General features: G+C 38.9%; 57 protein-coding genes, 1 riboswitch and 1 other annotated feature (1 of these 59 only partly in view). Of the genes, 13 read left to right on the forward strand and 44 right to left on the reverse strand.

Going from position 1 to position 57,671, the window contains the following annotated elements; translation table 11 throughout:
- Positions 1 to 20: 20 nt before the first annotated feature.
- The 5 genes from BGM26_RS12430 to BGM26_RS12450 all read right to left on the reverse strand — a co-directional run bounded on the left by BGM26_RS12430 (position 21) and on the right by BGM26_RS12450 (position 4,440).
- Positions 21 to 1,640 (reverse strand): putative polysaccharide biosynthesis protein, encoded by a 1,620-nt coding sequence (locus BGM26_RS12430; RefSeq protein WP_217040125.1) that lies wholly within the window; start codon positions 1,638 to 1,640, stop codon positions 21 to 23.
- 256 nt (positions 1,641 to 1,896) lie between these two features.
- Positions 1,897 to 3,060, reverse strand: coding sequence for a cobalamin-independent methionine synthase II family protein (locus tag BGM26_RS12435; RefSeq protein WP_217040126.1), 1,164 nt, complete (start codon positions 3,058 to 3,060; stop codon positions 1,897 to 1,899).
- A gap of 12 nt (positions 3,061 to 3,072) precedes the next feature.
- A complete protein-coding gene (locus BGM26_RS12440) occupies positions 3,073 to 3,786 on the reverse strand; it encodes a sulfurtransferase TusA family protein (protein WP_217040127.1) in 714 nt (237 codons plus the stop codon).
- A 24-nt stretch (positions 3,787 to 3,810) separates the two neighbouring features.
- Positions 3,811 to 4,173 carry a DsrE family protein gene (locus BGM26_RS12445; protein WP_217040128.1) on the reverse strand — a complete coding sequence of 121 codons (363 nt, stop codon included), beginning with the start codon at positions 4,171 to 4,173 and terminating at the stop codon, positions 3,811 to 3,813.
- A gap of 24 nt (positions 4,174 to 4,197) precedes the next feature.
- Positions 4,198 to 4,440 carry a sulfurtransferase TusA family protein gene (locus BGM26_RS12450; protein WP_254119255.1) on the reverse strand — a complete coding sequence of 81 codons (243 nt, stop codon included), beginning with the start codon at positions 4,438 to 4,440 and terminating at the stop codon, positions 4,198 to 4,200.
- A 223-nt stretch (positions 4,441 to 4,663) separates the two neighbouring features.
- Between BGM26_RS12450 and BGM26_RS12455 the strand changes: the two genes are divergently transcribed.
- On the forward strand, positions 4,664 to 5,932 hold the full coding sequence (locus tag BGM26_RS12455; RefSeq protein WP_217040129.1) for a BaiN/RdsA family NAD(P)/FAD-dependent oxidoreductase: 1,269 nt from the start codon (positions 4,664 to 4,666) through the stop codon (positions 5,930 to 5,932).
- Between the two features lie 48 nt (positions 5,933 to 5,980).
- On the opposite strand, the gene BGM26_RS12460 is transcribed toward BGM26_RS12455, so the two are convergent.
- The 3 genes from BGM26_RS12460 to leuS all read right to left on the reverse strand — a co-directional run bounded on the left by BGM26_RS12460 (position 5,981) and on the right by leuS (position 9,421).
- Positions 5,981 to 6,169 carry a sporulation protein Cse60 gene (locus BGM26_RS12460; protein ID WP_217040130.1) on the reverse strand — a complete coding sequence of 63 codons (189 nt, stop codon included), beginning with the start codon at positions 6,167 to 6,169 and terminating at the stop codon, positions 5,981 to 5,983.
- Positions 6,170 to 6,588: 419 nt separating this feature from the next.
- Complete coding sequence (locus BGM26_RS12465; protein ID WP_217040131.1) at positions 6,589 to 6,894, reverse strand: rhodanese-like domain-containing protein; 306 nt, start codon at positions 6,892 to 6,894, stop codon at positions 6,589 to 6,591.
- A 109-nt stretch (positions 6,895 to 7,003) separates the two neighbouring features.
- A complete protein-coding gene (gene leuS / locus BGM26_RS12470) occupies positions 7,004 to 9,421 on the reverse strand; it encodes a leucine--tRNA ligase (protein WP_217040132.1) in 2,418 nt (805 codons plus the stop codon).
- Between the two features lie 47 nt (positions 9,422 to 9,468).
- Positions 9,469 to 9,692: a binding site (T-box leader), on the reverse strand.
- Between the two features lie 183 nt (positions 9,693 to 9,875).
- Here leuS and BGM26_RS12475 point away from each other — a divergent pair.
- Positions 9,876 to 10,244 (forward strand): hypothetical protein, encoded by a 369-nt coding sequence (locus BGM26_RS12475; protein WP_217040133.1) that lies wholly within the window; start codon positions 9,876 to 9,878, stop codon positions 10,242 to 10,244.
- 678 nt (positions 10,245 to 10,922) lie between these two features.
- Here the strand turns inward: BGM26_RS12475 and BGM26_RS12480 are convergent.
- Positions 10,923 to 12,284 (reverse strand): MFS transporter, encoded by a 1,362-nt coding sequence (locus BGM26_RS12480; RefSeq protein ID WP_217040134.1) that lies wholly within the window; start codon positions 12,282 to 12,284, stop codon positions 10,923 to 10,925.
- Between the two features lie 494 nt (positions 12,285 to 12,778).
- Between BGM26_RS12480 and BGM26_RS12485 the strand changes: the two genes are divergently transcribed.
- Together BGM26_RS12485 and BGM26_RS12490 are read left to right on the forward strand one after the other, a co-directional pair.
- Positions 12,779 to 13,906, forward strand: coding sequence for an amidohydrolase family protein (locus tag BGM26_RS12485; protein ID WP_217040135.1), 1,128 nt, complete (start codon positions 12,779 to 12,781; stop codon positions 13,904 to 13,906).
- A gap of 20 nt (positions 13,907 to 13,926) precedes the next feature.
- Entirely contained in the window at positions 13,927 to 14,346 is a 420-nt protein-coding gene (locus BGM26_RS12490; protein WP_217040136.1) for a Rieske (2Fe-2S) protein, read from the forward strand.
- 76 nt (positions 14,347 to 14,422) lie between these two features.
- Here BGM26_RS12490 and BGM26_RS12495 read toward each other — a convergent pair whose 3' ends face one another.
- The 5 genes from BGM26_RS12495 to BGM26_RS12515 form a co-directional block, all read right to left on the reverse strand.
- On the reverse strand, positions 14,423 to 15,094 hold the full coding sequence (locus BGM26_RS12495; protein WP_483297778.1) for a TetR family transcriptional regulator: 672 nt from the start codon (positions 15,092 to 15,094) through the stop codon (positions 14,423 to 14,425).
- A 371-nt stretch (positions 15,095 to 15,465) separates the two neighbouring features.
- Positions 15,466 to 16,563: a bifunctional diaminohydroxyphosphoribosylaminopyrimidine deaminase/5-amino-6-(5-phosphoribosylamino)uracil reductase RibD gene (gene ribD, locus BGM26_RS12500; protein ID WP_217040137.1), complete on the reverse strand. Its 1,098-nt coding sequence runs from the start codon at positions 16,561 to 16,563 to the stop codon at positions 15,466 to 15,468.
- The gene (locus tag BGM26_RS12505; protein WP_217040138.1) at positions 16,556 to 17,311 is read right to left on the reverse strand and encodes a GTP cyclohydrolase II; all 756 of its coding nucleotides are present in this window, start codon (positions 17,309 to 17,311) and stop codon (positions 16,556 to 16,558) included. Before BGM26_RS12505 ends, ribD begins: the two co-directional genes overlap by 8 nt.
- Before the next feature lie 196 nt (positions 17,312 to 17,507).
- Complete coding sequence (locus BGM26_RS12510) at positions 17,508 to 18,599, reverse strand: FAD-dependent monooxygenase (protein WP_217040139.1); 1,092 nt, start codon at positions 18,597 to 18,599, stop codon at positions 17,508 to 17,510.
- Positions 18,600 to 18,971: 372 nt separating this feature from the next.
- The gene (locus tag BGM26_RS12515) at positions 18,972 to 19,823 is read right to left on the reverse strand and encodes a VOC family protein (RefSeq protein ID WP_217040140.1); all 852 of its coding nucleotides are present in this window, start codon (positions 19,821 to 19,823) and stop codon (positions 18,972 to 18,974) included.
- 178 nt (positions 19,824 to 20,001) lie between these two features.
- Here BGM26_RS12515 and BGM26_RS12520 point away from each other — a divergent pair, with 178 nt between their 5' ends.
- On the forward strand, positions 20,002 to 20,334 hold the full coding sequence (locus BGM26_RS12520; RefSeq protein ID WP_217040141.1) for a winged helix-turn-helix transcriptional regulator: 333 nt from the start codon (positions 20,002 to 20,004) through the stop codon (positions 20,332 to 20,334).
- A 188-nt stretch (positions 20,335 to 20,522) separates the two neighbouring features.
- On the opposite strand, the gene BGM26_RS12525 is transcribed toward BGM26_RS12520, so the two are convergent.
- From BGM26_RS12525 to BGM26_RS12605, 17 genes are all read right to left on the reverse strand, one after another.
- Positions 20,523 to 21,704 (reverse strand): MDR family MFS transporter, encoded by a 1,182-nt coding sequence (locus tag BGM26_RS12525; protein WP_217040142.1) that lies wholly within the window; start codon positions 21,702 to 21,704, stop codon positions 20,523 to 20,525.
- 443 nt (positions 21,705 to 22,147) lie between these two features.
- On the reverse strand, positions 22,148 to 23,578 hold the full coding sequence (locus BGM26_RS12530; RefSeq protein ID WP_217040143.1) for an ammonia-forming cytochrome c nitrite reductase subunit c552: 1,431 nt from the start codon (positions 23,576 to 23,578) through the stop codon (positions 22,148 to 22,150).
- Positions 23,571 to 24,095, reverse strand: coding sequence for a cytochrome c3 family protein (locus tag BGM26_RS12535; protein ID WP_217040144.1), 525 nt, complete (start codon positions 24,093 to 24,095; stop codon positions 23,571 to 23,573). The genes BGM26_RS12530 and BGM26_RS12535 overlap by 8 nt, the downstream gene beginning before the upstream one ends.
- A gap of 417 nt (positions 24,096 to 24,512) precedes the next feature.
- A complete protein-coding gene (locus BGM26_RS12540) occupies positions 24,513 to 25,019 on the reverse strand; it encodes a TlpA family protein disulfide reductase (RefSeq protein WP_217040145.1) in 507 nt (168 codons plus the stop codon).
- 12 nt (positions 25,020 to 25,031) lie between these two features.
- Positions 25,032 to 25,166, reverse strand: a complete 135-nt coding sequence (locus BGM26_RS12545; RefSeq protein ID WP_217040146.1) for a CcmD family protein — start codon at positions 25,164 to 25,166, stop codon at positions 25,032 to 25,034.
- 18 nt (positions 25,167 to 25,184) lie between these two features.
- Positions 25,185 to 25,895, reverse strand: a complete 711-nt coding sequence (locus BGM26_RS12550; protein ID WP_254119260.1) for a cytochrome c biogenesis protein — start codon at positions 25,893 to 25,895, stop codon at positions 25,185 to 25,187.
- Positions 25,895 to 26,578 carry a heme exporter protein CcmB gene (locus BGM26_RS12555; RefSeq protein ID WP_217040147.1) on the reverse strand — a complete coding sequence of 228 codons (684 nt, stop codon included), beginning with the start codon at positions 26,576 to 26,578 and terminating at the stop codon, positions 25,895 to 25,897. The genes BGM26_RS12550 and BGM26_RS12555 overlap by 1 nt, the downstream gene beginning before the upstream one ends.
- Entirely contained in the window at positions 26,575 to 27,279 is a 705-nt protein-coding gene (ccmA, locus tag BGM26_RS12560) for a heme ABC exporter ATP-binding protein CcmA (RefSeq protein WP_217040148.1), read from the reverse strand. Before ccmA ends, BGM26_RS12555 begins: the two co-directional genes overlap by 4 nt.
- Positions 27,280 to 27,537: 258 nt before the next feature.
- Positions 27,538 to 27,882: a hypothetical protein gene (locus BGM26_RS12565; protein ID WP_217040149.1), complete on the reverse strand. Its 345-nt coding sequence runs from the start codon at positions 27,880 to 27,882 to the stop codon at positions 27,538 to 27,540.
- The gene (locus BGM26_RS12570) at positions 27,879 to 28,250 is read right to left on the reverse strand and encodes a hypothetical protein (RefSeq protein WP_217040150.1); all 372 of its coding nucleotides are present in this window, start codon (positions 28,248 to 28,250) and stop codon (positions 27,879 to 27,881) included. Before BGM26_RS12570 ends, BGM26_RS12565 begins: the two co-directional genes overlap by 4 nt.
- A 126-nt stretch (positions 28,251 to 28,376) precedes the next feature.
- Positions 28,377 to 28,895 carry a cytochrome c-type biogenesis protein CcmH gene (locus tag BGM26_RS12575; protein ID WP_217040151.1) on the reverse strand — a complete coding sequence of 173 codons (519 nt, stop codon included), beginning with the start codon at positions 28,893 to 28,895 and terminating at the stop codon, positions 28,377 to 28,379.
- Complete coding sequence (locus tag BGM26_RS12580) at positions 28,892 to 30,871, reverse strand: heme lyase CcmF/NrfE family subunit (RefSeq protein ID WP_217040152.1); 1,980 nt, start codon at positions 30,869 to 30,871, stop codon at positions 28,892 to 28,894. The genes BGM26_RS12575 and BGM26_RS12580 overlap by 4 nt, the downstream gene beginning before the upstream one ends.
- A gap of 20 nt (positions 30,872 to 30,891) precedes the next feature.
- Entirely contained in the window at positions 30,892 to 31,338 is a 447-nt protein-coding gene (locus BGM26_RS12585; protein ID WP_217040153.1) for a cytochrome c maturation protein CcmE, read from the reverse strand.
- On the reverse strand, positions 31,339 to 32,295 hold the full coding sequence (locus tag BGM26_RS12590; RefSeq protein ID WP_217040154.1) for a hypothetical protein: 957 nt from the start codon (positions 32,293 to 32,295) through the stop codon (positions 31,339 to 31,341).
- A gap of 497 nt (positions 32,296 to 32,792) precedes the next feature.
- Complete coding sequence (locus tag BGM26_RS12595) at positions 32,793 to 34,067, reverse strand: L-cysteine desulfidase family protein (RefSeq protein WP_217040155.1); 1,275 nt, start codon at positions 34,065 to 34,067, stop codon at positions 32,793 to 32,795.
- Between the two features lie 139 nt (positions 34,068 to 34,206).
- On the reverse strand, positions 34,207 to 34,371 hold the full coding sequence (locus tag BGM26_RS12600) for a glycogen biosynthesis protein GlgD (RefSeq protein WP_217040156.1): 165 nt from the start codon (positions 34,369 to 34,371) through the stop codon (positions 34,207 to 34,209).
- 12 nt (positions 34,372 to 34,383) lie between these two features.
- Positions 34,384 to 34,647 (reverse strand): YtzC family protein, encoded by a 264-nt coding sequence (locus BGM26_RS12605; protein WP_217040157.1) that lies wholly within the window; start codon positions 34,645 to 34,647, stop codon positions 34,384 to 34,386.
- 294 nt (positions 34,648 to 34,941) lie between these two features.
- Between BGM26_RS12605 and mnmL the strand changes: the two genes are divergently transcribed.
- Together mnmL and mnmM are read left to right on the forward strand one after the other, a co-directional pair.
- A complete protein-coding gene (gene mnmL / locus BGM26_RS12610; protein WP_217040158.1) occupies positions 34,942 to 35,907 on the forward strand; it encodes a tRNA modification radical SAM protein MnmL/YtqA in 966 nt (321 codons plus the stop codon).
- Positions 35,904 to 36,476, forward strand: coding sequence for a tRNA 5-(aminomethyl)-2-thiouridylate-methyltransferase MnmM (gene mnmM / locus BGM26_RS12615; RefSeq protein ID WP_217040159.1), 573 nt, complete (start codon positions 35,904 to 35,906; stop codon positions 36,474 to 36,476). The genes mnmL and mnmM overlap by 4 nt, the downstream gene beginning before the upstream one ends.
- 205 nt (positions 36,477 to 36,681) lie before the next feature.
- Here mnmM and BGM26_RS12620 read toward each other — a convergent pair whose 3' ends face one another.
- Together BGM26_RS12620 and BGM26_RS12625 are read right to left on the reverse strand one after the other, a co-directional pair.
- The gene (locus BGM26_RS12620) at positions 36,682 to 37,776 is read right to left on the reverse strand and encodes a tetraprenyl-beta-curcumene synthase family protein (protein ID WP_217040160.1); all 1,095 of its coding nucleotides are present in this window, start codon (positions 37,774 to 37,776) and stop codon (positions 36,682 to 36,684) included.
- Between the two features lie 54 nt (positions 37,777 to 37,830).
- Positions 37,831 to 38,637: an alpha/beta hydrolase gene (locus tag BGM26_RS12625; protein WP_217040161.1), complete on the reverse strand. Its 807-nt coding sequence runs from the start codon at positions 38,635 to 38,637 to the stop codon at positions 37,831 to 37,833.
- 446 nt (positions 38,638 to 39,083) lie between these two features.
- Between BGM26_RS12625 and BGM26_RS12630 the strand changes: the two genes are divergently transcribed.
- Positions 39,084 to 39,593 (forward strand): gamma carbonic anhydrase, encoded by a 510-nt coding sequence (locus BGM26_RS12630; protein ID WP_217040162.1) that lies wholly within the window; start codon positions 39,084 to 39,086, stop codon positions 39,591 to 39,593.
- Between the two features lie 184 nt (positions 39,594 to 39,777).
- On the opposite strand, the gene metK is transcribed toward BGM26_RS12630, so the two are convergent.
- Both metK and BGM26_RS12640 read right to left on the reverse strand, forming a co-directional pair.
- Positions 39,778 to 40,980 carry a methionine adenosyltransferase gene (gene metK, locus BGM26_RS12635; protein ID WP_217040163.1) on the reverse strand — a complete coding sequence of 401 codons (1,203 nt, stop codon included), beginning with the start codon at positions 40,978 to 40,980 and terminating at the stop codon, positions 39,778 to 39,780.
- 237 nt (positions 40,981 to 41,217) lie between these two features.
- Positions 41,218 to 41,334, reverse strand: a riboswitch (SAM riboswitch).
- Positions 41,335 to 41,651: 317 nt separating this feature from the next.
- Positions 41,652 to 42,032 carry a thiol-disulfide oxidoreductase DCC family protein gene (locus tag BGM26_RS12640; protein ID WP_217040164.1) on the reverse strand — a complete coding sequence of 127 codons (381 nt, stop codon included), beginning with the start codon at positions 42,030 to 42,032 and terminating at the stop codon, positions 41,652 to 41,654.
- Between the two features lie 189 nt (positions 42,033 to 42,221).
- Here BGM26_RS12640 and pckA point away from each other — a divergent pair, with 189 nt between their 5' ends.
- Positions 42,222 to 43,808, forward strand: a complete 1,587-nt coding sequence (gene pckA, locus BGM26_RS12645) for a phosphoenolpyruvate carboxykinase (ATP) (RefSeq protein WP_217040165.1) — start codon at positions 42,222 to 42,224, stop codon at positions 43,806 to 43,808.
- A gap of 647 nt (positions 43,809 to 44,455) precedes the next feature.
- Here the strand turns inward: pckA and BGM26_RS12650 are convergent.
- The 7 genes from BGM26_RS12650 to BGM26_RS12680 form a co-directional block, all read right to left on the reverse strand.
- Positions 44,456 to 45,409: a hypothetical protein gene (locus BGM26_RS12650; protein ID WP_217040166.1), complete on the reverse strand. Its 954-nt coding sequence runs from the start codon at positions 45,407 to 45,409 to the stop codon at positions 44,456 to 44,458.
- The gene (locus BGM26_RS12655) at positions 45,390 to 45,917 is read right to left on the reverse strand and encodes an RNA polymerase sigma factor (RefSeq protein WP_254119263.1); all 528 of its coding nucleotides are present in this window, start codon (positions 45,915 to 45,917) and stop codon (positions 45,390 to 45,392) included. Before BGM26_RS12655 ends, BGM26_RS12650 begins: the two co-directional genes overlap by 20 nt.
- A 233-nt stretch (positions 45,918 to 46,150) precedes the next feature.
- Positions 46,151 to 46,717 carry a sugar O-acetyltransferase gene (locus tag BGM26_RS12660; protein WP_217040167.1) on the reverse strand — a complete coding sequence of 189 codons (567 nt, stop codon included), beginning with the start codon at positions 46,715 to 46,717 and terminating at the stop codon, positions 46,151 to 46,153.
- A 366-nt stretch (positions 46,718 to 47,083) separates the two neighbouring features.
- Positions 47,084 to 48,001, reverse strand: coding sequence for a phytanoyl-CoA dioxygenase family protein (locus tag BGM26_RS12665; protein ID WP_217040168.1), 918 nt, complete (start codon positions 47,999 to 48,001; stop codon positions 47,084 to 47,086).
- A 45-nt stretch (positions 48,002 to 48,046) separates the two neighbouring features.
- Entirely contained in the window at positions 48,047 to 48,994 is a 948-nt protein-coding gene (locus BGM26_RS12670) for a sugar ABC transporter substrate-binding protein (protein ID WP_217040169.1), read from the reverse strand.
- A 22-nt stretch (positions 48,995 to 49,016) separates the two neighbouring features.
- On the reverse strand, positions 49,017 to 50,027 hold the full coding sequence (locus BGM26_RS12675; RefSeq protein WP_254119265.1) for an ABC transporter permease: 1,011 nt from the start codon (positions 50,025 to 50,027) through the stop codon (positions 49,017 to 49,019).
- The gene (locus tag BGM26_RS12680) at positions 50,024 to 51,559 is read right to left on the reverse strand and encodes a sugar ABC transporter ATP-binding protein (protein ID WP_217040170.1); all 1,536 of its coding nucleotides are present in this window, start codon (positions 51,557 to 51,559) and stop codon (positions 50,024 to 50,026) included. Before BGM26_RS12680 ends, BGM26_RS12675 begins: the two co-directional genes overlap by 4 nt.
- Positions 51,560 to 52,081: 522 nt before the next feature.
- Here BGM26_RS12680 and BGM26_RS12685 point away from each other — a divergent pair.
- Positions 52,082 to 52,978, forward strand: a complete 897-nt coding sequence (locus BGM26_RS12685; RefSeq protein ID WP_217040171.1) for an AraC family transcriptional regulator — start codon at positions 52,082 to 52,084, stop codon at positions 52,976 to 52,978.
- A gap of 377 nt (positions 52,979 to 53,355) precedes the next feature.
- On the opposite strand, the gene BGM26_RS12690 is transcribed toward BGM26_RS12685, so the two are convergent.
- Entirely contained in the window at positions 53,356 to 54,147 is a 792-nt protein-coding gene (locus BGM26_RS12690) for an alpha/beta hydrolase family protein (RefSeq protein WP_217040172.1), read from the reverse strand.
- A 267-nt stretch (positions 54,148 to 54,414) separates the two neighbouring features.
- Here BGM26_RS12690 and BGM26_RS12695 point away from each other — a divergent pair, with 267 nt between their 5' ends.
- The 3 genes from BGM26_RS12695 to BGM26_RS12705 all read left to right on the forward strand — a co-directional run bounded on the left by BGM26_RS12695 (position 54,415) and on the right by BGM26_RS12705 (position 57,228).
- Positions 54,415 to 55,410, forward strand: coding sequence for an ABC transporter substrate-binding protein (locus BGM26_RS12695; protein WP_217040173.1), 996 nt, complete (start codon positions 54,415 to 54,417; stop codon positions 55,408 to 55,410).
- Between the two features lie 251 nt (positions 55,411 to 55,661).
- Positions 55,662 to 56,441, forward strand: a complete 780-nt coding sequence (locus tag BGM26_RS12700; RefSeq protein ID WP_217040174.1) for an ABC transporter ATP-binding protein — start codon at positions 55,662 to 55,664, stop codon at positions 56,439 to 56,441.
- Positions 56,419 to 57,228: an ABC transporter permease gene (locus BGM26_RS12705; RefSeq protein WP_254119267.1), complete on the forward strand. Its 810-nt coding sequence runs from the start codon at positions 56,419 to 56,421 to the stop codon at positions 57,226 to 57,228. The genes BGM26_RS12700 and BGM26_RS12705 overlap by 23 nt, the downstream gene beginning before the upstream one ends.
- Positions 57,229 to 57,258: 30 nt before the next feature.
- On the opposite strand, the gene ytkD is transcribed toward BGM26_RS12705, so the two are convergent.
- A protein-coding gene (gene ytkD, locus BGM26_RS12710; RefSeq protein ID WP_217040176.1) for an RNA deprotection pyrophosphohydrolase crosses the window boundary here: on the reverse strand, positions 57,259 to 57,671 show its 3' portion. It continues 55 nt past the right edge of the window; the window shows 413 of its 468 coding nt (coding positions 56-468); the start codon falls outside the window, past its right edge; it ends in the stop codon at positions 57,259 to 57,261.

The raw sequence follows: 57,671 nt of genomic DNA on the forward strand, positions 1-57,671 counted from the left end.
TCAACAGTCCCAATCTGCTTTTAGGAAAATGATCGCAGCCTTAATTTTTTCATTACACGGTCGACTTTCTCCCCAAATAAGAAGTAAACGAGCCTCGTTTTAAAGCTTAAATAGAAATAAATGCCTGCACCGACGACTGCACAAATAATCACAATGATTAAGGCTTGGAAGCTTGATGCCGGTGATAAGAAAAGAGTGAGAATTTTGTACATCGTTCCAGTTCCAATAAACATAACGAACGTGAACAATACGATAAGTAAACCCCTTCTAACCACAAATCTGAACGGATATTCGGCAAATTTTTTGATTACAAATAAATTAATGAATATAGCAGCCATATAACCAATAGCTGTCGCCAAAACAGCACCCTGTGTCTCCATTAGTTTGATGAGCGGGATATTTAAGCTTAATTTCAGTAATAATCCGACAAGCAAGCTTAGGACCGTGAAGCGCTGTTCGTTAATCCCTTGTAATATTGCAGCAGTTACTAAGAAATAGGCAAATAATATCGCCACTGGGGCATACGTTCTTAATACCTCTGTACCGAGCTCCTTGTGCTCATAAAACAATGTAAATATGGGCTCTGCCAATAAAGATAGCCCGACTACAGCTGGAAGAGTTAAAAATAATAACACTTGAAAAGCCTGATTCAATTGCTTGTTTAAACTTGAATGGTCATTCTCGACAAAGGCTTTTGTAATGCTGGGAACCAATGTAAGAGAAAATGCAGTCGCCAAGGATACCGGAATAATGACAAGCTTATGCGTTTGCATATTTAATACTGCAAAAGCTGAAACGGCTTCTTTGGCCAGCCCAATCGATTTCATCGTCCTGAGAAAGGTTAATTGATCAATAAATTGGAATAGCGGGTTAGCGATCCCTACAAATACAAAGGGAGCTGCGTAAACGATAATTTCTTTGTACATGTCCTTTAAAGAAATATCCATTGTCCCTTTATCATTGATGAGCAATTCGTCCAAGTAAGGCTTTCGTTTATACCAATACCATAATAAAATGGCTAAACCGCCGATAGCACCTATAAAAGCCGCAAAAGTTGCTACACTTACAGCTTGAACAAGGCTGCCTTTCATAATATTTAAAACGACATATGCACCAGCAAGTACGAAAACAATACGAACAATCTGTTCAATGACCTGTGATACTGCCGAGGGACCCATTGACTGATATCCCTGGAAAAAGCCTCTAATCAGACTCATAAAAGGAACAACGATTAGAGCAAAGCTGACGGCCCGGATAACGGTAGTTACATCCTTAACATTCGTATCGACATTGTCAGGAATTATGAATTCCGCTAAGATCGGAGCTAAGAAATATAGTGCAAGGAACGATAGGATTCCGGTAGACAACATAATAATTAGTCCAGATTTAAAAAGCTTTCTCCCTACCGCGTACTCTTCCAAGGCGTTATATTTTGAAATGTATTTTGATACCGCTAATGGTACACCTGCTGTTGCGATACTAATAAATATGGTATATGGAATATAGGAAAAAGCATAAAGAGCATTCCCCTCATCTCCTACAATATGATAAAAAGGAATCACATAAAATAACCCGAGAGCTTTCGAAATAATCGTCCCTAGGGTTAGTATAAAGGTACCCCTTAAAAGCTTAGATGACATATAATCCCGCCTTGTTAATCATAGATAAAAAAGAAAAAATATAATTGCAAAATACAATTTTACCACATGCTATGTAGAATCAGATGATTTTTTTATACACATTAGTAGTTTACTCTTCTTCTTTCAGGATTGCTACCTAGAGTGGAGCTACTCCGTATCAATATCGTTAAATGCGAAAAAGCCAGTGATGATTACTGGCTTCTTTTTCCTGTACATTAACTTGCAAAACTAGACCCGGTTGTTTCTGAATTCAACACTAAACTCTGTCTCTTAGCAGGCTCGCTGCCGTACTCATTACTTTCAATTTTTGAAAAGCAAGTTCTCCACTGTTCATCGGTCTTTGGGCAAAGGTTCCAAATCCGCAATCCGGATTTAAGTAAATTTTTTCTGGCGGTAATATTTTCAACAATTGACTAATCTTGTCCACAATCTCTTCAGCGTTCTCGATTTCATCTGTTCTTGGATTTACGACTCCAAACCCAATCTCTACATGAGAAAACTCTTTAATCGCCTCGATTTCACCTGCTCTTGGGGTCGCATACTCAAGAACAAGCTGATCGATATCAACCCTTGAGAGATAAGGGATCAGCGGAAAATAAGGGCCTTTCAGAAGAACATGTTCTTGCGTACTCCAGTTCCCCCGGCAAATATGAACCCCAAATTTCGTTCCTCTGCCCCTCATTCCTTTCATGACACTATTTATTAACCCAAGTGCAAATTCGATTTCTTCCTCCGCATCTGCTTTGGCCGTCAATGCACCGCACATAAATGTGCGATTAGCATTCTTTTGAGTGAATACAAGCTCTGTTAAAACTGGTTCGTCGAATTGAACAAAATGAACACCTTCAGCAATTAGGTCCTCCATTTCCTCCCTTAATACATGAACGATATCTAGTGCCAAATCTTCTTTCGTCGGATAGGCATCTTTTGATAATCCTTCGACCCACATGGATCTTGTTAAAAGGTATGGCCCAGGAAGCGTAACCTTGATTTTTTTATCCGTATGCCTCTTCAGAAAGCGAAAATCATCTAATGCCAGCGGTTTCTTGCGGCTGATTTTCCCTACTGCAGCTGGGTTTGAAAGTGAAAAGGCTGGAACATCAAGCGTACCAAGTATTTCTTCAAAGCTTGCTTTATCTTCTACGTATTCCAGCAGTTCTGAAACCGTCAGCATTTTTACATTATGCAAATGTTCAGCTACGAAGGAAATGAAATTATCCCTTCTTTGCTCCCCGTCTGAAACGATATCTACGCCAGCCTCTTCTTGCAAACGAAGACATTTGATGATCGCCTCATCAGCAACGGATTGGAACTCTTCTTCTGTCATTCTGCCAGCTCGTTTTTCTCTCATTGCCTTCTGCACCTCAACTGGTCTTGGCCAGCTGCCAATGACAGTTGTAGGAAAGAGTTTATGTCCCATGCTTAAATCCTCCTAATAAACAATGGAAAAAGTCAGCTTGATTTCAACTGCTTTCTTTAAAGTTTGATAGATAGGTGATCTGTTCAACGTGTTTCCCCAGATCTCTTCCAATAACCTTTCATCCGCAGAAGAAGAAACATAACACGTACCGGAAATCTGTTTTATGCTTGGACTTCCCGTTTCTTCTATTTCCATATGATATAAAATATTATCGATGGAGCCTTTTAGTGATATTTCGATTTGGTCAACAATAACGTTTCTTCTTGAAGTGTGGGCTTTATAACCAACTGTTAAACACGTTGCAAGGGATGCTATTAAATAATCAATCGAACTTGGCGCATCCACATGAGAGCTAAATTCCGCAGGCTGTCCCGAATAAAAACGATGATTACGCGCATATACCCTCGCCTTTAAATCCTTCTCCCCCTGCACTCGAACATTCCAGTTGTATCCCTTAGCCGCATCAAGATCCTTTTCTAATTCGGATGGCTTCTGACCTTTACGAACAAAATATCTGACCGTGTTATCACCACGTTCTGATCCTAGAAATTCATGCTTAACCATTCGGCACCACGCTGGCAAATCATCGGCAACTGTTCTTTCTCTGCTTCTAATTTCCAAAACTTGTCCCGATTTAAGAGGATTCATATTTTTATTGATGATTAATAAAAGACCTGATCCGCAATCCAGGTCTCCACCATCACAAACAGCTTCAGGAATGATCAAGACGACTTCCTCCTTTTGGAAAAATTAATAAGTGATGGAAGCCGCTCCTTGTGTAAGGAATTCTACTAATCTTGCTCCACCTACGATTGTTGCACCTTCAATTAAATTGTCTTCAGATAGCCCTCTTTTTTTATAACAAGGACTGCAAACCCAAATGATCCCGCCTGCTTCCACAAATTGATCCATTAATTGCTGTAATGGCGCGAATCCTTCTTCATGAATATCTTCTGCATAGCCTTTTTCGGCTAAATAAGCACCCTCAACGTTTAAAAATACGACTGTTTCCTGCCCTGAAGCAACTGCTGCATTCGCAACTACAAATCCTACTGTTGCTTTATCTGTATCGTTTTTACCACTAGTAATACTTACTGCGAATTTTCCTGACATATTCAATTCCTCCAATGTTTGTTTTTAGATTCCCTTTTTTATAAAATAATGACTGATTTTTCCTTCATCTAAACGGTTTAATAAGGTATGATGCTGCATTCGGCACCATGCGGGTAAATCTTCACGTGCACCAGGATCATATGAAATTACTTCAATGATCTCGCCATCGTGCATTTTTTTCATCGTTAAAAATAAATTCATGATAAGCTCTCCACATCCGGTTGGCCCAGCATTATATGTAATATCAACGGACATGTAATTATTCATTGGTTACCTCCTTGCTAACAGTGTTAAAGGTAATCTTCTATTAGACGCGAGGAATTTCCTGCCCGCTCATGAAATAAGAGTTAGTGACATTTCCACTATAAAAGACTGAAATATAAAAACGTATGATATTCCTCACACCAAACAATAGGATTGAACGATGTTATGAATATATTCACAAATCGTTTATAATTATTTTTAAAGAATTGATTAAGTTGGTGAACGAATGAAATATGATGTAATTGTGATTGGCGGGGGACCATCTGGCTTAATGGCCGCGATTGGAGCAGCCGAACAGAAAGCTAAGGTTCTGCTTATTGATAAAGGGGACAAGTTGGGCAGAAAGCTTGCGATTTCGGGCGGTGGCAGATGCAATGTTACAAATAGGCTTCCAGTTGACGAGATCATCAAGCATATACCAGGGAACGGCCGCTTTTTATACAGTGCCATTTCCCTTTTCAGCAATGAAGATATTATTAAATTTTTCGAGGATTTAGGCATTCAGCTAAAGGAGGAAGACCATGGAAGAATGTTTCCGGTGACAGATAAAGCACAATCTGTTGTTGATGCATTGCTTTCAAGGCTTAAACAATTAAAGGTTGATATTAAAACGAATTGTCCGATTCATGATGTTCATTATGAGGATGGTAAGGTTAAATCTGTTGCGTTCAAAAATGGGGATTGGTATGAAGCCGATTCGATCGTCATCGCCGTTGGCGGAAAGTCCGTTCCTCATACAGGATCAACCGGTGATGGATACGCTTGGGCTGAGAAAGCAGGCCACACGATAACGGAATTATTCCCAACAGAAGTCCCGGTCACTTCGGCCGAGCCTTTTATTAAAGAAAAAACATTGCAGGGATTATCCCTAAGAAGCGTTGCCCTTAGCGTATTGAATCCGAAAGGGAAAGCATTAATTACACATCAAATGGATATGATCTTCACACATTTTGGCATCAGCGGGCCAGCAGTCTTAAGGTGCAGCCAATTTGTGGTGAAAGCGTTGAAGAAATCGGGTTCGCGGGAAGTAACAATGAGTATTGATGCTATTCCTGATAGAAAAGAAGAGCCATTGTTTCAGGAACTAGCAAAAATGATAAAAGATGATCCTAAGAAGAGCATTAAAAACATCTTAAAAGGCTTTCTTCCCGAAAGATATTTGTTATTCCTGCTCGAACAAAACCAAATCGATCCATCGACCCAAGGTGCAAATATCTCGAATGAAAAAATAAGAAACTTTGTGAAAAGCTGCAAGGCGTTTCACATTAAAGTCAATGGAACACTCCCGCTTGATAAAGCGTTCGTTACCGGCGGCGGGGTTTCCGTAAAAGAGATCGAGCCCCAGACGATGGCATCAAAATGTATGGCAGGTTTGTTTTTTTGCGGAGAAATCCTTGATATTCACGGCTATACAGGAGGGTATAATATTACCTCCGCACTTGTAACTGGAAGGCTTGCCGGGATAAATGCTGCCCGATCTGCAAATTCTCTGTAAGCGGGACCTTTTAACTTCAAAACAAATCATTCGAGCTTGATGGAGGCATCAGGCTCGATAAATAATCATCGCCGAAAAGCAGTAAACCTGTTCCTCCTCATCCTCTTGATCTTGAACAGCGGCAACATTATATTTAATATCCAGTAGCTCCTTCTCCTCCATCCTTTCTAAAAACCGATTCATCTCCAACTCCAAATCTTTTTCATGCTCATGATCAAATAATTTGACCTTAATCAACGAACTCATCCTCTCTAAGACTTTTTATTCATTATTGACAGAATAATCAATTTTTATAATCATCTAGTGAATCTAATGAGTAAGTTAAGTATTGTCTTTTTAAAAAAGTCTACTTGACGTGTAAAACCACCCTAATTTATCCACGAGTGGTGCAAGTAACGTTCTTTCTTTTACCTTATGTGGGCATTTTCCCCTTTCGCGGTCAATGTAACACCCTTTCTTTTACCTTATGTGGGCATTTTCCCTTTCTCAGTCAATGTAACACCCTTTCTTTTACCTTATGTGGGCATTTTCCCTTTCGCAGTCAATGTAACACCCTTTCATTTACCTTATACGGTGATTATTCTTTTTCGTGGTCAATGACACTTGATAAATAAAGTAAAAAGAAGCCTTCCAAAGGAATGGCTTCATCATATTAATTATTCTGTTGTCCCTCTCCACTCGAGCATCCCGCCAACCATATTTCGGACCTTATAGCCTTGATCCTGAAGGTAGTAGCACACATTTGAACTGCGATTTCCTGAACGGCAAATAAAAATGTATTCTTTATCTTTATCAAAGTATTCGAGATTTTCGGGGATTGTCATCATCCGGATATGCTTTGCACCGGGAATCATTCCATGTTCAACCTCTTCATCTTCTCTCACATCGACAAGCTCTAACTTTTCCCCTGCCGCTAGCTTTTTCTCTAATACGTCCGTTGTAATTGTTTCAATAGGATCCATTTAATACTTCCTCTCATTTCCATTTTCACGGTTCTATCGTTAGTTTTAGATATCCCTATGCTTATATTAAAAAACATCCTCCGAAAACGCAATCGGAGGATGTTTTAAATTAATTTGCGACGATATTAACAAGCTTTCCTGGAACAGCAATCACTTTCCGGACCGTTTTCCCGTCAATTTGCTCTTTCACTTTATCGTCGTCCATAACCATTTGTTCAAGGGCATCCTTTTTGGCATCTGAAGCAACAAACATCTTCGCTTTTACCTTACCATTAATTTGAATGACAATTTCCACCTCATCATCGACAAGTTTTGCCTCATCGAATGCCGGCCATGTTTCATAGGCGATCGTGCCAGTAGAACCAAGCTTCTCCCAAAGCTCCTCAGCAATATGAGGAGTGATTGGTGATAATAGTTTTACAAAGCCTTCCATAAAGTGTTTTGGAAGAACAGTCGATTTATATGCCTCATTGATAAATACCATCATTTGCGAAATAGCAGTATTGAAGCGTAATCCTTCGTAATCCTCTGTTACTTTTTTCACCGTTTGATGATATACCTTCTCCAGTTTACTTGCTTCTTCATTATCCTGGATTTTCGGATTCAATTCCCCGTTCTCTTCGATGAACAGGCGCCAAACTCGATCCAAGAACCTTCTTGAACCGTCTAAGCCATTTGTAGACCATGCAATTGACGCATCAAGTGGACCCATGAACATTTCGTATAGACGAAGAGTATCTGCACCATGGCTCTCAATAATATCATCAGGATTAACAACATTTCCTTTTGATTTACTCATTTTTTCATTGCCTTCTCCAAGAATCATTCCTTGGTTAAATAGCTTTTGGAATGGCTCCTTCGTATGAACAACACCTAGATCATAAAGAACCTTGTGCCAGAAGCGGGCATATAGAAGATGCAGAACCGCATGCTCTGCTCCGCCAATATAAATATCGACCGGAAGCCATTCTTTAAGTTTTTCCGCATCTGCTAATGCCTGATCATTTTTTGGATCAATATAGCGCAGATAATACCAGCAGCTTCCTGCCCATTGCGGCATTGTATTCGTTTCACGGCGTCCTTTTTTCCCTGTTGCAGGGTCAACTACATTCACCCAGTCTTCAATATTGGCAAGTGGGGACTCCCCTGTTCCAGAAGGCTTAATTTCCGTTGTTTTTGGCAGAAGCAGCGGCAACTGATCTTCAGGAACAGCTGACATTGTGCCATCCTCCCAATGAATTATTGGAATCGGCTCGCCCCAGTAACGCTGGCGGCTGAACAGCCAGTCGCGAAGACGATAAGTGACTTTCTTCGTTCCAACTTCTTTTTCTTCAAGCCAAGCAAGGATTTTCTCAATCGCGTCTTCCTTGTTCAAACCATTCAAGAAATCGGAATTCACGTGTTCCCCGTCACCTGTGTATGGTTCTTTTTCAATATCTCCACCAGCGACTACTTCAATAATTGGCAGTTCAAATTGCTTTGCAAACTCATAATCACGCTCGTCATGAGCTGGAACTGCCATGATCGCACCTGTTCCATAGCTCGCCAATACATAATCGGCAATCCAGATCGGCATCTTTTCGCCATTTACCGGGTTAACTGCATAAGCACCTGTGAAAACGCCCGTCTTTTCTTTCGCTAAATCTGTTCTTTCAAGATCACTTTTGCTTTTTACTTTATCAATGTACGCATTTACTGCTGCTTTCTGCGCCGCTGTCGTAATTTTGTCGACTAAAGCATGCTCTGGAGCAAGAACAGCATAAGTCGCACCAAAAAGTGTATCTGGACGAGTGGTAAATACTTTAAATGTCCCTTCATGACCTTCAATTTGGAAAGTTACTTCTGCTCCTTCAGAACGGCCAATCCAGTTGCGCTGCATATCTTTCAGGCTTTCAGGCCAATCTAATAAATCAAGATCTTCAAGAAGACGATCCGCATAAGCTGTAATCTTTAAGATCCACTGCCTCATCGGTCTACGTTCGACAGGGTGACCGCCACGCTCACTTTTTCCATCGATGACTTCTTCATTAGCAAGAACTGTTCCTAAAGCTGGACACCAGTTAACTGCTACTTCATCAATATAGGCAAGCCCTTTTTCATACAGCTTTAAGAAAATCCATTGTGTCCATTTATAGTATTCAGGATCCGTCGTATTAACTTCACGATCCCAGTCATATGAGAAGCCTAATGCTTTTATTTGGCGGCGGAACGTATTAATATTTTTTTCTGTAAATTCAGCTGGGTCGTTACCTGTATCTAATGCATATTGCTCCGCAGGCAAACCGAAAGCATCCCACCCCATCGGATGTAGGACATTATATCCTTGCATGCGCTTCATGCGAGAAAGAATATCAGTTGCCGTATATCCTTCCGGGTGACCAACATGAAGACCGGCACCAGATGGATATGGGAACATATCTAACGCGTAAAATTTACGCTTTCCTTTCTCTTCACTTGTCTTAAAGGTTTTATTTTCCTCCCAGACGTTTTGCCATCTTTTTTCAATCTCTTGGTGATTGAAGCTCATTGTCTTTTCCTCCTAATAAAAAATACTAAAAAAACCCCTCATCCCAAAATAGGGACGAGAGGATTATGTATGAATCTCCCGCGGTACCACCCACATTAGTGACATTGTCACTCGCTCATTGATCCTTAACGCGGAATACGGCAAGTATTACTGTTCTTTCACACTTGCAACTCAAAGGCGAGTTCATGATGTGCCCGGCTGACTTCCACCATCCGTCAACTCTCTACAATCGGGCTAAAACATCACTACTGCTCCTTTTCTAAGCAGATAGCTATCATATTATAATATTATTGTAATAAATTTCCCGACAGGATGCAAGTGGGCTCATCCTGACGGGAATGTAATAGTTAGTATATTCAGATGAGAAAGATACTGTGCAACGATATAACCAATAGTATTTTTCAAAACTTTCTTGCCGATAATGATTATAAAAATCCGGCAGGCGGTGTGTTAAATGAATGGAATAATCTTAATTAATGAAAGCAGGAGTCTGAGGAATTTTACGAAAAAGGAAAGTTTAGAATACCAAAGTAAGGCAATAAGGTCGTTTTTAAAAGAAAAATGTATCCAGAATGTTCTTCTTAATCCGCATCAAATAAATGACTATTATTCGAATCCCCATGCCCTTCTTTATGATCTAAAGCAGAAGTGTCCTCATCTCGATTGCCTTATCATGTATTCGGAGGATGCTATAGGGGATTTTATTAATTCGTATCCGGCAAGATGGCTATTATTAAAGAGCTACTTTGATAAAGTATTATTTATAGACCAACATATTCAGGCTCCTTATGAAGATGTTGGCAGAAGAATTAAGAGAGCGTAACTAACATATTAAAGTTTCGTTAATATATTTATGCCCCAACGATGCAAATGAGCTAGCTGCATTGTTTCACACAATTTTCACGATATTAGGTCATGAGTGCTTTTATTTCCAATATTTTGGTGTTATAGTACGCTGGATTACTTTATTTAGAAGGAAACATCATATTATTGGGAGGGAACTTATGTGTTTAGGAAATTTGTAAATATTGTTTCTACTATTTTAGTATTATCATTACTAATATTTTCTTCATTTAGTAATGAGACTAGTGCGAATTTTCATATTGGCGTGAGTGGAAAAATCATGAATGTTTTTATGGAGAATATAATTCGTTTTCAAGATTAAACAGTCGCTACCCCTACATTATTAGAAGCATAAACTTATCGATAATTATAATATCAACATCCTTGACCGTCCTAAGCAAATTTTCAGATGAATCCAGGTTTAAAAAGGGAGGTTTCAGCAATTCAAAAACTTTGCCCTGTTTCCTTCTGCTCTTTAAACAACTTTCCTCTATTTACATTTTTCATCCGGAAACCACCATGGATTGCTTTTGGCTTATTAATAAAAGCAAAAATGCCGAACACTTTATCGGCATTTTTGCTTTATACAGTTCAAACTAAGAATATTTAATACTGCATATAGTTTTTATTAAATTGTTTGGCTCCATTAACTTGCTGACTATACTCGTATCTCCTTCGTAGAAGCAATTTTTGTTGAGCTATCCTGATCATCAGTAGAACTTGCCTCGTTAAGCGTAAGTGATTTAGTTTCAGGAGCCCAAGCTAATGAGACAATTGTACCGAAGACAAGAACCCCAGTAAGCGCAAGCATTGAAGATTGAATTCCGAAATTAGAAACACTAATAGGTAGAAGAAATGTTCCTATTGCTGACCCCAGCCTACTAACAGCTGTGGCAAAACCCACTCCTGAAGAACGAACGGATGTCGGAAAACTCTCTGGAGGGATTGCAGCAGTAAGATTGCTGACTGCAGACAATATTAAGGTGAAGGCAGTAAATGTAATAATCATAAGGATGGAATATCCGCTTGGAAGAACGCTTAATAACAGTAAGGAAACACTTAGAAAGATAAAAGATCCGTTTAAGAATCCCCTGCGAGAAAACTTTATTGTAAAAAGAATCCCAAGTAAAGCACCTATAATAAGCATTGAATTTAATAATAAATCAGTTCCAAATCCCTCACTCAGCCCCATTGTGTCTAATATTGATGGGAGAAAAGTATAGATCGCAAAATATGGAAGGACTAGACAGACATAAAAAATGCTGTTAAAGGCTGTGCGTTTTCTCATCTTTTTACTAAATAATTCAGCAAAATTGCCTTTTGTTTCAGCAGGCTTTTCATCATCAAGAGCGATGTTTTGTCCAATATATTTTTTTACTATTTTTTTTGCTTCATCAACTCGACCATTGTTAATTAACCACCTTGGGGATTCGGGTGTTCCGATTCGCATAATTAAAATGAGTGAAGCCGGCAATACCGAAGACACAAGCATCCAGCGCCACGCATCGGGGCCGAGAGTGAGTAAAGTGAAGCCAACCACATTTGACAGTACAAAACCAAATGTCCATACAACACTAAAGGATCCGAGTATGGCTCCTCGATTTTTTCTTGGCAAAATTTCCGCAAGCATTGTATGTCCTACGCTATAATCCCCTCCAAGGCCAAAGCCAATCAGGACTCTTAAAATAAACAATTCAACTGCACTATCTGCAAAATATTGCAAAATAGAAGCAAGGACAATAATAACAAAGTTTAAGGCAAATATTTTTTGTCTGCCCACGATGTCTGCTATCCTGCCAAGAATTAAACTTCCTAAAAAGACCCCTATTAACGCTGAACTTCCAATAAGACCAATCCAAAGCGGATTTAGGTCCATTTGAGGTGTAAGTAAAGTGAGAGCAATGCCAATCATCCCTAAGACATATCCATCGGTAAAGTGTCCGCCAAATGTAAGGGCTGTCATTTTAAAGTGAAATTTATTTAGCGGAGCATCATCGAGCGTTATCATTGATTTTGCCATAAATTTGTGCCCCCTTCTTTAAATTCATTTTTTGTAATATATAAAAAACAAAATCGTATCAAGATCTGAATTAATGCGAAAGTTCAGCCATTTTTTCTTTTCATTCCTCCCTTTAAATATCGTTTATCCTATTAACACTATGGCTACCTCCTTTTTAGTCATGAATATGTTTCTTTTATGAACAGATTCATTTGATTTTAAATATATATCACGCAAAAGGATTTGTAAATAATGAATTCGAAATTTACTAAATCTTCTAATAACCCATTGCACTCCTTTTGATCGTGTGGTAACATCCTTTTATAAATGAACATGTTCATTAAAAGAATGTAGTCAAGAATACTCAAAACTATGGAAATGGGTAATTTTTTGAAAGATGTCGAAACCGCTTAGTCTTTCGGGGGCGATATTAATCAGAATGAGAGTTGACATGATTATAAGTCTTCAAAATAACTGAGCGGATAACCAATAACAATAAAAAAGAGGTGTTGAATTTGTTAACGTCTGTTGAAGAAATACAACCTAAAACGAAAAAGACTGTGAATTTAATCGATTGTGATGTACACTGTTTCCTTCCTTCGCTAGATGAATTAATTCCCTATTCAGATGAATGGTTACACAAGATGATGAGTTTTGGAAAGTTTAATAACGACTTTTTAAAAAACCAAACAGCAGGAGCTTTTGATTTTCCTAAAGCTAGATATCACAATCCTAATCATGTTTTACGAATGGATGCGATGACGCCTTCCGGTGGAGTACCAGGATCTGATCCATATTTTGTCGGAACCGATTTGTTTGACCGCTTTAATACTACCTATGGAATTTTAAATGCAGGCCATGGAACCATGAGTTCTTATCATAATGTAGACGTTACTATTGCTTACAGTTCAGCATTTAATGACTACTTGTACGACAAATGGGTATCAGTGGACGATCGATTCAAAATGGATATGGTCGTCCCTACCGTTGATGCAACCGCAACCGTAAAAGAAATTGAGCGTATTGGGAAGAAGCCAGGGATTGTTGGGATTAATTTACAAAACATCAATATCCCGCTAGGAAAACGCCATTTTTGGCCAATTTACGCAATAGCGGAGCAATATGGTCTTCCAATTGTTCTTCATCCAGATTCCGAGGCTTCAGGAGAATATGCACCTGCGCAATTTATTGGACCAGCCTCAACTTATATGGAATGGCATACTTCGTTATCTCTTGTTGCGATTAGACAGATTAATAGTTTAATATGTGAAGGCGTTTTTGAGAGATTCCCTAAACTAAAGGTGGTTTTTGTGGAGTACGGTTTTTCCTGGATGCCTCATTTAATGTGGCGGCTTGATAAAGATTGGAAATCACTCCGTGACGAGATTCCTTGGGTAAAAATGCTACCGAGTGAATATATCAGAAGAAATATTCGCTTGGCCACACAACCATTTGAAGAAGCATTCCATCCAAAAGATATCCTGACTTTAATAGAAATGATTCGTGCAGAGGATATGCTTATGTTCTCGAGTGATTATCCTCATTGGGATGGAGAGTATGATACAAGAATCTTCGCCCATTTTCCTGATGATCTTAAAAAGAAAATCTTTTATGAGAATGCTTTGAAAACATACAGGTTTTAGGATTAAAGGAGGAAAAGACAGTGGAGGATAAAACGTTAAACGAAATTACAGTTTGTAGTGCGGATGAGTTAACGAATGGAAAGCGTAAAGTAATACAATTTAATAATACATCTGTTGTTGTTGTTAATTCAGATAATAACTTATATGCTTTTAGAAATTATTGTCCACATCAAGGGGCACCGTTAGAATTTGGAAGTATATCCGGAGCCATGGAATCTTCTGAACCACATAAATATAAATACGGATGCCATAACCAAGTAGTTAGATGTCCTTTACACGGCTGGGCTTTTGATATGAAGGATGGCCATTCTCTATTCAATTCAAAAGTAAAAATTAAAACGTTTGAGGTGAAAGAAAGAGAGGGCATTATTATTTTATTAGTAAAGGGGAAGCCCGAGAAAATCACCGTATCGGACGTATTAACTACAACCTGTGGTTAATGCATTTAAAACTAAATAAATGAATTTATAAAAAATCATCACATCAGTATCAACGTATACTAATGTGATGATTTTTTTACTTTTTATTACTTGTATAGTTTTGAATAAGCTCCCGTATATATCCCATTGTTACTTCTGTCGCCTTTTCGGGTGAATAGCTTAGCCGATTATTCAAAATAGTTGTCAGCATTCCTTTCCACAACAGAATCGTCATTTCCGAAATCATTTCTATATTTCTACTTGTCAATTCCCCACTATCTATGGCTTTTTGAATCATCGCCTTGCTTCTTTTCGATAAATCATTTTCTAAAACAAGCATCTTAATTTCCGCAGGAAGTTGAATTAGATCACTCTTATATACTGTATAGTATCTCTTCAACAGATCATTTGGCTCCGTACCCAAGTTCGAAATAAAAATCGTATAAAAAATTTGAGGGTTGTTGAAAGAATGCTTGCAAAAACATTCCCAAGTTGATAAATATTTATCAATGGGTCCATTAGCATTATCAATATAAACGGATAATTCCTTTATATAATCTTTTAAAAATCTCAATGAGGCAAAAAACACCAAATGAGATAACTCATCAAAATAATTATAAATCGTCGAACTAGTATACCCAGCCAGGTCAGCTACTTTCCGAGCAGTTACACTTTCAATTCCTTCTTCTTTGATAATTTGTGCAGTAGCATCTATAAAAAACTCTAGCATACGTGTAACCTGTATTTCTTTTCTACTCAACCAAAACACGCCCCTAGGATTAAATTACGTTTCTATAAAACCCTCTTATTGAAAAATTCACCTTATTCCGTAAATTATACCCTATTATTAAAGTTATCTAAACACTTTATCACGATGTTATTCTAATTTTATTGTTCTAATCCCAGAATATATGAAGAATTAGTTTTTCTTCTGTAAGCTATAGCCTTATTAGTGTCTGTTTACATTAAAGCTCCTCCAAATGCAAAAATATTGGTTGGCGAACCAAATATTTTTTAGCACCTCGGAAGAGTTTTTTTAATACCACGCTGAAAGCTCTTTAGAACCCTAGACCTAGCCAAGGGTTTTCTTTCACAATAAAAAAGAGCCTGTTTAAAAAAAAGATTAAACAGACTCTTTTATTATTGCCCTTTGTATATCGGATACCCCGTGAACTTAAAATCTTTGCCTATTTGAGTAAGTGATATATTTGATAGCTCTACAGCATCTGTCATCTTCTCAATACCAGTACCCTCAAGGAAGGTTGGAGCATTTTTTCCGCCTACTAATTTTGGAGCGATATATAGAATGACTTTATCAATTAATTTATTTTCTAAAAAAGATGCGTTAATCGTTCCGCCACCTTCAATAATTAAGGAAGAGACAAGCTTATCACCTAAAATTTTAACGACTTCTTTTGGATTGACGTTCTTAGAACCATTCGTTTGAAAAACGAGAATCCCAGAATCTTTTAGTATTTTTCTTTTTTCTTTGTCATAGTTTTCGCTAGTAAAGATCCATGTTTCTGCCTTCTTATCTGTGATGACCTTAGATTCTAAAGGAATTCTTAAATTGGAATCCAAAATGACACGAATTGGGTTTCGGCCATTCGGAATTCTAGAAGTCAGCTCAGGATCGTCTTCAATAACTGTATTAACCCCAACTAGTATCGCCATATTTTCATTTCTAAGCTGATGGACATCGTGCCTTGCATCTTCAGACGTAATCCACTTGCTGCTGGAAGCATATGTTGCAATTTTTCCATCTAAAGTGATTCCCGATTTCAATGTGACAAAAGGCCTTTTCTGAACTATGAATTTATTAAATACTTCATTCATCTTTTGAGATTGTTCCTCACAAATTCCCGTGATCACCTCAATGCCGGCGTCTTGAAGTATTTTCACACCATTTCCTGACACAACCGGATTCGGATCCAAAGTTGCAATTACAACTTTTTTAATACCAGCCTCTACGATAGCCAATGCACAAGGACCTGTTCTGCCATGATGGGAGCAAGGCTCAAGTGTCACATAAATGGTTCCGCCTCTCGCCTTATCCCCCGCCATTTGAATCGCATGAATTTCGGCATGCGGTTCACCAGCCTTTAAATGCGCACCAATCCCTACTACACGGTTATCATTGAGAATAACTGCACCAACCAATGGATTCGGTTCTGTCTGACCCTTCATTGCTTGTGCATTTTTCAAAGCTAATTCCATATAAAATTCATGATTAGTCATTTGGACAAGTCCCTTCATCTTCTAAATGTCCAGATTTCTTTATTTTTGTCTCCAAATATTTTTCATTAAATTTAGAGATATCTCCCCACAAAGGTGTTCTTCCAGAAACATGCAATCCTGATCCTTTTAATGCTTCGAGCTTCTTAGGATTATTTGTGATAAGGGTTACAGGCTTTGAACGCAGAGCTTTCAGCACTTGAATCGCATCCCCATAGTTTCTGGAGTCATCCACAAAGCCAAGACCTTCATTGGCTTCTACCGTATCATATCCATTTTCTTGAAGAATATAGGCCATTGCCTTACTAAATAAACCAATTCCTCTTCCTTCATGGTTAGCTAAATAAAATAGCGCCCCTGTCCCATGCTCGACAATCATTTTCATAGACTGCTTTAGCTGGTAACCGCAATCACATCGTTTACTTCCAAAAATATCACCAGTATGGCAAATAGAATGCATTCTCATTATTGCATTGTCAGCATAAGCAAAGTCACCATATACCAATACACTTGATTGTTGTAACTCCGCCAAATTCGCAGATGATAATTTATCAATAATACGCTGAAAATCTTCCGTTACTTCCTTGCAATTCAGCCAGCAATACCAGTTGAATTCGACTGTTTCCCCATACAAATTCACAGGCAGCCGGATGGGCCCCACTAAGTAAATCGCCCCTTCATTTGTTTTAATTAATTGAATTTTATCCTCTAAAACAGAAAGAACCTTAGATTCCAACTGAACCTCTTTCATAGCGACATCCCCTTTTGATTATTGTGTGGTAAATAATCTTTTACATGTACAGCTCAACACAGTATTATTCTTTAGGAAAGACTGTTTTCGTAAACTTTTTTGCTATTGAACCAAAAAGTGGTGTAGTTGATTTCCGCTCCAATCAACTTCATAAAAAATTACCTATTTAAAAACAACAACCATTTAGAAAAGAGCCTTAAGAAACAGCAAAATTACTTTTATAAGATGCTTCTTGTATCATCTGATGCGTTTGCAGTTTTTCAATTTCGTCACGCCGGCCATTTTCGAATTTAATTAATTGGTGCACGCTTGTATCTTTTTGATCAAGTGCTTCTTTAATGACCTCACATAAAATGCTCGCATCCTTCAGTGCACAGTTAATACCAAGGGCACCTGTAGGACTCATTGTATGGGCGGCATCTCCCATAATGACTAATCCATCTTTTACCCAAGTTTCACAATAACAACTTTGAACTTGAAGTAATATAAAATTATTCCACGAAATAATATGTTTTCGGATAGTAGTTGATAATTCGGGAAAAGCAGCTGTCACTCGCTTGATAAACGGTTCAAATGATTGCTTTCTTAATTGAGGATAAGAGCCCTCTTTAATATTCCAGCCTATTTGAATGAACCCGCCTGCCTGGGTAAATAATGCAAGCTGCTTATTATCAATCAAAGTCTGTTTTATTGTCGGTTCCCATCCAGTTGGGCTTGGTATTTTCGCCCATAGCAGATCATATCCATGCTTTATTATATTAAAAGGCATATTAGCCAACTTTCGAATCGTAGAGTATCGACCATCAGCACCGATGACAATAGAACTCGTAATGGTCAATTCTTTATCGTCTTTTTTCGCTTTGATGCCTGTAACTGCGCCCTTTTCATCTGTGATTAACTCTGTAACTTTTGTACCCAACATCAGTCGGTAATTGTGATACTTTTCGGACTCTCGAATCAACACGCTTAACAAATTCCTTTGCGGAACATGAATCCCTACGTGCTTGTTTCCATGGGCAGGAGTAACAGTCTTAATCACTTTACCATGATCCCAATATTCAATTCGTTCCATCAAGAGAAGTCCTTGTCTTTCTACCTTCTCAAAAAGATTAAATTCTTTTAGCACTTCTTCTCCAACATTATTTAGATGTTCACCGCGGAATTCTTTATCAATTCCTTCATGACGTTCTACAACAATCGTTGAGATGTTATTCTTCGCCAATAAATAACCCAGTAATGCCCCACCAGGTCCAGCTCCAACTATACAAACATCATATTTTAGAGTCATGAATAAACCACCTTATATTCAAAAAAATAGGCTGTTTTCGCATATATTGTTGTTTTAGCCTTCAAAGTTTGCCCGTTGATTTCCGCTGTGGGCACTTGCTTTCCGCGGGGAGTGACGGGAGCCTCCTCGGCGTTATCGCCTGTGGGGTCTCCCGTTCCCTCTATTCCCGCAGGATACTGATTTTACATCCATGAATCTGCCCACGCACGAAGGAAATGCGATAGCATTTTCGAAGAGTCAAGTGCCCTCCGCTTCAATCAACTCAGATTATTAAATAAAAATCACATTATAAAGCAACAAACTTTACTAAAATAGCCAAAAAATATTAGCGGTACCCTTCAATTGGGTACCGCAAAACTTATACAACGTTTCTCAAACCCTTAATTGAATCCGATTTCCTGAAGGGTCTTGTGTGACAAAATAACCATTCTCTTCTTTTACTGAAACTCCAATGGTATTTAATTGTTCTACAGCATATTTTCTAGCTTCTTTATCTGGAAAAACAAGTGTAAATGAATTCAACCCGACACTGTTCTCGGCTGGCGCAGGGGCACCAACTCCATTCCAAGTATTCAATCCAATATGATGGTGATATCCGCCAGTAGAGATGAAGAGTGCCTGACCGCCATATCGGCAAACAATATCAAACCCAAGACCTTTACAATAAAACTCTTCTGTTTCTTGAAATTCAGAAACATGTAAATGGATATGCCCCATCAGTGTCCCAGCAGGAAGCCCATTCCATGGTTCTCCGTTTCCTTCAGCCAGAATACTTTCAACATCTAACGGGTTCGTCGCCATTACTACTTCATTCTTTACCCAATCCCATGTTGAAGATGGGCGATCTGAATAAATTTCTATTCCATTGCCATCGGGGTCTGCTAAGTAAAGTGCCTCACTTACAAGATGATCAGATGCCCCCTGTAATGGATAGCGTGTTTCTATAAAATGCCGTATTACTTTCGCTAAATCAGCTCGGCTAGGCAGCAGCAATGCAAAGTGATATAAGCCAGTTGTACGCGGCTGTTTCGGTATCACATTTTCGGGCTGTTCAATCGATAAAAGCGGGGTTTTGCCATCCGCCGTTAGAATCGCTTTTTTCTCTGTCTGTTCCAATATTTGAAATCCAATTATTTTTTGATAAAAAGCCAAAGACCGCTGTAAATCTATTACTTTTAAATCAACTTGCCCAACAAATGTATGAGGCTTGCTATGAAATGTCATCTTATAACTCCTCCTAATTTGAACAGCACATATTTTTATTTCGTGTTTATTATTAGTTAGTTACTTTATGTAAGTAATTATAAATTTACAATTAACTAATGTCAAGTTAACATATTACAAGTAGTAATAGAATTATTTATTGTAATATGGTATTGTATTAATACAGAGGTGATTGAATATGAATAAGTCTTTAATTTGTCCTCGATTTGAAAAGGCAATGAATATTTTAAGCCAGCGGTGGACTGGGCTTGTTATTTACCAGCTGCTATCAGGACCTCAACGATTTTGTGCCATTGAGTCTGCTATTGGAATAAGTGGAAGAGTTCTTTCAGAGAGGCTAAAAGATTTAGAAAGTCAAGGTTTCATAAAACGTGAAGTTTTTCCGGAAACTCCAGTTCGAATTGAATATTCCTTGACTGATAAGGGTTTATCATTAGAACCTTTAATGAGAGATATAGAAAAATGGTCTCAAACATGGTTAGATATAGAAACATCAGAATTAGATGAATAAAAGAAGCTGACTCGCAGGTCATTGTAAAATGCCTTTTCGGAGTCAGCTTCTTTATTTTTTTGAAATTTTATCTTTTAAGTAGGCCCTTTTCTTAAACTTTAAGAAAAAGGGAGCTTTTCCATGTGGAAACAACTCCGTTTTTTACATATACAATTTTTAGAGGATTGACCAGCATTCTACAGGTTTTTTCATGAGGCAGAGACCAAGCTTTTCGTTTCTTTAATTTTTCTATCATAAACAATCGTCGTAAAGATCGAGATGACAAACAGGACGATTAATACCGTATAAAGCATCGAGATTCCGTGTAAATCTACAAGGATTCCCCCAAGCAGAGGGCCGATCATCCTTCCGCCGGTTGCCGTGCTATTAACGATCCCCTGGTAAAACCCTTCTCTTCCTTTAGGTGCGAGGTCGTTTGCGATGGTTGGAACTGCAGGCCAAACGAGCATTTCTCCAATTGTAAGAATAAACATTGCAGCAAGAAAAGCAGAAAACTGCTGAGCGTAGGCCACAACTACGAAGGAGACAATAAAAGTAATCATCCCAATAATCATTTGTGTTTTAAGTGATTTAAAACGCTTCACGACGCCATTCAGTAATGGCTGGCCAATCACAATGACTGCCCCATTGATCGTCCATAGCATGCTGTACTGCTTTAAAGAAATATTAAGCTCTTGTGTGTGAGACGCAATCGTGGTCATCCACTGAGAATAGCCTACCCAGCATAGTAAATAGCCAATACATAAAATTAATAAGGCATAGAGCTTCGTGTGATTTTTATTACCCATTTTTTTCTGAGGAGTAGATGATTGCTTTCTATCAACTGTATTGATTCCCTTGTATCCAAAAACGGCAATAAACAGAAAAATAATATACATCAAGGTATTCGCTACAAAGATCAGCTGGAATGAGTAAGATGCGACAAGCCCTGCAAGAGAGGCGCCCACTGCCACACCAAGATTTGCCGCAACATAGATCGCATTAAAAGCTTTTCTGCCGCCTTCCTTCCAGACCGAACCGGCCATTGCATACATGGAAGGAAAGACAATGCCTGAGCCGAAACCAACAAGAGTTAATAATACAACATAAGCTGGCCATCCATGCCAGAAAGTTAAACCAATTAATGATATTAATGTAAATCCAATTCCGATGAGGATCGATTTATAGCCTCCGATTTTATCGAATAGGAATCCTCCATATAAATTTCCGATCACGCTCGCCGCTGAGTTTAGCATTAGAACAATCCCCGCGACTGACAATGATTTACCTAAATGATCGTGAATATAAATTGTGTTTAAAGGCCATAAAAAAGAAGAGCCCGTTACATTCACCGCCATCCCAATAATCAGTAGCCATAAGGCTCGTGGCATGTAAACCGCTCCTTTACTTAAAATACATTTTATTGATAAGACTTTGTTAATGCACAATGTTGATAGAATGCATACTAGCGGGGTGGTTTTGCCTGAAGAGAGCTTTTTTGCGGAGCAAAACCCGCCTCTCGGAAGGTAAATCGATCCCGCGAGTATAACAACAATATCCATTTACAGCGCCAATGTTAAAAGAACCATAATTCTTCTGTGTATTTCGGTTTTCAAAATAATTTTATTCTCTTTTCTGTGCCCTTGCAACCTATTTTAATCGTAGCGTTCGAATCCAGAAAATGCAAAATATTCTCATGTACGGAAAATATGATTTCCATAAAAAATAGCTAGTAATTATGTCACTCATATTGACACCCGTTCATTCATTTGTCACAATAAAGAAAACACCATACAAACCGCATTTGTACAGTGTTTTCATAGTTAATATTTTTTTATTTTGAAGGAGGCTGAATCGCAGGGAAATAGCTGTTGATCGCATGCTCTTTCTTTTTGAAGTTATCCTTTTCTTCAAATACAGCCTTCTTCGCTTTTTCGATCTCTTTATTTAACTCTTCAAGATTGACACCTTTTTTAACAAGTTCCTCAATTCCAATTTGAATTGCTTTATTTGATTCTTCAATCGACGTTCTTAAAGAATCCATCGCACCTTGCGGATTATGGAAACCAGCTCCATTTTCGGCTGCTATGATATCCCAATGCCATTGTCCTTTACGAACATGTTCCTGTGCCTTCTTAATTTTATCCTCACTAACCCCGGAACTAATCATCTTATTTACATAGTAGTGGGAAGTGATTGAAATGTCCTCTGCCTTGTGTAAAGCGGCGATATGAGTATCTTGAATTTGCATGACACGCTCTTTTAACGCATCAAGATCACGATTGCTGTGGCATGTTGCACATGATTGCTCCATAGACTTCAGCGGTGACTTAATCCAGTGAGAAGTGATTTTCTTCTTCCCATCCGCTCGTTCATATGGCATATGGCAATCAGCACAGCTCACATCTGCCTTGCCATGAGGGCCTTCTATATGTGTTTCAAATTCTGGATGCTGCACTTTTAACATCGGTGTACCTGAAACATTATGAATCCAGTCTTTTTCAAAGCCTCTTTCTTTCGCTGTTGTTTCGTAGTATTCGTACATATCTTCAGGCTTAAATCCGTTTGCCCATGGAAACGTTACTTCTCCATTTTCTGGTGCAAAGTAATATTCAACATGGCATTGGCCGCAAACATAGCTGCGCATATCGTTTTTAGTCGGATTTGACAAATCAATTCCTTGCGATTCCATCGCTTTTATAAAGCTTGGACGAGTAATGCGAAGGTCCATTGTTTCCGGGTCATGACAATCTGAACAGCCAATTGGCGAATGTCCCATTGCCTCTGCCTTTGGCCAGATGACATCATTAAAGCTTCCACTCCAATACTCATCACCCATCTCTTCGATCATTTGTGGAACAGCAGTCGATTTACATGTTAAGCAGGAGCCGATTGATTTATCAGTAATACGTGCAGTTTCGCGGATATCTTCGTTTGCATACATATGCCCGCGGTCTTCCGTATACTGAGTTGCAAACCCATATCCGTTAAAAAGAATCGGTAAATATGGTTCTTTATCGGCATCATATTTACTCCGGTTGATTGATCCGCCATATTTTGTATCTTCTTCTTCCATCGTTTTCTGATAGCTGTCATATTGAAGCGGGAATAAATCTTTAAATGCTTCACTTCTGATTTCATCTTTTGACAAGCCTGTCGACGCTACACTTGCTGCATTTTTAGTTATGTCTGCACCCGAACAGCCTGAAAGAATCAGAATGACCGCTACTAGGAAGAAAAATGACCATTGATAAGTCCTAACCATTGTTCAACGTACCTCCTTTGTTTTCTAAAAGCTCCCCAGATTTAGGCGGTTTATAGAAATTCTCTGTTTTAAAGCCTTTGCCATGTGGGATTTCTTGATGGCAGCTTGTGCAGCTGTCTTTTGCATCATGCGAAACATTATCCACAGTGCTCTCATGGCAATCAACACAGTTTTGATTGATTACCTTGGCTGATCTTTCGGTCGCCAGCAGAACATCCGGTATTTTCTCTGACCCTAGTGTGTTGTAATACATATGGTTTAGGCCTGCTTTTGCTTTAAATGTCAGCTTTCCTGTTTGCGTTTCATGAGGCAAGTGACAATCATTACAAGCAAGCTTAGCATGGGTCGAATCAGTAAAGGATTCATGCACACTCGTCATGATGTGGCAGCTTTGACAGAAATCGGCTGAGTCCGTGTAGGCGAAAGTTTTAGCCGTCACGGCTGAAATAATGATTCCCGCAAATACTCCGATAAAAATTAAGATTTTTTTATCAATAGCGAATAGCTTTTTTAGCATTTTTTTCACCTCCCTTTAAGAAAAGCGGAAGCGCCTTGCCCAGGAGTGACAAGCATAAAATGTGCTGGCGTGAAGGTTGGTCTTTAAACTTCTCGACGGATTGGCGAGTCCCTAGGTGCTGGAGCAGACCGCTTTTAAAAATTAGGCTCTGTTAAATTTGTCTGTTGATTTCCGCTCCAATTAACAGGGTGCAAAAATCAACATTGCGCTTTAACACAGCAAAAAATTTAGAAGGCTATTTTCGTAAAAATTACTGCTCTTGTAACTTAGCTAATCGCTACTAAAATCATTTTTGAGGGACTTGAAGCAATCACTAATTCATAAATTGTCTTTTTTCAAGTCTCTCCCGAAAGCAATATCTTCTACAAAAAAAGCCTGTTAAACATATATTAAAACGCTGATAACAGCATTCTAATCCTATAGTTTGGAAATATTCTCTATAAGTTCTATCAGTTTTTTCTTTGTCGTTGGACCTACAAATCTCTCAACAATTATCCCGTTTTTATCAATTATAAGCGTATCCGGCTGGCCGATTACGCTGTATTCTTTTGATACGTCTTCTTTTGTATCTAGTAAATAAGGCAATTTAGAGTTGGTCTCCTTGATATATTTCTCTATTCGCTTCGATGATTCGCCTTTAGCGATCAGCAAAAGTTCCGCATCCTTGTATTCTGCCGCGAATGCTTCTAACTCTGGTGCCTCATCGATACATGGCTGGCACCAAGTAGCAAAGAAGTTTAAAACAACGACCTTCCCTTTATAGTCAGATAACTGATATTCCATCCCATAAATATCCTTCAGGTTAAAATCAATTGCCTCATCCCCAGGATTTGCGGACACTTTTCCGCTTAATCCATTCACTAGGATTCCGATAACACCTGTAACAATGACGATCACTATGAGAGGTATGAGCCTTTTTCTCATTTTCTCACCTACTTATTTTGATTCTGACTGCCAATCTTCAATCAACTGAATCTCTTTTTTTAGCTCCTTTTGGCGTTTGCCGAGAATAAAGATATATCCTGCCAATAAGCCCCATATGACTGAGTAAGCCATAAATAAATATTGCATTATTTCCGCCTCCTATTTTCAACTTGCTAGTTTTTCAATCACTTTCATTTTTGCCTTTTTGACAGTTAGCCGCATTTTTTCAATTTCGGTCCCTTTGCGCATCAAGAAAATATAAAGTAAAGTGATCGTACCGATGCAGAATAATAGGGTAATCAGCATGTCTGGCTCAATTCCCCCGCCTTTCTGATTCTTCCCATCTCCGAACACAACCGGGTGCAGCTTCGTGTTCCACCAGCGGATCGCCATGAAAACGATAGGGACATTGATACAGCCAATGATCCCAAAGACGGCGGATAGTTTAGCAATCTTTTCCCATGAGCCTTCCATTTTACGAACGAACAAATAAGCGACATAAATAAACCAAAGAATTAAGGTTGTTACTAATCTAGGCTCCCAAGTCCACCACGTGTTCCAAGCGGATTTCCCCCAAATCATTCCTGTTACGAGCGCGATTGTTGTAAAAAGCACGCCTATTTCTGCCGAAACACCCGCCTTAATAAAGTGGGATTCAGTCGGTTTTTTTAAAGTTAAAATACTATAAAAGCCGACAACAAAGAATGCTAAGAAGGCTACCCATGCAGAGCCGACATGAAAGTAAAATATTTTCTGGGTTACACCCATTTGTTTTTCAACCGGTGACCAGATAAAAACTAAATATAAAGCAATGAACACGGCCGGCACGAGAATCATATAAAGAATACGGTCAATCATGGCTGACGGTTGTTTCATTACGATCCCTCCATCAAGTATTCAAATAGAAAAAAGCAGGCTGCAAAAAACAGCAAGTCATACCCAGCCATAAGCTGCAGCCATGAGATGGCATCCTGGATCCCGTCTTGGCCAAGGACAACCTTGGTCGCCTGGACAGCCGCGATCATCAGAGGGCTAAGCAGCGGAAGCAGCAGAACCGGAAGCAGCATCTCGCTATTTTTCGCATTGGCAGCTAGTGCTGCTAAGAATGTTCCAACGATGATAAATCCGAATGTAGCTGTAAAAACAATCAAGAGAAACCAGATAAAATAGCCATTAAATCGATAATCAAACAAGACGAATAACACCGGAATGCTGACCACCTGTACCGTTATCACAAGTACTAAATTAGCAATTACCTTACCAATGTAGATACTAGCTGGGTCAATGGGTGCGATCATTAATCCCGTCAGGCTATCATTTTCTTTCTCTGCTAAAAATGACCGGTTCAGCCCAAGAATCCCGGAAAATATCGTAATCACCCAAATCAAGCCCGGAATAATGGCCTTTATAGTATTATTAGTGGGGTCGAACGCAAAGCTGAAGATAAGAATGACGAGACTTGAAAAGATAATCATCATCCCGATTGTCTGTTTTGATTTCAGTTCATTTCGTATGTCCTTACTAGCAATGACAATCGCATCTGCGAAAAGCGTGATCATGTTCCTCCCACCGCCGCTTCATACCACTCTTTTAACGATTGCAAGCCTGCCTCTTGGTCAATTTGCTGACTTGTGATCACTCTCCCTTTATTTAGGACGGTCACCCGATCACATACTCTCATCACCTGTTCAAAATCATGCGAGATTAAAAGAATCGAAATTCCTTTACTTTGCCTTTCCTTAATTAGGCTGTTCAGAAGATTAATTGCTTCCTGATCTAGGCCTGTATGTGGTTCATCGAGAAGAAGGACGTCCGGCTCTGCAAGCAGGACTCGGGCAATCGCGAGGCGCTGCATCATTCCTCTTGAAAAAGAACGGATTGGCAAATCTTTAAAATAATGGAGTCCCACTGCCCTTAACAGCTCCATCGCCCTTTTTTCAATATTTTTTACTTTGTAGAGTTTTCCATAAAACAGCAAATTTTCTAGTGGTGATAATGAAGAATACAAAAAAGATTCATGTCCTAAATAGCCAATCTTCTTTTTCAAAAGAAGTGATTTCTTCCTTGTTTTCTCCCCGTTCAGGCGTATTTCTCCACTTGTTGGCTGCATAAGGCCGGCAGCAATCTTAAAAAATGTACTCTTCCCGGCTCCATTCGGACCTATAATGGCTACACTCTCGCCAGCTCCCAAAGCTAATGAGAAGTTCCTCAAGATGATCTTATCGCCAATCATTTTTGTGATATTTTTCATTTCAAGCATATGATCCAACTCTTTCTGTCAGAGGTTGTTAATATAGTGTTCATGGCTGTATTTTTTGTTTAGGCTCATTTCAAGTAAATTGTTGCTTTATAGCTAAAGTATTTCACTGCATCATGAACCCCTTATGAGACCCGCTTTTTCCTTTTCGGGGAGTTTTCTGGACTCATGAATTCCTTTAGACTGAAAACTCTTTTTCTAAATGACTAGTACAGTATTAAAAGCAATAATGTATAAAAAAGGAACAGTATGGTGAAGGTTCTATGTGAATCGAAGCAGATCACTTTTTACATTTTCAAGATGCTTCTTGTATTCCTCAAGGCTTTTGACATATTGCTCTTCCGCCATTTCACCCTGTTTCTTCTGCATCTCCAGCCGGGTTATTTGCTCTTCAATGACGGCTTTTTTCTTTAGTAACAGCTGAAACTGCTTTTCATCTGTATCTGGCTCTTGCTTCTGCAAAAGCTTTCGACTTCTAACTATTCCAATGACAACGACCACGAGCAAAAAAATCAGCATAACATGAGGATCAAGCTTATTTAGGAATGGCGTCTCAAGCCAAAACGATACAAGCCAATCTGGATGGAGCGGCGGGACATCAATCATTCTTTGATCCTGCCCTTCTGCTTGCGGAGCTTATTTAACTCGGCTAATATTTCACGCTCGATTTCATCAGCTTCGGCTTTACTTTTTGACTCGTCTGTTATTCCTTTATTCCCCATTTTCATATAGTCTGCTGCAAGAAGTTGATAACGCTTTTTCAACGTTTGAAAGTCATCCTCGGAAATTTTCTTCATAAGAAAATCCATTTCAAGCTCATTTACAGTTGCATAAATCATCTCTAATGGCAGTTCAAGCTCATTTCCATCAACGGCTGCCAGCGTATTTCCCTCACCGCTGAAAAAAGGAGCAACAATAAAATAAAAACAAGTAATAATAACAATGGAACCTCCGAGTAAAAATAAATAATCCATATTGATCGCTCCTTGGTTTAGAGGTGGGAGGTCAGGGTTGAGATTGGGGGAAACCAGTGAATACACCGATTTCCTTTTTCCCTTCCTTGCTCTCAACCTTATTTTCCTTTAAACTTTCATACTACGTTAAAAATGCTTACGCCTTTCCTCTTCAAAGGTTATTTCAATTATTTCTCGCTCTGTTTCAGTTATCTCTTTTTCTTCAATAGGTATCGAACACGATTCCGCATTTTTGTTTGTCAGTTTCTTGATTCCAAAACCGACAACAAACGCGCCAAATAAAAAGCCAAATGCTGGGGCGACCCAAGCAATCAAATCGCTGCCTTTCGCGGCCGGTGTTCTTAAAGCAGCTTGGCCGTATTCATCAACATATGACTGCAGAATCTCACTCTCTGATTGGCCATTATTGAGAGCCTCCAAAACTTCTTCATAATAGACTTTTTTTACCGTACAAGTTGAGATATCATGATCAGCATGCCCTTGCATATCAAGCTGGTTAATTACAAATTGGAACTCTTTCGAATTGTAATCAAACACTGATTTTGCCCTTGCTCCCTTATAATCAAAGCCGAGATCAATCACTATCAGGGAAACCGCGAACGTAATGGACCGTTTTAATAACTGCCTTCTAGTTAATGTCTTCATACCCGAACACCCGCGTGTTGACCGCGCATTCGGAATGATGCAGTCGTTTTTCCCCCGATCAATGCAACAGCAGTCCCGATCATCATCAGAATACCTCCTGCCCAAATCCAGCTAACAAAAGGATTAATTTTGACTACAAAGGTAACCTTCTCTCCGTTTTCCCATGAACTGAGCACAACGTAAAGATCCTCACTCCAATTCGTTTTTATCGCTACTTCCGTGGATGGCTCCGGCCAGGTTGCATAAAAGATCTTTTCCGGCTTGATCATTCCAGCACTTTTTCCTTTATAGGAGACAGCGATATTAGCAAACACAATTCCATTGCCATTATTCGTTGTTTCAGACAGTTCTTGAAAGGTCAGCTCATAATGTCCGACTTTCATGCTTTCGCCTTTATTAACCGTCTTCATAACTTCTTCGGAGTACGCATTAGATGAGATCACACCGACAGCGATAAGCGCCACTCCAATATGAACGATATAGCCTCCATACCTGCGTTGATTTTTTCTTGTTAATTGGATCGCTGCTTTTATGAAGCCTTCCTTTGTCGCCTTTCGCCGTGCTTCCATTCCCCGCCAAAACTCAAGCACGTGCACAGCGAACATAAATGCCGTAACCGTTAATCCGGTGATGGCGTATATGCCCCTCACCCCCGTTACCACAAGGATAATAGTAAATATGATGGCTACCAGCAGAGGGGCAAGGGTATTTTTTAAGAAGCGTTCAAATACCGCTTTTTGCCATGAAATGAGCGGACAAATGGCCATTAGTAAAAGGAGAGCCAGCATAATCGGCGCCATCACTTTATTAAAATATGGAGCACCTACGTTTACTTTCGTTCCGGTTACTGTTTCTGAGATCAAGGGATACATTGTTCCCCAAAAGACTGCAAATGCGGCTGCGACTAAAATAAAATTATTTAACAGAAAGCTGCTTTCCTTTGAAAAGTAAGATTCAATCGGCTGGCTTTCTTTTTTTATCAGATGATAACGGGTGGATACGACGTAAATGGCAAAGAGCATCATAAATGCCATAAAGACCAAGAAATAAGTCCCGAGATTGCTGTCACCAAACGCATGAACACTTGTTAAAATTCCACTTCGCACAAGAAAGGTGCCAAATAGTGAAAGGATATAAGACAAAATGATCAGACTTAAATTCCAAGTTCTTAGCATGTTTTTCCGTTCTTGAATCATAACCGAATGCAGGAATGCCGAAACGGTCAGCCACGGTAAAAAGGATGCATTTTCAACCGGGTCCCAAGCCCAGTATCCACCCCAGCCTAGCTCAAGATAAGCCCACCAGCCGCCAACGATGTTACCGATCGTCAAGAACAGCCATCCCGTCAATGTCCAGCGTCTCGTTAATTTAATCCACTGGGCATCCATCTTTTTCATCAGCAGCGCAGCAATGGCGTAGGCAAAAGGAACAGCCAAACCGACGTAGCCCATATAGAGAGTGACAGGATGGATGACCATGCCAGGGTTTTGGAGCATCGGATTCAATCCTTTTCCATCGACAGGTATTGTCTCCGTCATCTCAAATGGGTTCGCATTTAAGACCATGACAATATAGAAAAATAGCTGATTTACGACTAAAATATTTGAAACATATGGAATCATAATGTTTTGTTTCTTCTTATTTAGAACAATAATGGCTGCATAAATGCTTAATAAAAACGTCCAAAGTAATAACGATCCTGCGTTTCCTGCCCAAAAAGCTGCTAACTTATATACGAGTGGAAGCTGCAGATTTGTATAGGCAGCTACATACTTATATTGAAACTGGCTCGTACCGAGTATATAGAATAAAAGGAATGCGGAGATGCTCGTCACGAATGCAAGGGATAAGACCCCTCCACGTGCACTTTCCAGCCATTTTGGGTTCTTTGTTTTTAAGCCGATGATGTTAGCAGCTAATGAGTACAAGGAAATGACGATGCCTAGTATGAGTGAGATATTTCCGATTAAATACATGATGTCGCCCGCCTGTCTAATTAGTTCTGCTTATTTTCATTCATCTCTTTATGCATCTTCGAGTCATAGTTTTCTACGTCTTCTCCTTCATACTTGGAAGGGCATTTTGTTTGAACCTTTTCCGCTTCAAACACGCCATTTTCCTTTAAAAATCCTTCGACAATCACAATGACATCCTCCGAAAAATTATCTGGCTTCACACCCATATAACGGATGGGAAGAGAAGCCCCGCTTTCTTCGGAAATTTCAAACTTCAATTCAATTTTGTCTGCATTCCAATCAATTGAGTCCTGCTTTAATAACCCTTGCGTCATTATGTATTCATCCTTTAAGGAATCCTTCTTATTTAGCAATTCCTCTATCGTAACTTCCTTGCTGCCTGCGCTTGGCATAGTCGAAAAGAACATGATCATGATCGCAGCAGCGAAGAGAGATAAACCGAACATAATTTTTTTATTTTTAGACATTCATTTACCTCCTAGTTTTTTCAGTAGTTCGCTATATTCTTGTTCAGAGATGCTTCCTTCAAGGAGCATTGCTCGTAAGCGTGATTTCTTTGCTTTGAATGCTGATGGTTTCTCGGGTTCTGTTCTATGTATCATCATTTTCTTTTTATTCAGGAAGAAAACGATCAGCAATGCCGAAATGACACTGAAGCCACCGACGGTTGAGATGATTACCCAGATAGGGATGGTTTCATTTTTCTTCACTGCTCCTTCACCATGGGTCGGATTGCCAGCCATTTCTTCCATTATTTCCATTGTCGTTTTTGATTCTGCGCGTTGATATTGAAGCTGGAACTCTTTTACCTCATTAGGCTTCATCCCTTGAATCTGATATAAGAACATATTCATGCCATAAGGATTTTCCTGGTGTGAATCGGCCTGAGGGTTTAATTTAAAGTTTTCAGTTTTTAATGGTTCAAGAAAAACAACACTTACTAGACGGATATCTGCAAAGCTTTTAAATTGAAAGGAAAGCGTTTTTGTCTCACCGCCCGCTTTTATTTGCCCCGTATAATATTCAATAACAAATTTATAAGCTTCTTGTGGCTGAATATCCTCGCTTGTTTCCCATGTAATCATGCTATTTTTTTCATCAATTTTGTATTCGATTTCGTTCATCTGGGTGAAATCGCGATTGTAGTCAGCAACAAAGCCGATTCGAAACTCGTCATCATTCATTGGAAGGGGAATTTCAATCTGGCCCTTTTTGGGTTTGTCGGTATTATTTATTAACGAACCATGATATCCAACTAGCAAGGATGGATGATCTTTCACTTTATCATTCGGGTGATTGGCGTATTCAGGCATGATTTGTATTTTTAATTCCTCCATCTTTAAAATAGGTGCAGCAAGAGAAAATCCCGGCATGCTAAGGATAAGGAAGGTAGCCCCTATTAAAGACAGGATTATTTTTTTCATTGTTAGACATCCTTTCTTAGCGAATGCTTTTTTCGTTTTTCTATAGTAAAATCATCCTGAAAATATGGATTTTTTGTGAACATATTCACATGTTTTCTTCTGATGAGGAATACATCACCATTTGGGATGAAGAATGAATTTTTTTAAAACTGCCTACCTTATTTAAACCATTTTAGAAGAGGTTACTTCTGTGACCAAATTCACAGTTCTTCTGTTAGATCTTTACTACTTTGTGAACGTTAGGAAATTGGAGTGTTAACTTTATCAAAGAAGGTAAAAGGATGTTAGATTCCCTATTTACTGACTTTCTTTGATAATTCATTTATCCTAAAACAGAAAATCCGCCGCCAATTAATTGGCAGCGGACAACTTACAACAACAGTTATTAAACTTGTATAGGAGTATATTTACCTTTTAAAAAAGCCGTTTCTCAAAATCTTACCCATATTGGATAAGAGATGCTTCAGTGAATATCTTTAATGAATCAGCTTATCTGGTTATTTCTCAAGCATTAATTTTAAAATCAATTCATCTGTCTGCCGTGTTCCTTCATTCCCTAGCTTACAAAAGCTTTCAATGCTTTTTTCCACGTCATCATGAATAAATCCATCAGTGGAGCTGATTTCTTGAGCGTTCAGTGCTAGTAGAGCTGATTGGACAGCGACATTGGAACATGTCGAGACCTTCATGGCACAGCCGGCCTTTGCGCCGTCGCAGATCATTCCGGATACATTACCTATTGTATTTTGGACGGCCGCTTTAACTTGCTGAAGATTTCCATCAAGCAAATAGACTATTGCTGCACTCGATCCCATTCCAGCTGCAGTCACGCCACATAAAGCGGAGAGCCGGCCAAATTTAGATTTGATATGGATTGTAATTAAATGACTTAATGCAACAGCACGAATCATTGATTCCTCCGGTACTTGCAACTTCTCCGCTACTGCCACTACAGGTAAGGTCACTGCAATTCCTTGATTTCCACTTCCAGTATTGGCTATAACCGGAAGTGTCGAACCTGCCATCCTTGCATCTGAACCTGCTGCAGCAAGGGACATGGCGGCAGTGGCCAAGTCATCTGATAAAAGACCCTTTTTCACATTTTCTTGCAGGGTTTTTCCAACATTTAGACCATAGTTTCCAGAAAGCCCTTCTTTCCCAATTACCCGGTTTAATTCAATACTCTTTTTTACGATTGCCAAATCCTTAAGATCTACCTGTACAACCCACTCGTAAATTTGGTCAATGGATAGATCTTCTATCTCTTCTTCATCTGTTTGAATGCCAATATTCTCGCATCCACCTCGGAATACAGCTTTGCCATCGACTTCAATTAACGTGATATTACTATGATTATCAGAGATTACTACTCTAGAAATCTGCTGATCTGTTTGAATAATGACTTCAATATAAAGTCTCTTCGGCGTTTCCGCTTGACTAGCTGTAACCTTCCCATCCTCAATAAGCTCTAAGGCCGACAGCTCGTCTTCCTTTGTAAGCCCATCTAATACTTCAAGTTTTTTCTCCGGATCCCCAGCAACAGCCCCAAGAGCTGCAGCAAAATCGAGACCTTTGGCTGACATCCCAGGAATACCCACTGACTTTGCATTTTTGATGATATTCCCGCTTGCTTTTACACTTATCTCTTTTATATTTCCATTCACATGGCTTTTCGCTGTCGCCGCGGCTAAGGCAATCGCTACCGGTTCAGTGCAACCAAGTGCCACAACCAATTCTCTTTCTAAAATAGTTAAGATCTTTTGACCCTTCATTGTTTCCCACCCACCTTTTGTAACATAAATAATAACAGAAAAAATGAAAGATTCTATGGGAAATTTTCCAAAAAGATGAAGAAATTTAAAGAATGAAAAAACCCCAATGCTTGTGCATCAGGGCCTTAATTAGATTAACTTATTCTGGATGGAATTTCGATTTAACCGGCTGGCCGCCTCGGTTTTCATACTTTTTCTTTGCTTGTTTGACCAAATCAACATCTTGTCCTAGTTCGATATCGTTACTATTGATGCCATTCCGGGTTTTCTGTTCCGGGTTATTTTGTTTCGAGCGCTTTTTCAATTCGTTCACTCCTTAGTGCGGAAGAGTAATCATTTGGTTTTGAAGTTGTTGCAGCTGAAGCCTCATTCGATGGAGCTGCTCCCGCTGTTCTGAATTCGCGCTGTGTGCAAGCTTCGCTAAATCATTATAAGCATCTTCAAGGGATTGAAGTGCATTTGTATAGCCAATATCATTGTAATGCTCCTGAGTTCTTCCTTCTTCAAGTTGGTCATTTGCAAAGTTTAACGCGTCCTGACATTGCTGGAGAAGTGCATTAACAGAATCACGGGTTGCCATCATATCCCCTCCTGATCAGAATGGGTAGAAGCATAGTGCTTCATGAATTAGTTTGTTCATTTTTCTTTTTTCTTATCTAGACAAATTGCTGGCAATTTAAAAAATAAATCGGAAACTCACATTCCAGGCATAGATAAAAATTTCAGCCGATTTCCCTAATTTATCGGCTAACGCCAATTTTGATCGATAAAACTTGAAACAATTACATTTGGATAACATTCTCACTTCATGTTAAAATTATTTTTTACGGCATTTTTTTTGAGATTTACAATGATAATAAAAGGAGATACTGATATGATTCAGAACAACCCTTTCCCATTTGCATCTGATGATAAACGTTACCATACATGGAATTTCCATTTACGAAATGAATTCGGCCATAAAGTTTTTAAAATCGCTCTTGATGGCGGCTTTGATTGCCCAAACCGGGACGGCACGGTTGCCCATGGAGGCTGTACATTTTGCAGCGCTGCTGGTTCAGGTGATTTCGCCGGAAACCGTGCGGACGATCTGGAAACACAATTTAATGAAATAAAAGAAAAAATGCATCATAAATGGAAAGACGGCAAATATATGGCGTATTTTCAAGCCTTTACGAATACACATGCCCCTGTCGAAGTACTTAGGGAAATGTACGAAAAAGTCTTGAGCCAAGAAGGTGTTGTTGGTCTTTCGATTGCAACAAGGCCTGACTGTCTTCCGGATGATGTTGTTGAGTATTTGGCTGAGCTTAATCAGAGAACCTACTTATGGGTTGAGCTTGGACTACAAACGATTCATGAAAGAACGGCCCTTCTTATTAATCGCGCTCATGATTATGAATGCTATGTCGAAGGGGTAAACAAACTTAGAAAACACGGAATTCGTGTTTGTTCCCATATTATCAATGGGCTTCCCTTAGAATCACCTGAAATGATGATGGAAACTGCAAGAGAAGTTGCGAAATTAGATGTTCAGGGAATCAAAATCCATCTCCTTCATCTTTTAAAAGGAACACCGATGGTAAAGCAATATGAAAAAGGAATGCTCGAGTTCTTATCCTTAGAAAACTATGTAAGCCTAGTTTGTGACCAATTAGAAATTTTACCCCCGGAAATGATTATTCACCGTATTACTGGCGATGGGCCAATTGAATTGATGGTCGGCCCAATGTGGAGTGTGAATAAATGGGAAGTTCTTAATGCGATTGATGCAGAACTGAAACGCCGGAACAGCTGGCAAGGGAAATTTTATTCTAGTCAATTGGAGGAAATGGCATGAAGCTCGAAAGAATTCTGCCTTTTGCCCGACAATTACTTGAAAAAGCAGTCTCTCAAGGGGATATCGTAGTCGATGCCACGATGGGAAATGGGCATGACACCTTATTTTTTGCTCATTTAACTGGACAGTCTGGCATGGTGTACGGCTTTGATATCCAGGAAGAGGCTGTTCTCAAAACCCAAAAACGCCTTGCAGAAAATGGCCTTTCCGATCGTGTCACACTATTTCATAAAGGGCATGAGCATATTCTAGCCAGCATCCCACCGATCCACCATGGGAAAATAACAGCGGCGATTTTTAATTTAGGCTATTTGCCTGGTAGTGACAAAGCAATCGTGACGATGCCTGCAACAACGATTTCTGCTATTGAGCAGCTGCTAGAAATAATGGCGCCGGAAGGAATCATTGTGTTAGTTATTTATCATGGACATGAGGAAGGTGCTGTCGAAAGGGATAAACTTCTTCAATATGTAAAACAATTAGACCAAAAAGCAGTTCATGTTCTTCAATACCAATTTATTAACCAACAAAACAATCCGCCGTTTATTGTCGCGATTGAAAAAAGGTAGCATAGTTAGCGAATATTGAAAAAGTGGCCGATATATCCGAATAGTGGCTGATATATTCGAATAGTGGCCGATATATTCGAATAGTGGCCGATATATTCGAATAGTGGCTGATATATTCGAATAGTGGCCGATAATTTAATATTACCTGATACTTTACAAGCAAAAAGCCTGCGGTTCGCAGGCTTTTTGCTTGTACATTTCAATCCTATCTCACTAATGCTCTAAAAATACTCGCTGGAATCCACTTTTGCATTGTCCGGTAGGCCCTGCCATTCATATAAAAGAAAAAACTGATCATGCCTCCGGTTTTTATCATACTTTTTGCTAGCTTCCGTACATTTTTCTGTTTTCTTACTTTTTCATCAGATAAATAAATACCGAGTAGCCCGCGGTTTATCAATTGATGGAACCGTCTATGCGGAAGTCGCTCCGTATGCTTGTCCGCCTCCGAAACAAAGTGCTTCAGTCGATCAAATAGCTTCTCTTCATTTTCATAATAAAAGCAAAAATTCAAATCGCCGCCAGCACGATCCTCTTCTTGATCAATCAAATAATCCAATAATATATGCAAGCCCTGTATGTAAGGAAAATAGCCATTGCGAATTTTTTCGGCATAGCCCTTCTTAAAATCATCCCTCATTGCGTATGATATCAGGCAAAAAATGCCTAAAGTCGAACCGGAACAAGCTGAAAATTCATACCATTCCATTTCCGGGATTTGTTCCTTATATTCCTGGAACCAATCCTGAAGCCTTGGTACCCGCTCTTCTACCTTCACATGCTTGTGAATTTGCAAATCACAATAGTAGCGGCATAATTCCAATAAATAGCCCTTGATTTCCCCGTAATCTCCCATTTCGGACAGAACATTCCTGCAAGTTGCGGCGAGGTCGGTCAAGTAGTTTCCATCATCCTGTTCCATCCGGAATCGATAATAATTTTTCGGGACTGCATCAATTGTTAATGCATCTGCCATCGACTCATGCAAGGCTGCAAAATCATCAGGATCCAGCGAAGTACTGCGATCGCAAAGATTGTCCAGGTAATCACTGATCGTCTGATACGCAACGATGAACTTTATGGCCTCTGAATATTTTTCTTTCGCCATTAACGCCATAATTGCACCGCCTTCACAATGAAAGGTCTTATGTTGAATGCTTGCTAGAGCCTGTTTTCTCAGCTCTTGATCTGGAATCGCTTCTGCTCGCATCTTCCAATAAGCTAACTCCCGATGAACTGCAGGCAGAATTTTCCGATATACATTGGACATCAAACTGATTGGCATTGAAGGAACACTCATATTCCCACCCCCTTAAGAAAAGCTTAAGCGCTATTCATAAAAGCTTTTACTTGCTTACTTTTCATTATGACCAAGCGCTTTTAATTGGCTATCAACGAAGTCCTTCGCGTACTCAAATACGTCATCACGTTCCGGTTCATTAAAGATTTCATGATAGCATTTTGGCCACTCTTTAAAACGTTTTTCAGAAAAAGGCGCCTGGTTAAACCAATCGCTGACTGTTATTTTATTAACAATCTTATCATCTCCCCCCTGCATAACGAGCAGCGGGACATCTTGAATTTTATTGAGATTAGCAAATCCAAGCTTAATCGCCTTCACTATTTCACGATACCATCTAATAGACACTTTCGTTACATATAAGGTGTCATTTGAGTCAGCATCCCGAACATCTTTATTTCGTGTTGCCATATCTACTGAAATTCCTGATTTCATTCTTAAACTGGGCATAACAATATTTAACCCGAGTGAAATAATATCCAAAACCTTCGAAGGGGATGCTGCTAATCCTAGACATGGGGATGAAAGGATGACGCCCTTGAGGTTCAATCTTTCCTCCTGCAGCAAGCGAATGGCGATCAGCCCTCCCATACTATGCCCTAGAAGAAAAACAGGTAAATCAAATTGGTAGGCAGCTTGTATCCAATCTTTCACTTCAAAAATATACTCATCAAAAGCATCGATATGGCCCCTTCTCGACCTTGTAGTCATCCCTTGGCCCGGAAGATCTCCCATAATGACATGAAAGCCTGATAACCGCCACATTTCAATCAGCCAGCCATAGCGGCGATGATGCTCCATCGCACCATGTATTATCACAATGACTGCTTTAGCTTCTCCTTCAGCTTCCCATTTCCACATAGTCCTTCCCCCAAACCTTTGAATTGACACAAACAATATGCCTACTATACCAAAATTTAATATGAATATTAATTTAATTTCAACAAAACCACACAATAAAGCGAATGTGAGCGTAGCCAAGAGATATAAAATTTTTAAATCATTATCATTTATTTGCCAATGTAATTAGCTAGACTCTCTAATTTAAACGCAGCTCTGCCCTTTTTCTTTGTATTTAAATTATAGCTTAGAAGCTGCATTTAATCACATTAAAGTATTAACAACAATAGAGGTTTTTACCTCATACTCATTTTTAATGAAAAGCCTTATCCATGCATATTCCGGGTGCATCCCTCCTTATTCCTAAAAGAATCGGTGCCAGTTAGCCTTTGATCATTGTCTATACCCCTGATTTCTGGCTTCTATGGTAAACTATTTAGGATACTTTTTTTAAAGGAGAGTGTAAAATGATCTACCCATATAAAGGAAAAACGCCTAAAATAGCTGAATCGGCATTTATTGCAGATTACGTAACGATTTCAGGGGATGTCGAAATCGGAGATGAATCAAGTGTGTGGTTCAACACGGTCATAAGAGGAGATATCGCCCCTACGATTATCGGAAAAAGAGTAAATATTCAAGATAATTCGGTCCTTCACCAAAGCCCGAATAATCCTCTCATTCTTGAAGATGAGGTCTCAGTGGGCCATCAAGTCATTCTACATAGCTGCATCATCCGCCGTAAGGCTCTTATTGGCATGGGCACGATCATCCTAGATCAAGCAGAAATAGGTGAGGGAGCATTCATCGGTGCTGGCAGCCTTGTTCCTCAAGGTAAAAAAATACCGCCGAATACGCTCGCTTTTGGTAGACCCGCAAAGGTTATCCGAAAATTAACTCCTGAAGATATTCAAGAGAGGGAACGGATAAGCAAGGAATATACGGAAAGAGGCCAGTATTATAAGTCATTAAAATAAGGAAAGCATTTTTGTGCTTAATCAGATCGTTACCTTACTTTTCCCAAGGAATGACAATTCTAATCCCTTTCCAATTTTGCTAACGCTATTTGCGATATAATTGATAAAAATAGGGTATCAACGAAATTAGCAAAATAAAAACAGGAGCTGCACATAAATAGCAGCTCCCGTTTTCGTTATTGAATTATTTTTGTAATGCTTCAGTGCGTAAAGTATCTGCTTTATCCGTACGCTCCCAAGGAAGATCAATATCCGTACGGCCAAAGTGTCCATAAGCAGCCGTTTGTTTGTAGATCGGACGACGTAGGTTAAGCATATTGATGATCCCAGCTGGACGAAGATCAAAGTTGTTACGAACAACGTTAACTAAAATATCTTCGTCTACCTTTCCTGTACCGAAAGTCTCGATTGCGATCGAAACAGGTTGTGCCACACCAATAGCATAAGCAAGCTGAACTTCTACTTTGTCAGCTAAACCAGCAGCCACGATGTTTTTCGCAACATAACGGGCTGCATAGGCAGCAGAACGGTCAACCTTTGTAGGATCCTTACCAGAGAAAGCACCACCGCCATGACGGGCGTAACCGCCGTAAGTATCAACGATGATTTTGCGCCCTGTTAGACCAGCATCACCTTGAGGCCCACCGATAACAAAACGACCTGTTGGGTTAATAAAATACTTTGTATTTTCATCGATTAGTTCACTTGGAACAACCGGGTTAATGACATATTCTTTTAGATTGCGCTGAATTTGCTCCAGGCTGATTTCCGGATGATGCTGAGTGGAAATAACAATCGTATCAATTCGAACCGGCTTGTTATTTTCATCATATTCAACCGTTACCTGTGTTTTTCCATCTGGGCGAAGGTAAGGAAGAATTTCTTCTTTACGGACTTCTGTTAATCGACGAGCTAATTTATGGGCTAATGAAATTGGAAGTGGCATTAGTTCTTTTGTTTCATTGCAGGCAAACCCGAACATTAACCCTTGGTCTCCGGCACCGATTGCCTCGATTTCTTCTTCTGTCATTTGACCTTCTCGTGCTTCTAAAGCTTGGTCAACTCCCATCGCGATATCAGCAGACTGCTCATCAATCGAAGTTAAAACCGAGCAAGTTTCAGAATCGAAACCATATTTCGCACGCGTGTAACCAATTTCTTTCACCGTCTCACGAACGATCTTTGGAATATCTACATATGTAGATGTAGTAATTTCTCCTGCAACTAAAACAAGCCCAGTCGTTACAGAAGTTTCAGCAGCAACGCGGGCATTCGCATCTTTCGCTAAAATTGCATCTAAAATAGCATCAGAAATTTGGTCACAAATTTTATCCGGATGACCTTCAGTAACTGATTCAGAAGTAAACAAACGACGTTTTGTTGACATCTGACTTCCTCCTTATTTATAAGATTACTTTTCCCAAAGGTAATCTTTATTGATACGGTACTCATTCCCTAAGTAGTATGAAATAAACATGATGTTTTTAGTCACCAGACCCATTTGATCTGCTGGAGATTAAAACTCTCATAGATAGTACATTCCAAAAGCCGTCCATCAAAATGCACAAACAAAAAACCTTTCCTAATGTGAAAAGGTTGAAAGCAAATCGATTCGCGCCTTTCACTCTTATCGTTCAAGGAATTAAATCCTTGCGTCAGGTTAGCACCTTTGCTCCCAAAAAAGCAGTAGCAGGTTGCTGGGTTTCATAGGGCCTGTCCCTCCACCAGCTCGGGATAAGAGAGTATCCGTTCAAGGGTAAATGATAACTTATTTCAGCAAATGATGTCAATAAATATTTCATGACTCGTGCAGTTTTTTATAAAGAAAAAATTAGACTGTGATTGTAAACTTTGTTGCTATCTAAGTAAAAGGTGGTCTAGTTGAATTCCGCTCCAGGAGCTCGCTTTCCGCGGGGCGGGTGGTGAGCCCCCTCGGCGCCTTACGCCTGTGGGGGCTCACCTGTCCCGCTGCTCCCGCTGGAGTCTCGCACCTTCCGCTCCAATCAACTACATACATACTTAATTAAAAACAACAATCATTTAGAATACAGCCTAAAATTATAAAGAGCAGCTCCCATCTTCACATTTTCTTTTTAGAAATTTATGTCTGTTTTTTGCTATCCATTTATAAATAGGATTTCCGATCAAAGGAGAGAAGGGGATGAACAAAATAACGCCCATTAATATAGTAGAAGGAAAAAGCACAAGGATGTGTCTGATTGCATAATAACCTTTCAGTACTTTTCCGCTAGAGGTAATAATATGGAGCTCTTTTCTTAATTCCATTTGATCAAATAATACCACTTGTGACTGTGCTGTCTTTTCATATTCCTGCAAGGAAACCCAATAAACCTTACCGAGCCAGTCAAGTTTTTCAAAAATTCGTTTCGACTTTCTGCATAATGAACATGTTCCGTCGTATAACGCGATCGTTTTCATATGATCAATCCTATCCAATGTTTTTACAGATACTAATTGTAATTAGTACGAAACCCAATTGTGACAAATTCATTATTTTAAGGAAAACTTTATCCATTAGTATAGACTAATTCGTTTAATGTGTTATACTAATTAAAAAGATGTAATCACTTTCAAAAACAAAAACGGATAAAGGAAGGTATTCATCAGATGAATTCTGTAAGCACACCTAATAAATTAAGCGAATTATTAAAAGGTAATAATATTCACGTTCAGTTGTCTGTTCCTCAGCTTGTGGAAAAGGTTTTAAATCGTAATGAGGGATCACTTACTTCAACCGGAGCAGTTCGTGCGACTACCGGAAAGTATACTGGCCGTTCTCCTAAAGATAAATACATTGTCGAAGAAGCCATCTCTAAAGATAAAGTTGACTGGGGCAGCGTAAACCAGCCTATCTCGGAAGACGTTTTCTCTAACCTATATAATAAAGTATTAAGCTACTTAAAAGATAGAGATGAAGTTTTTGTTTTTAAAGGTTTTGCTGGCGCAGATAAAAAACATCGGATGCCGATTCAAGTCATTAATGAGTATGCATGGCATAATCTTTTTGCGCATCAATTATTTATTCGCCCTGTAGAAGAAGAATTATTAGATCATAAACCTGAATTTACAGTCATTTCGGCACCAAATTTTAAAGCTGACCCAGCAGTGGACGGAACAGCATCAGAAACATTTATTATCGTATCCTTCGAACATCGTACAGTATTAATTGGCGGTACTGAATATGCAGGAGAAATGAAGAAATCGATCTTCTCCATTATGAACTACCTGCTTCCTGAAAACGGCATTTTACCGATGCATTGTTCTGCAAACGTTGGCCTCGAAGGGGATGTCGCTTTATTCTTCGGTCTATCTGGAACGGGTAAAACGACTTTATCAGCAGATCCGAATCGCCGTTTGATCGGTGATGATGAGCACGGCTGGTCTCCAAACGGCGTATTCAACATCGAAGGCGGCTGCTATGCAAAATGCATTAACTTATCTCGTGAAAAGGAACCGCAAATTTTCGATGCTATTCGCTTTGGCGCTGTGTTAGAAAACGTTGTGATCAATAGCGAGACGCGTGTAGCTGATTATGATGACAACACACTTACTGAAAACACGCGGGCAGCTTACCCACTGCAAGCGATCGATAATATCGTTGATCCAAGCATTGCAGGTCATCCAAATACGATTGTGTTTTTAACAGCTGACGCTTTCGGCGTATTGCCTCCAATCGCAAAATTAACGAAAGAACAAGCAATGTACCATTTCTTAAGTGGATACACTTCGAAGCTTGCTGGTACAGAGCGCGGTATTACCTCACCGCAAGCAACATTCTCAACTTGCTTTGGCTCTCCATTCCTGCCGCTTCCTGCAACGGAGTATGCAGAAATGCTTGGCAAGAAAATTGATGAGCATAATGCGAAAGTATTCCTTGTGAACACTGGCTGGACTGGCGGAGAATACGGTGTCGGTAACCGCATGAAGCTACCTTACACTCGTGCAATGGTTCAATCTGCATTAGAAGGCGAATTAAACAATGTAGAAACAATTAAAGACGAAATTTTCGGCCTTGAAATTCCTCTTCATGTACCGGGCGTGCCTGATGAAGTTCTTCAGCCTAATAGAACTTGGAATGATCAAGAAGCCTATGTAGCGAAAGCGAAGGAATTAGCTGCTAAATTCCGCGAAAACTTCAAGAAATTTGCTAACGTTTCTTCTGAAATAGTGGAAAAAGGCGGTCCTACTGCTTAATATCGAAACCGGAATTACCCATTAAAAGGCAATTCCGGTTTTTATTTTGGCTCAATTCTAAAGGCTATTTTCGCATATATTGTTGTTTTTAGCCTAAAAAGTTTGCCCGTTGATTTCCGCTGCGGGCACTTGCTTTCCGCTCCAATCAACTCAGATTATTAAATAAAAATCACTTATAAAAGCAACAAACTTTACGAACACAGCCTTACTAAAAGATTGTTGCTTTATAGCACCAAACGAGTTTTAGATCCTCATCCCCCCTTCATGAGGATCGCTTTTCTCTTTTTGAGTAGATTTTGGTCCTCATAACGCCTTCATGAGAACCATTTTTCTATTTTTGAGTGGATTTCGGTCCTCATAACGCCTTCATGAGAACCGTTTTTACATTTTTGAGTAGATTTTGGCCCTCATAACGCCTTCATGAGAACCGTTTTTACATTTTCGAGTAAATTTTGGCCCTCATAACGCCTTCATGAGAACCGTTTTTCCATTTTCGAGTAAATTTTGGCCCTCATAACGCCTTCATGAGAACCGTTTTTACATTTTTGAGTGGATTTCGGTCCCCTTGAAACTCTATTGGTGACCTTTTTCACCTTTTTAAAATAATTGATAGTACTTAAAAGCAACAAAGTATTTGAAAAGAGCCTTTATTTTTTATCGTCCTTCCGCACCTCAATTGAAGAAGATTGATTCAATATCGTCATTCTGTACTTTCCGCTTTTCTTAAGTGTTAGGTCACCTGAATACATAGAAATATTCTGGCCATTATCAGCTTTTATATAATCTGTCTTATCCTTGAAAATAAAGGTTGCCTTCGTACCATCTTCTAATCTAAATAACTCCAACTTAAGCTTTTCAGGTAAATCGGCGCCCTCAACTTCGAGAGATACATCCTCATAAACACCTGCTAGCAGGTCCTCCTGAGAAATCAATATGGTGGAGTTGCCTACTTTTACATATGGTTCTTTTACACCGATTGAAAACTCTGCATAGGGTTCATCTTCAAGGAAGAATTGTAATTTCCAAATGCCTGGTTTCGAAAAAACTGGAAAGCTTGTAACGGCATGAGCATCGGAGCCGTATATTCCCCCGCTTAATTTAAGAAATGCCAATTCCTGGGTAAGACCTGAATCAATATGGACAGCTTCAATTTTCATATCTTTATATAATAATTTTTCCTCATCTCCCCATATATAAACCATTATTTTACTAACGCTGCGATAGTCATCTGCAATCCATTCAGGGGGACTAAGCAGACTGACTTTATTAGGAATTCCAAAGTTAGAATCAGCATGATGGGGATTGCCTTTTTCATCTATAAGAGCAAAATAAACGCCGCTTTCCCCTATCTCAACATTTGTTCCGAAACGTAAATCCTTATCGCTCCCTATACTGTCAATTAACAAAACAGGCACAAGGATAAAAATAGCCAAAAGCGCTCCTAATATACCTATTTTTTGCCAATTAAAGCTAAACTTTCTCTCCTTGACTTTATGGTTCCTAATATTAAGGATGATTTTATTTCGTTGCTCACTAGTTAATTCATGGTCCGGGAACTCTTTCATTTTCTCCAACAATTTTTTATCTGAAAGATGCGGCATCCTGCTCATCCTCCTTTAAAAGCAAATTTAGTTTTTTTACTGCGCGAAAATAAGTGACGTTCACTTTGTTAGCAGTCCAGCCCAAAACCTGCCCCGCTTCTTCTGACGATAGCTCGGCGATTCCTCGAAGAAGGACAACATCGCGATAGCTTGTTTTTAATTGATTAATGGCCTCGTATAATTGGGCAAATTCTGCTTTCTTTATCAATGAATCTTCCGTTAAGACAGAATCCTTTTCATGTGTATGTCTCGATAATTTGTCTTTCAGGCTTTGCCATACATTTCTTTTTCTATAGGAATCAATAGCTGAATTGCGCGCAATCGAAATAAGCCATGTTTTCGGGTTCGAATCGTGCCTAAAGCTTCGAAATGACTGCAAGGCTCTTAAAAACGTATCTTGCACAAGGTCTTCAACATCCCTGGTACCTGTAAAATAAACAAGATAATTAGTAATATCTCTTTCATATTCATAAAACCATTTTTCCACTTGCCGGCCGGCATCAATCAAGTCCCTTCCCCCCTTTGTAAATAAGACGGAGCTTATGAATTTATATTACAGTTATTAAGAGTCATATAGTATGAATACTTTTTCGTTAGAGGAAATAGTTTTGTTTCTGGGGATATTTTCGGGAATATCAGCTTTTAAGCATAAAAATGCGCCTAGAACAAGTCTAGGCGCCGAAATATTAATCGATTTCAATTTTCAACAAATTGATGCTTTATCTTTCTAACCTCAAGATATTATATGGAAATATTTTTAATAACTTTTGCTGGGTTTCCTCCAACCATCACATTGCTTGGAACATCTTTCGTCACGATTGCTCCTGAGGCGATTACTGCATTGTCCCCGATTGTGACACCTGGATTTATTACCGCTTTACCTCCAATCCAAACATTATTTCCAATTACGATAGACTTCCCAAATTCTTTTCCGGAATTCCGTTCTAATGGATTTATCGGATGGGTAGCTGTATAAATATGAACACTAGGCGCTAGTAAACAATTGTCTCCTATACGTACTTCACATACATCTAGAATGATACAATCAAAATTCGCATAAAAGTTTTCACCAACGTGAATATTATACCCGTAATCACATCGAAAAGTAGGTTCAATATATAGATTCTCACCAGTCGATCCAAAAAGCTCTTTTAGAATTTTTTTCCGTTGTTCATGTTCTGTCTCGATCGTTTGGTTAAATAATCGGGTTAATCTCCGAGCACTTTCTCGTTCTTTAAGCAATTCCGGATCAGTAGCAAGGTAATCCTCACCGTTTAACATTTTTTCTTTTTCCGTTTTAGTATTCATAACCTTTCCCTTTCATATTGAATTTCAATCTGTTGGTCCGTTTGGCAATCTCACTGCATTAACTAAAAATGTAATAAGTATTAAGTAGACAGCAAAATAAGCAAATTTATTATCGAAAGAAATGATAATAGGCTTTTTGGCCGCAGAACTTGCAGTACATATTTTCTAAGTATATTTTTTTGATATGGGGAAGATAGATCTTCCTTAACGCTTGGGTAACATGTTTTTGACAGGAAACATCCGTTTCGCCCCCTAAATTAATCTCTTAAAACTACGGCCACCCCTCTGTTTAATCATTAGGGATAGATAAGGAAAGCCACTTGAATGAATCATTCAGGTGGCTTTATTTTTTCTTTCAATACATTTCTACCATTTTTTCATGCCTAATAATTTTTCACCTAGTTCTGTAAGATTAGCTCTATTATATCTTTCTTGTTCCCAATTACGAGGATCTCCAGGGAAAGCGGCGCCTTCAGGTTTAACTCTTTCACTCCAAGAACCGATTCTCGATTCTCTTAATTGTTCGTTCTCTTCTTGCGCAGGGAACATAGAGATATATTGTGCCAACCGAGGCTTATCAGAATAATTTGGCCGGATGCCATGGGGTTGCATGCTATTGAATATCATTAGATCGCCGGCCTTTGTAACCACTTTAGTAGGGGTAAATCCTGTTGTATCAGGTTTGTATGGATCCCTGTCAGCAGGCTGTGTTTTTACCCATTCATCAAAACTCCTGTAAAGTTCAGGAATACATTGGAATCCGCCCATATCTACATCCGTATCGACTAAAGATAAAACTCCCTGCACGTTCACAGGAATCGGATCTAAGGATGTATCTATATCCCAGTGAATGAATCCTTTATATTCATGGCCAGGCTTGATAGGTAGATTTAAATTGCATCGATCAATACTCGCCCATAATTTTTCTGTTCCCCAAATATCAACAAAAGCATTGTAAACTTTCTCGTGCATGCGATTGTCCCACAAGTACTGATGGTTATATAACTCAACCATTCCGGTATTCATAAGCTCTTTCATTTGCATTTCTCGGCGTGGAGTGGTGTACCAAGTGGAAGGATCTTTAGGGTCCTTTTCTTCAAACTCCCAGATCAAATTCACCAATCGATCGATATGATCTTTTGGAATAGCCTCACGAATGATAACATATCCGTTCTCCTTCCAAAATTTCCAATCTTCTTCACTCAGCACCCTTAACGGTTCATTATTTGCACGTTCATTTAATGATGTGTTAATTTCGAGTATATTATTTAGTTGTTTTTTCATATTAAAATCCTCCCCACTATAATTAACATATTCTCCGATAACCTTTTAATTGAAATCTGATAAATTTTCCTTAGTAATCAATTGGAATGGAATCATGTTATCTTTCTTCACTTCTTCTCCTTTTCCGGCTTTAAATGCAATATCAACTGCTATTTCCCCTTGTGTTTCTACATCTTGAAATACCGTTCCCGAAAGATCTCCTGCTTCGATTGACTTCAGTGCGTCGGGAATCGCATCGATTCCAATAACCTTTGTATCTTTTAATTTACCTGCTGCGCTTAATGCCTTTACTGCCCCTAATGCCATTTCATCGTTTTGAGCTGCGATTGCATCAAGTTTATGTGTTTGTAACCAGTTCTCTGTTAGTGCGAGCGCTTCCTCTCGAGACCAGTTCGCGGTTTGCTCAGCAGCAACTTTAATGTCAGGGTAATTTTCTAAAATTTGATAGTTCCCCTCAGTTCTGTTGATTTCAGCTGAATTTCCATTGGGCCCATGGATAATGGCAATGGTTCCTTTTCCACCTAACACCCCTGCGATATACTCCATCTCTATTTTTCCTGCTTCCACATCGTCGGATCCAACATGTGCTGTCACTTTATCTTGATTGGAAACGACTGCTAGGACGGTAATAAGTGGAATCCCAGCGTTTGCTGCTAGATCAACAACTGGAGCACTGCCATTCCTATCGGCAGGATTTAAGATAATGGCATCGACTTTTTGATTGATTAGATTCTCTACTTGGCTAATTTGATTTTCAGCCTTTCCTTGGCCATCTGATTCTATTAACTTAATCCCTGCTTGTTCAGCATGTTTTCTAATTGAATCCTGCAATGCTACAATATATTCATTTTGTAAATTTTGGTATAAAACCCCGATTTTTATAGTCTTTTCCTTCGAATCCCCCCCTACCTGATCTGTTACTTTACCTGAACATCCGCTTAAGATGGTGGTAACTGATAATAGAATTAAAAATAATACCTTCACACTTTTCATACATTCACTTCCTCCATTTTTATTATTGCTGATTCTTTTTATCAAGTAGAACGGCAATGACAATGATGGCTCCTTTTAAAATTTGCTGATAATAAGAGGAGACATTCAGTAAGTCTAAGCCATTATTCATCACACCTATTATCAAAACACCAATAAGTGTACCGAAGATGCTTCCCACCCCGCCAAACAGACTTGTTCCTCCAATAACTACAGCGGCAATGGCATCCAATTCATACCCCTGGCCCAAAACCGGTGAACCTGACATGATCCGAGACGAGAGAATCATACCGGCGATTCCAGCTAACAATCCTGCAATGGAATACACACTAATTTTGATAAAGGTAACATTTATGCCTGATAGCTTAGCAGATTGCTCATTTCCCCCTGTTGCAAATACATATCGGCCGAATACAGTGAATTTGAGAAGAAAAATGCCGATCAATACGACAACAATAAAGGTTATGACCGGAATTGGCAGATTCAAAAAGGACCCGCTTCCTATATGGTTATAAGCATCACTAAGCCCAATCACAGGTCGGCCATCTGTATAAACCATCGCAAAGCCTCTAGCTGCCGTCATCATTCCTAAGGTTGCAATAAAGGGTGCCACTTTCCATTTAGCAATTAGAACACCATTGATCATTCCGCACGCTAACCCGACAAACATCCCGATCAGAATAGGTATTAAAAGTGAATGACCGCTGTCCACTTGGGCAAAACTTGCAGCAACAACGGCCGACAACGCCATAATCGATCCTACAGAAAGGTCAATCCCTCCAGTTATAATGACGAAGGACATTCCGATCGCAACAATTCCAATAATAGATACTTGCCGTAAAATGTTAATAATATTGGAGGTTGTTAAAAACGATTCCGAGGAAATCGATAGGATAATAAACAAGATGGCAAAAGCAATATAAATCCCGTATTTAGCAAAAAGCTTTCCCACGCTGTCTCTATTCATCTCTGACTTCGAATTTACTAAAGTGCCTATTAGACTATATTTTGCTACTTCTTCTTTTTGAGGATTCATCCGATTTTTTCTCCTTTCTGAGCACCCGCACAGCATGCCATAATTTTCTCTTGATCAAACTCCTCTCTAGTAAACTCCCCGGTCAACCTTCCATTACTTATGACAATGATACGATCACAAATTCCAAACAACTCAGGCATCTCAGAGGAAATGACAATTGTTGATTTCCCTTTATTTGCGTATTCGCTAATGATTTTATATATTTCTGCCTTTGCTCCAATATCTATTCCTCTAGTAGGTTCATCCAATACAAGTATCTCTGGATTATTTAATAGCCATTTGGCAATGACAATCTTTTGCTGATTACCTCCACTTAGATTTTTTACGAGCATATTCCTATTAGGAGTTTTGATCTTTAATGTTTTTATCTGTTCATCTACCTCATGGCATTCCTTTTTTCTTGAAATAATTTTTTTAAAATAAGTGTATTTCGGTAAATTTACTAGACTAATATTATTTTTTACGGATCCTGATAAATTTAAGCCCGTTTGTTTTCTATCTTCAGTTATTAAAGCCATTCCATTATTAATCGCATGTTTTGGATGCTTATGGATTACCCTTTTTTGATTAATATAAATTTCTCCACTATTTGGAGGATGTACACCAAAAATACTCTCTACTATCTCTGTCCTTCCTGCTCCAACAAGTCCGGCAATACCAACAATTTCTCCACGATGAACTCGAAAGGAAATGTTTTCAAAACTTCCCCTTCTAGTAAGATTTTTAACTTCCAAACAAACTTCTTGAGTTTTTGATGATTTCGTTTGATAGACATCCTTTAATTCTCTTCCAACCATTAAGGAAATAAGCAAGTCATTATTTAACTCCGACGCTCTCTTACTATCGATAAAACACCCGTCTCTTAAGATCGTTATTTTATCTGCGATTTTAAAAATCTCGTCCATTTTATGAGAAATATAGATAATTGACTTCCCTTGAGATTTCAGCGCTTTAATGATGTCAAACAACTTTCCAACTTCTCTTTCAGTGATTGCTGAAGTTGGTTCATCCATCACGATGATATCCGAATGATTCGAAACCGCTTTAAGTATTTCTACCATTTGCCTATCTGATACAGAAAGTGAGGACATTTTCTTATCTGGGTCCAAGTGAATATTTAGACGTTGAAATAATTTATAGGCTTTTTCTTTTTGGCTTTTTTTATTAATTACCTTTGTCCATCTATAACAAGGCTCTCTCCCAAGAAAGATATTTTCCGCAATTGTCATTTCGGAAATAAAACTCAGCTCTTGATGAATCATACTAACTCCATAAAGTAACGAATCGCTAGGATTATTGAACTCGACTTTTTTCCCTTTTATAAATATTTCCCCCTCATCCGGCTTATGAATACCTGCAAGGATTTTCATTAGAGTAGATTTTCCAGCTCCATTTTCACCCATGAGTGCATGTACTTCCCCTTTTTTTACGCTAAGGGATATACAATCTAGTGCTTTAACACCAGGGAATGATTTATAAATATTTCTCATTTCAAGGGCATATTCATTCTCCGGTTTGATCAAATTAATCATCCCCCTTATTGTGTTATTAAACTTCCAACTTTATTTAAAATATGAGTCTTCAGAATGAATTTTTAATAATATGATTATTTTGAATATTACTATTCCGGTAGTGTCTATACAATTAACTATCTTGTTTTACTGACCAAAAAACTTAACTATCTTGTTTTTCATAAATTGTATTTAGGAATTAAAAATGTAAATAAAGGGGGTTCATACTGAGAAATGCGAAATTATAGTCCTGAATAATTCAAAAAAAGCGATTAAACTAACCTTTTGTACATAATTTTTAATTTTAACATTAACATATAGACAATTATTTTGATTTACTTAATAATTTGAAATAGTTAAATATATTGTTATAATAAAAATAAATATATACAATCTTGCTATTTGCAAACAATACATTCATGAGTGTCTGCTCTCAACCAAGAATGTAAATGTCGGTCGATTTACTTTCACTGCGCTAGTTTTTTATATCCGTTAACAGCAAAAAACATTAATTAGTTAGAGAAAATATTAATGGAGGGCATGATGAATAACACAATTGATGAAGAGCCTATGAATCTATCCTTAGAGCAGGAATATTTAAACAAACCATTAAAATTCCAGAAACCTCCTGTACTCGTTTATGCCGGACAAGTTGGTGGAAATCCGGATTGGAATTTTCCAAGCCACAAGCATGACGATGTAAGTGAGATCGTCTATATAAGTAAAGGTGAAGGGACTTTTATCATAAATAACGTAACCTACACTGCGAAGGAAGGGGATATTCTTATCTATAATTCGGGGGTTATTCATGAAGAGTATTCGAATCCTAAAAATCCGCTCAATACGTATTTTTGTGGTGTTTCCAATTTATTGATTGATGGTATGAAAGAACTTTGGATTGTTCCTTCAAATATTGAACCAATTATTCGAAAAAATAAATATTCAAATCGAATTGAATCCTATCTTGCGGATATTTTTGAAGAGTCGTCTCTTCAAGCCGCAGAATTCGATATCATTTGTCAAGGGTTAATTTCATCATTAATCGCGTTAATTCATAGAATACTGAAGTTCCAAAGGATTAGGAGTAATTTAGGAGAACCACGAACTCTGGCTTCTCGGATTAAAGAATATATAGATAAAAACTATAAAAAAAACATCACACTAAATGACATTGCTGATGACCTCTACATTAACAAGTATTACCTCTCTCATATTTTTAAAGAAGAAATGAAAAATTCACCTATCAATTACCTAATTAATCGACGAATTGGAGAGGCAAAGAGTTTACTTGTAGCTACGGATTTAAAAGTGTGGGAAATAGCAAGAATTGTCGGTTACGAAAACTCGAACTATTTTACTTTGCTATTCAAAAAAATGACTGGGGAATCACCAAGACAGTTTAAATTAAATCATAAAAAGAAACTGTTTTATCATAAATAAAGGCTGTGTTAGAGAATAATGTTGTAAATGGAGACTAGCGGGTGATTTTGCCGGAGAGAGCCTTTTGAACAAAAACGAGAACCATCTCTCGGAAGGTAAAGCGACCCGCGTGTCTATTAGTAACATTTTTTAAAAAATCGCACATAAATCCCTATTATCGACGCATTACTTTACTTAAACAGATATTATTGGATAATGTTCCAAACTAGACAGGGATTTTATGTCCAATAAAAGGCTCCTTTAATAAATCACATAACCGGTTTGGCTTCATTATAGTGTTGGTTTTGGAGTCTAAGTATTTTCTTATAAACTCAAATGTAACTTTAAACTTTGCGCCTCACTTACCTCTTTTTTTACCATTACATCCTGGTATTTTCCTAATCATTCAGTCTTTTTTTCATCCAGGCTGTTAAGTCACTAACGACTTTCCGGTTGACATCCGGTGGGAAATAGTGGGTAAACGCTTGAAAATACCAGCTTTCCACTTCTTTATTAAGTTCTTTCAATCTTTTCTCAAGACGGTAGGCGTGTTCAACCGAAACATTATCGTCCTTTTCTCCATGGATGATCAAAACAGGCGCATGAAGCTTTTCCAATTGAAAAAGAGGGGTCCGGTACTTATATTGTTCTGGGAACTTAGTCGGTGTCCCGCCAATTACCCTCTTCATCATCCTCCGTAAATCCTTTCGCTCAACATACGTGAGAAACATATCACTGACCCCGCCCCACGAAACAACTGATTTAGCTTCCGGAAACTCGATTGCGGTTAATAAGGCCATCACCCCACCTCTAGAAAATCCGAATATATGGATCCCTTTTACCCGTGGATGTGATTGGAGAATAGTAAAGGCGGAGAAGGCGTCATGCCGATCCTCTCCGGCAAAGTCCTCATTTCCTTCCCCTCCCTGATTTCCTCTATAAAAAGGAGCAAAAACAATAAATCCCTCTGAAGCGAATTGAACGATTCTCGCTGCTCTCACTTTGCCTACATTTTTAATTCCTCCGCGCAGATAAAGAAACCCATCATATATTTCGTCATTCTTTGGCTCAGCCAGCAATCCCTTTACTTTTAAACCGTCCGAGTAATAGGTAACAACTGATAATTCGATATTCGGATTGGGGGAAGGGTATTTCTGCTTGCTGATGATTTCTCCATTCAATCTTTTCATCTCCTTACAAATAAGTTCAATTTAAATTGGCTTTGTCCGATAAACTAATGAATTTGGCCGATAAAAGGTTTCAACTGGCCGATATAATTGCAAAAGTGGCCGATAAATGAGAAAAATTGGCCGATATTATTTTTATCCATGCTAGAACTCGAGTCTTTATTATATATAAATAAGTTTTTCATATAGGCATTCACACATTTTTTGCACATTCATACGATATTCTAGGCTCAAAAAACTGATATATTTTTAAACCAGGAGGTCTTGCTTATGAAAAAATACCTAAGATTTAGCTTTTCCCTATTGTTGATTGCCATTCTTATTATCCCCATTGCTGCATGCAGTAAGGATAAAGTTCAAAATGTCCGAATTGGTGAAGTAACTCGCTCAATCTTCTATGCCCCTCAATATGTTGCGCTTGAGAAAGGTTTTTTTAAAGAGGAAGGGCTTAATGTCGAGCTTACTACAACCGCCGGCGGAGATAAAACAATGACAGCTTTGTTGTCAAATAGTATCGATGTTGCCCTTGTCGGCTCTGAAACATCGATTTATGTTTCTGCACAAGGCTCGAATGATCCGGTAATAAACTTTGCGCAACTTACCCAAACAGACGGCACATTCCTTGTCTCACGTCATAAAATTGAGAACTTCACATGGGATCAGCTAAAAGGCACAACCTTCCTCGGTCAGCGCAAAGGCGGAATGCCACAAATGGCCGGTGAATTCGTATTGAAAAAGCACGGAATTGATCCACATAAAGACTTAAATTTAATCCAGAACATAGATTTTGCTAATATTGCACCTGCCTTCGCATCCGGAACAGGAGAATTTGTCCAACTTTTCGAACCAACTGCAAGTGTTTTTGAAAAGGAAGGAAAAGGATATATCGTTGCCTCTTTTGGAACGGAATCCGGGCACATCCCATATACCTCGTTCATGACAAAACAAAGCTATATTAACAACAATAAAGACACAGTTGAAAAATTTACTCGGGCCATTTATAAAGCCCAGCAATGGGTTGAGACGCACAGTTCAAAAGAAACAGCTGAAGCCATTAAAGGCTATTTCGATAACACGGAAATGGATATTATCGAAATGGTCGTTGGTCGTTACAAAAGCCAAGGCTCATACGCAACCGATCCTATTTTAGATACAGAGGAATGGGATAATCTTCAAAATATCATGAATGAAGCTGGTGAACTTCCTAAGCGAGTAGAATATAGCACGCTCGTGAATACAGAAATCGCCAAAGGGATAATGAAGTAAAAGGTGTCTGTCAAAAAGGTGCCAGGCACCATCCGTGGACACTTCTCATTTATTTACCGTATGGAATGGACAAATAAATAGATTCAACGTGCCATTCGGGCATATGTCGGTAATGCATTATACAAAGATGTTAGGCATTACGCTTATTTGTCCACCTTGCACACACTAATTCACCAATTTGTCCACGAGCGGTGTCAGGCACCTTAAAAAGACACTCCAAAAAAGGCACCCACCATAAAGGAGGGCGAATTATGGATTTCTTAAATGTTGAAGAAATTCACCACACTTATTTCACGAAAGCCTCTGCTGCAACAGCCCTCTCCGATGTTTCGCTTGCGGTCGGGGAAGGGGAGTTTGTTTCCTTCCTCGGACCAAGCGGATGCGGGAAAACTACTTTGCTTACTATAATTGCTGGCTTAATCAAACCGACAGATGGACATATTTCCTTAGAGGGTAAGCCCGTATCAACAGCTGGAAATCGAATGGGATATATGCTTCAGCAGGATTATCTTTTTCCATGGAAAACTATTGAAGAAAATATTCTTCTAGGACTCAAAATAAGCAATCGCCTTGATGATTCAAAAAAAGAGTACACCCTCGATTTGCTAGAAAAAATGGGGCTTAAAGGTGTAGAGAACCAATATCCGAAACAATTGTCTGGCGGAATGCGACAACGAGTAGCCCTTGTAAGGACACTTGCAACCGAGCCGAAGCTACTCATGCTTGACGAGCCTTTTTCCGCTTTAGATTACCAAACAAAATTAAAGCTCGAAGACCTTGTTTCTAATACATTGAAATCGTTTGGGAAGACCGCAATACTCGTAACCCATGATATCGGTGAAGCAATTGCGATGAGTGACCGAATTTTCCTCTTTTCATCAAGTCCTGGTAGGCTTCATAAAACCTTTATCGTGCCAAAGGAATTGCGGAAAGAAACGCCATTTAATGCCCGCAATCACGAAGCATATTCGAGCATTTTTCAAACTGTCTGGAAGGAGTTGGAGTCACTTGAATCTGAAAACAAACATTGAACTCCTTCACCAAAGATATCTTTACTCATTAAATCGCGAGAAAAAATGGGTGCGGTTTTATCAGCTGATTATCTTTCTTGTCTTTTTCTCAGGCTGGGAGCTTGCTAGTCAAAAACAATGGGTTGATCCACTAATTTTCAGTGCGCCATCAAAAGTATGGGAATTATTTTTGAAAAAAATCCAAGATGGAACATTGTTTGTAGACTTAAGCTTCACGTTGTCAGAAACTGTCCTTGGATTTATTTTAGGGACGATATTAGGAACGTTGCTTGCTGCCATTCTATGGTGGTCACCAATGCTCTCAAAAATTTTCGATCCATACTTAGTCATCCTGAACTCCATGCCAAAAGTAGCTCTCGGTCCTATTTTAATCGTAGCTTTAGGTCCAAGTTTTACATCCATCGTTGCCATGGGAGCAATTATTTCGATCATCATCACAACAATTGTTGTATATACATCATTCAAAGAAGTCGATCCAAACTATATAAAGGTTCTCCAAACTTTCAGCGCTAACCGATTTCAAATTTTTAAAGAAGCTGTGTTGCCTGCATCCTTCCCCGTCATCATCTCAACATTAAAAGTAAATGTCGGCTTATCATGGGTTGGAGTGATCGTTGGCGAATTTCTCGTCTCATCAAAAGGCCTCGGGTATATGATCATTTACGGTTTCCAAGTATTTAATTTCACGCTTGTTATGCTATCCCTTATCGTGATTGCCGTGTTTGCCACGGTTATGTACCAGCTTGTGGCGCTTTTAGAAAGAAAACTAATTAAAAACGGTTCATAAGAAAACGGCTGATAAGAATGCCGTTTTTTCTTATTCTAATTCCAGTATTCTATTCATACTTTTTTCGACGACTTGATCTTTCATGATAAAACTATAGTCCTTACCCCATCTTAATTCTAATAAGTTCCCATCAATAAGTACCGGCCCAGCTGTCTCCAAATAATGTTCTTTATCTTCTATTTTATCAACTTGACCAAAGAAAATGGCCTTAACAAAAGTGACGCCATTATTACTCACTTGATATTCGCCAATGAATTGGAGCCTACTGATCGAAGCACCTGTTTCCTCAAACACCTCACGATAGGCTGCATCTTTCAATGTTTCACCACGTTCAACCTTTCCCCCTGGAAATTCCAACCCTCTTTTTTTATGATTTGTCAGTAGCCAATTCTTTCCCATTTTGCAAATGACAAGAACATGCTCAGGCTGTTTGTCAAACGAAT

The sequence above is a fragment of the Bacillus sp. FJAT-29790 genome, assembly GCF_019039215.1.
Classification (GTDB): domain Bacteria; phylum Bacillota; class Bacilli; order Bacillales; family Cytobacillaceae; genus Cytobacillus.

What these genes read in the sequence shown, in the direction of transcription:
- BGM26_RS12550 (WP_254119260.1), bottom strand. Translation starts at nt 25,895, where the DNA reads ATGAAACAACCGTCAGCCATGATTGACCGTATTCTTTATATGATTCTC.
- BGM26_RS12670 (WP_217040169.1), bottom strand. Translation starts at nt 48,994, where the DNA reads ATGAAAAGTGTGAAGGTATTATTTTTAATTCTATTATCAGTTACCACC.
- BGM26_RS12540 (WP_217040145.1), bottom strand. Translation starts at nt 25,019, where the DNA reads ATGAGAAAAAGGCTCATACCTCTCATAGTGATCGTCATTGTTACAGGT.
- BGM26_RS12510 (WP_217040139.1), bottom strand. Translation starts at nt 18,599, where the DNA reads ATGACTCTAAAATATGATGTTTGTATAGTTGGAGCTGGACCTGGTGGG.
- BGM26_RS12435 (WP_217040126.1), bottom strand. Translation starts at nt 3,060, where the DNA reads ATGGGACATAAACTCTTTCCTACAACTGTCATTGGCAGCTGGCCAAGA.
- pckA (WP_217040165.1), top strand. Translation starts at nt 42,222, where the DNA reads ATGAATTCTGTAAGCACACCTAATAAATTAAGCGAATTATTAAAAGGT.
- BGM26_RS12690 (WP_217040172.1), bottom strand. Translation starts at nt 54,147, where the DNA reads ATGAAAAGATTGAATGGAGAAATCATCAGCAAGCAGAAATACCCTTCC.
- BGM26_RS12475 (WP_217040133.1), top strand. Translation starts at nt 9,876, where the DNA reads ATGAATGGAATAATCTTAATTAATGAAAGCAGGAGTCTGAGGAATTTT.
- BGM26_RS12520 (WP_217040141.1), top strand. Translation starts at nt 20,002, where the DNA reads ATGAATAAGTCTTTAATTTGTCCTCGATTTGAAAAGGCAATGAATATT.
- BGM26_RS12675 (WP_254119265.1), bottom strand. Translation starts at nt 50,027, where the DNA reads ATGAATCCTCAAAAAGAAGAAGTAGCAAAATATAGTCTAATAGGCACT.
- BGM26_RS12595 (WP_217040155.1), bottom strand. Translation starts at nt 34,067, where the DNA reads ATGAAGGGTCAAAAGATCTTAACTATTTTAGAAAGAGAATTGGTTGTG.
- BGM26_RS12625 (WP_217040161.1), bottom strand. Translation starts at nt 38,637, where the DNA reads ATGTGGAAATGGGAAGCTGAAGGAGAAGCTAAAGCAGTCATTGTGATA.
- BGM26_RS12685 (WP_217040171.1), top strand. Translation starts at nt 52,082, where the DNA reads ATGAATAACACAATTGATGAAGAGCCTATGAATCTATCCTTAGAGCAG.
- BGM26_RS12665 (WP_217040168.1), bottom strand. Translation starts at nt 48,001, where the DNA reads ATGAAAAAACAACTAAATAATATACTCGAAATTAACACATCATTAAAT.
- ccmA (WP_217040148.1), bottom strand. Translation starts at nt 27,279, where the DNA reads ATGCTTGAAATGAAAAATATCACAAAAATGATTGGCGATAAGATCATC.
- BGM26_RS12630 (WP_217040162.1), top strand. Translation starts at nt 39,084, where the DNA reads ATGATCTACCCATATAAAGGAAAAACGCCTAAAATAGCTGAATCGGCA.
- BGM26_RS12455 (WP_217040129.1), top strand. Translation starts at nt 4,664, where the DNA reads ATGAAATATGATGTAATTGTGATTGGCGGGGGACCATCTGGCTTAATG.
- BGM26_RS12620 (WP_217040160.1), bottom strand. Translation starts at nt 37,776, where the DNA reads ATGAGTGTTCCTTCAATGCCAATCAGTTTGATGTCCAATGTATATCGG.
- BGM26_RS12505 (WP_217040138.1), bottom strand. Translation starts at nt 17,311, where the DNA reads ATGAAAGAGGTTCAGTTGGAATCTAAGGTTCTTTCTGTTTTAGAGGAT.
- BGM26_RS12450 (WP_254119255.1), bottom strand. Translation starts at nt 4,440, where the DNA reads ATGAATAATTACATGTCCGTTGATATTACATATAATGCTGGGCCAACC.
- metK (WP_217040163.1), bottom strand. Translation starts at nt 40,980, where the DNA reads ATGTCAACAAAACGTCGTTTGTTTACTTCTGAATCAGTTACTGAAGGT.
- BGM26_RS12575 (WP_217040151.1), bottom strand. Translation starts at nt 28,895, where the DNA reads ATGAAGACATTAACTAGAAGGCAGTTATTAAAACGGTCCATTACGTTC.
- BGM26_RS12695 (WP_217040173.1), top strand. Translation starts at nt 54,415, where the DNA reads ATGAAAAAATACCTAAGATTTAGCTTTTCCCTATTGTTGATTGCCATT.
- BGM26_RS12530 (WP_217040143.1), bottom strand. Translation starts at nt 23,578, where the DNA reads ATGGTTAGGACTTATCAATGGTCATTTTTCTTCCTAGTAGCGGTCATT.
- BGM26_RS12700 (WP_217040174.1), top strand. Translation starts at nt 55,662, where the DNA reads ATGGATTTCTTAAATGTTGAAGAAATTCACCACACTTATTTCACGAAA.
- BGM26_RS12605 (WP_217040157.1), bottom strand. Translation starts at nt 34,647, where the DNA reads ATGGCAACCCGTGATTCTGTTAATGCACTTCTCCAGCAATGTCAGGAC.
- BGM26_RS12660 (WP_217040167.1), bottom strand. Translation starts at nt 46,717, where the DNA reads ATGAATACTAAAACGGAAAAAGAAAAAATGTTAAACGGTGAGGATTAC.
- BGM26_RS12535 (WP_217040144.1), bottom strand. Translation starts at nt 24,095, where the DNA reads ATGCTAAAAAAGCTATTCGCTATTGATAAAAAAATCTTAATTTTTATC.
- BGM26_RS12445 (WP_217040128.1), bottom strand. Translation starts at nt 4,173, where the DNA reads ATGTCAGGAAAATTCGCAGTAAGTATTACTAGTGGTAAAAACGATACA.
- BGM26_RS12565 (WP_217040149.1), bottom strand. Translation starts at nt 27,882, where the DNA reads ATGATTGATGTCCCGCCGCTCCATCCAGATTGGCTTGTATCGTTTTGG.
- BGM26_RS12580 (WP_217040152.1), bottom strand. Translation starts at nt 30,871, where the DNA reads ATGTATTTAATCGGAAATATCTCACTCATACTAGGCATCGTCATTTCC.
- BGM26_RS12585 (WP_217040153.1), bottom strand. Translation starts at nt 31,338, where the DNA reads ATGTCTAAAAATAAAAAAATTATGTTCGGTTTATCTCTCTTCGCTGCT.
- BGM26_RS12430 (WP_217040125.1), bottom strand. Translation starts at nt 1,640, where the DNA reads ATGTCATCTAAGCTTTTAAGGGGTACCTTTATACTAACCCTAGGGACG.
- BGM26_RS12570 (WP_217040150.1), bottom strand. Translation starts at nt 28,250, where the DNA reads ATGGATTATTTATTTTTACTCGGAGGTTCCATTGTTATTATTACTTGT.
- BGM26_RS12680 (WP_217040170.1), bottom strand. Translation starts at nt 51,559, where the DNA reads ATGATTAATTTGATCAAACCGGAGAATGAATATGCCCTTGAAATGAGA.
- BGM26_RS12525 (WP_217040142.1), bottom strand. Translation starts at nt 21,704, where the DNA reads ATGCCACGAGCCTTATGGCTACTGATTATTGGGATGGCGGTGAATGTA.
- BGM26_RS12640 (WP_217040164.1), bottom strand. Translation starts at nt 42,032, where the DNA reads ATGAAAACGATCGCGTTATACGACGGAACATGTTCATTATGCAGAAAG.
- BGM26_RS12545 (WP_217040146.1), bottom strand. Translation starts at nt 25,166, where the DNA reads ATGCAATATTTATTTATGGCTTACTCAGTCATATGGGGCTTATTGGCA.
- BGM26_RS12465 (WP_217040131.1), bottom strand. Translation starts at nt 6,894, where the DNA reads ATGGATCCTATTGAAACAATTACAACGGACGTATTAGAGAAAAAGCTA.
- mnmM (WP_217040159.1), top strand. Translation starts at nt 35,904, where the DNA reads ATGAAGCTCGAAAGAATTCTGCCTTTTGCCCGACAATTACTTGAAAAA.
- BGM26_RS12515 (WP_217040140.1), bottom strand. Translation starts at nt 19,823, where the DNA reads ATGACATTTCATAGCAAGCCTCATACATTTGTTGGGCAAGTTGATTTA.
- ribD (WP_217040137.1), bottom strand. Translation starts at nt 16,563, where the DNA reads ATGACTAATCATGAATTTTATATGGAATTAGCTTTGAAAAATGCACAA.
- leuS (WP_217040132.1), bottom strand. Translation starts at nt 9,421, where the DNA reads ATGAGCTTCAATCACCAAGAGATTGAAAAAAGATGGCAAAACGTCTGG.
- BGM26_RS12555 (WP_217040147.1), bottom strand. Translation starts at nt 26,578, where the DNA reads ATGATCACGCTTTTCGCAGATGCGATTGTCATTGCTAGTAAGGACATA.
- mnmL (WP_217040158.1), top strand. Translation starts at nt 34,942, where the DNA reads ATGATTCAGAACAACCCTTTCCCATTTGCATCTGATGATAAACGTTAC.
- BGM26_RS12480 (WP_217040134.1), bottom strand. Translation starts at nt 12,284, where the DNA reads ATGGCAAAATCAATGATAACGCTCGATGATGCTCCGCTAAATAAATTT.
- BGM26_RS12590 (WP_217040154.1), bottom strand. Translation starts at nt 32,295, where the DNA reads ATGAAAAAAATAATCCTGTCTTTAATAGGGGCTACCTTCCTTATCCTT.
- BGM26_RS12650 (WP_217040166.1), bottom strand. Translation starts at nt 45,409, where the DNA reads ATGCCGCATCTTTCAGATAAAAAATTGTTGGAGAAAATGAAAGAGTTC.